General features: G+C 73.7%; 46 protein-coding genes, 1 tRNA gene and 1 pseudogene. 27 read left to right on the forward strand and 21 right to left on the reverse strand.

The annotated features are described in order from the left end of the window. Positions 1-947: pseudogene (locus tag R7226_RS14585) on the forward strand (hypothetical protein); the annotation flags it as partial. Between the two features lie 49 nt (positions 948-996). Further along, positions 997-1,377: a hypothetical protein gene (locus R7226_RS14590; RefSeq protein WP_318597908.1), complete on the forward strand. Its 381-nt coding sequence runs from the start codon at positions 997-999 to the stop codon at positions 1,375-1,377. Positions 1,378-1,422: 45 nt separating this feature from the next. Here the strand turns inward: R7226_RS14590 and aspS are convergent, their stop codons facing one another. From aspS to R7226_RS14630, 8 genes are all read right to left on the reverse strand, one after another. Next, positions 1,423-3,207 (reverse strand): aspartate--tRNA ligase, encoded by a 1,785-nt coding sequence (aspS, locus tag R7226_RS14595; RefSeq protein WP_318597909.1) that lies wholly within the window; start codon positions 3,205-3,207, stop codon positions 1,423-1,425. After that, on the reverse strand, positions 3,204-4,463 hold the full coding sequence (gene hisS / locus R7226_RS14600; protein ID WP_318597910.1) for a histidine--tRNA ligase: 1,260 nt from the start codon (positions 4,461-4,463) through the stop codon (positions 3,204-3,206). Before hisS ends, aspS begins: the two co-directional genes overlap by 4 nt. 11 nt (positions 4,464-4,474) lie before the next feature. After that, complete coding sequence (locus R7226_RS14605; RefSeq protein ID WP_318597911.1) at positions 4,475-5,116, reverse strand: MBL fold metallo-hydrolase; 642 nt, start codon at positions 5,114-5,116, stop codon at positions 4,475-4,477. Continuing rightward, complete coding sequence (locus R7226_RS14610) at positions 5,113-5,514, reverse strand: hypothetical protein (protein WP_318597912.1); 402 nt, start codon at positions 5,512-5,514, stop codon at positions 5,113-5,115. Before R7226_RS14610 ends, R7226_RS14605 begins: the two co-directional genes overlap by 4 nt. A gap of 58 nt (positions 5,515-5,572) precedes the next feature. Beyond that, complete coding sequence (locus R7226_RS14615) at positions 5,573-6,061, reverse strand: hypothetical protein (protein WP_318597913.1); 489 nt, start codon at positions 6,059-6,061, stop codon at positions 5,573-5,575. Between the two features lie 62 nt (positions 6,062-6,123). Next, the gene (locus tag R7226_RS14620) at positions 6,124-6,669 is read right to left on the reverse strand and encodes a hypothetical protein (RefSeq protein WP_318597914.1); all 546 of its coding nucleotides are present in this window, start codon (positions 6,667-6,669) and stop codon (positions 6,124-6,126) included. A gap of 61 nt (positions 6,670-6,730) precedes the next feature. Continuing rightward, positions 6,731-7,633: a hypothetical protein gene (locus tag R7226_RS14625; RefSeq protein ID WP_318597915.1), complete on the reverse strand. Its 903-nt coding sequence runs from the start codon at positions 7,631-7,633 to the stop codon at positions 6,731-6,733. After that, the gene (locus tag R7226_RS14630; protein WP_318597916.1) at positions 7,630-8,574 is read right to left on the reverse strand and encodes an aminopeptidase; all 945 of its coding nucleotides are present in this window, start codon (positions 8,572-8,574) and stop codon (positions 7,630-7,632) included. The genes R7226_RS14625 and R7226_RS14630 overlap by 4 nt, the downstream gene beginning before the upstream one ends. Before the next feature lie 32 nt (positions 8,575-8,606). On the opposite strand from R7226_RS14630, the gene R7226_RS14635 reads away from it, so the two are divergent. Together R7226_RS14635 and R7226_RS14640 are read left to right on the forward strand one after the other, a co-directional pair. Continuing rightward, positions 8,607-9,467, forward strand: a complete 861-nt coding sequence (locus R7226_RS14635; RefSeq protein ID WP_318597917.1) for an aldo/keto reductase — start codon at positions 8,607-8,609, stop codon at positions 9,465-9,467. Positions 9,468-9,509: 42 nt separating this feature from the next. Beyond that, positions 9,510-10,694: a saccharopine dehydrogenase family protein gene (locus R7226_RS14640; protein ID WP_318597918.1), complete on the forward strand. Its 1,185-nt coding sequence runs from the start codon at positions 9,510-9,512 to the stop codon at positions 10,692-10,694. Here R7226_RS14640 and R7226_RS14645 read toward each other — a convergent pair. After that, positions 10,691-11,275 (reverse strand): DNA-3-methyladenine glycosylase I, encoded by a 585-nt coding sequence (locus R7226_RS14645; RefSeq protein ID WP_404827848.1) that lies wholly within the window; start codon positions 11,273-11,275, stop codon positions 10,691-10,693. The genes R7226_RS14640 and R7226_RS14645 overlap by 4 nt on opposite strands. Before the next feature lie 34 nt (positions 11,276-11,309). Between R7226_RS14645 and R7226_RS14650 the strand changes: the two genes are divergently transcribed. Beyond that, positions 11,310-12,056 (forward strand): response regulator, encoded by a 747-nt coding sequence (locus R7226_RS14650; protein ID WP_318597920.1) that lies wholly within the window; start codon positions 11,310-11,312, stop codon positions 12,054-12,056. Here R7226_RS14650 and R7226_RS14655 read toward each other — a convergent pair. The 3 genes from R7226_RS14655 to R7226_RS14665 form a co-directional block, all read right to left on the reverse strand. Then, positions 12,053-15,100, reverse strand: coding sequence for a hybrid sensor histidine kinase/response regulator (locus R7226_RS14655; protein ID WP_318597921.1), 3,048 nt, complete (start codon positions 15,098-15,100; stop codon positions 12,053-12,055). The two genes, R7226_RS14650 and R7226_RS14655, sit on opposite strands and share 4 nt — an antisense overlap. Beyond that, positions 15,097-15,465: a response regulator gene (locus R7226_RS14660; protein WP_318597922.1), complete on the reverse strand. Its 369-nt coding sequence runs from the start codon at positions 15,463-15,465 to the stop codon at positions 15,097-15,099. Before R7226_RS14660 ends, R7226_RS14655 begins: the two co-directional genes overlap by 4 nt. A gap of 240 nt (positions 15,466-15,705) precedes the next feature. Further along, positions 15,706-15,779: transfer RNA gene (locus tag R7226_RS14665), tRNA-Met, on the reverse strand. A gap of 48 nt (positions 15,780-15,827) precedes the next feature. Here R7226_RS14665 and R7226_RS14670 point away from each other — a divergent pair. Further along, entirely contained in the window at positions 15,828-16,295 is a 468-nt protein-coding gene (locus R7226_RS14670; RefSeq protein WP_318597923.1) for a group III truncated hemoglobin, read from the forward strand. Between the two features lie 19 nt (positions 16,296-16,314). Here the strand turns inward: R7226_RS14670 and R7226_RS14675 are convergent, their stop codons facing one another. Together R7226_RS14675 and R7226_RS14680 are read right to left on the reverse strand one after the other, a co-directional pair. Beyond that, positions 16,315-19,962, reverse strand: coding sequence for a M36 family metallopeptidase (locus R7226_RS14675; RefSeq protein ID WP_318597924.1), 3,648 nt, complete (start codon positions 19,960-19,962; stop codon positions 16,315-16,317). Positions 19,963-20,097: 135 nt separating this feature from the next. After that, the gene (locus tag R7226_RS14680) at positions 20,098-20,844 is read right to left on the reverse strand and encodes an acylphosphatase (protein WP_318597925.1); all 747 of its coding nucleotides are present in this window, start codon (positions 20,842-20,844) and stop codon (positions 20,098-20,100) included. Between the two features lie 95 nt (positions 20,845-20,939). Between R7226_RS14680 and R7226_RS14685 the strand changes: the two genes are divergently transcribed. The 4 genes from R7226_RS14685 to R7226_RS14700 all read left to right on the forward strand — a co-directional run bounded on the left by R7226_RS14685 (position 20,940) and on the right by R7226_RS14700 (position 24,136). Next, positions 20,940-21,929 (forward strand): LLM class flavin-dependent oxidoreductase, encoded by a 990-nt coding sequence (locus tag R7226_RS14685; protein ID WP_318597926.1) that lies wholly within the window; start codon positions 20,940-20,942, stop codon positions 21,927-21,929. 12 nt (positions 21,930-21,941) lie between these two features. Then, positions 21,942-22,547, forward strand: coding sequence for a TetR/AcrR family transcriptional regulator (locus R7226_RS14690; protein WP_318597927.1), 606 nt, complete (start codon positions 21,942-21,944; stop codon positions 22,545-22,547). Positions 22,548-22,625: 78 nt separating this feature from the next. Then, on the forward strand, positions 22,626-23,381 hold the full coding sequence (locus tag R7226_RS14695) for a hypothetical protein (protein ID WP_318597928.1): 756 nt from the start codon (positions 22,626-22,628) through the stop codon (positions 23,379-23,381). Next, positions 23,378-24,136, forward strand: coding sequence for a hypothetical protein (locus R7226_RS14700; RefSeq protein ID WP_318597929.1), 759 nt, complete (start codon positions 23,378-23,380; stop codon positions 24,134-24,136). Before R7226_RS14695 ends, R7226_RS14700 begins: the two co-directional genes overlap by 4 nt. Here R7226_RS14700 and R7226_RS14705 read toward each other — a convergent pair whose 3' ends face one another. Continuing rightward, positions 24,137-24,748, reverse strand: coding sequence for a TetR/AcrR family transcriptional regulator (locus R7226_RS14705; RefSeq protein WP_318597930.1), 612 nt, complete (start codon positions 24,746-24,748; stop codon positions 24,137-24,139). Positions 24,749-24,769: 21 nt separating this feature from the next. After that, the gene (locus R7226_RS14710; protein WP_318597931.1) at positions 24,770-26,248 is read right to left on the reverse strand and encodes an amidase; all 1,479 of its coding nucleotides are present in this window, start codon (positions 26,246-26,248) and stop codon (positions 24,770-24,772) included. 88 nt (positions 26,249-26,336) lie between these two features. Here R7226_RS14710 and rpsR point away from each other — a divergent pair, with 88 nt between their 5' ends. Then, positions 26,337-26,636, forward strand: a complete 300-nt coding sequence (rpsR, locus tag R7226_RS14715) for a 30S ribosomal protein S18 (RefSeq protein WP_318597932.1) — start codon at positions 26,337-26,339, stop codon at positions 26,634-26,636. Positions 26,637-26,674: 38 nt separating this feature from the next. Next, on the forward strand, positions 26,675-27,409 hold the full coding sequence (locus tag R7226_RS14720) for a TrmH family RNA methyltransferase (protein WP_318597933.1): 735 nt from the start codon (positions 26,675-26,677) through the stop codon (positions 27,407-27,409). Here the strand turns inward: R7226_RS14720 and R7226_RS14725 are convergent. After that, positions 27,399-28,034, reverse strand: coding sequence for a TetR/AcrR family transcriptional regulator (locus R7226_RS14725; protein ID WP_318597934.1), 636 nt, complete (start codon positions 28,032-28,034; stop codon positions 27,399-27,401). The two genes, R7226_RS14720 and R7226_RS14725, sit on opposite strands and share 11 nt — an antisense overlap. A 21-nt stretch (positions 28,035-28,055) precedes the next feature. Next, positions 28,056-28,697, reverse strand: coding sequence for a dTMP kinase (tmk, locus tag R7226_RS14730; protein ID WP_318597935.1), 642 nt, complete (start codon positions 28,695-28,697; stop codon positions 28,056-28,058). 61 nt (positions 28,698-28,758) lie between these two features. On the opposite strand from tmk, the gene R7226_RS14735 reads away from it, so the two are divergent. From R7226_RS14735 to R7226_RS14750, 4 genes are all read left to right on the forward strand, one after another. Continuing rightward, positions 28,759-29,484 carry an acetoacetate decarboxylase family protein gene (locus tag R7226_RS14735; RefSeq protein ID WP_318597936.1) on the forward strand — a complete coding sequence of 242 codons (726 nt, stop codon included), beginning with the start codon at positions 28,759-28,761 and terminating at the stop codon, positions 29,482-29,484. An 8-nt stretch (positions 29,485-29,492) separates the two neighbouring features. Then, positions 29,493-30,392 (forward strand): MBL fold metallo-hydrolase, encoded by a 900-nt coding sequence (locus tag R7226_RS14740; protein WP_318597937.1) that lies wholly within the window; start codon positions 29,493-29,495, stop codon positions 30,390-30,392. 233 nt (positions 30,393-30,625) lie between these two features. Next, on the forward strand, positions 30,626-34,984 hold the full coding sequence (locus R7226_RS14745; protein ID WP_318597938.1) for a beta strand repeat-containing protein: 4,359 nt from the start codon (positions 30,626-30,628) through the stop codon (positions 34,982-34,984). A 108-nt stretch (positions 34,985-35,092) separates the two neighbouring features. Further along, positions 35,093-36,823, forward strand: a complete 1,731-nt coding sequence (locus R7226_RS14750; RefSeq protein WP_318597939.1) for an SGNH/GDSL hydrolase family protein — start codon at positions 35,093-35,095, stop codon at positions 36,821-36,823. 5 nt (positions 36,824-36,828) lie between these two features. Here the strand turns inward: R7226_RS14750 and R7226_RS14755 are convergent, their stop codons facing one another. Both R7226_RS14755 and R7226_RS14760 read right to left on the reverse strand, forming a co-directional pair. Further along, entirely contained in the window at positions 36,829-40,035 is a 3,207-nt protein-coding gene (locus R7226_RS14755) for a choice-of-anchor D domain-containing protein (protein ID WP_318597940.1), read from the reverse strand. Between the two features lie 52 nt (positions 40,036-40,087). Then, the gene (locus R7226_RS14760) at positions 40,088-40,510 is read right to left on the reverse strand and encodes a cupin domain-containing protein (protein WP_318597941.1); all 423 of its coding nucleotides are present in this window, start codon (positions 40,508-40,510) and stop codon (positions 40,088-40,090) included. Positions 40,511-40,663: 153 nt separating this feature from the next. Here R7226_RS14760 and R7226_RS14765 point away from each other — a divergent pair, with 153 nt between their 5' ends. From R7226_RS14765 to R7226_RS14815, 11 genes are all read left to right on the forward strand, one after another. Next, complete coding sequence (locus R7226_RS14765) at positions 40,664-42,949, forward strand: MMPL family transporter (protein ID WP_318597942.1); 2,286 nt, start codon at positions 40,664-40,666, stop codon at positions 42,947-42,949. 132 nt (positions 42,950-43,081) lie between these two features. Beyond that, positions 43,082-44,152 (forward strand): ABC transporter substrate-binding protein, encoded by a 1,071-nt coding sequence (locus R7226_RS14770; protein WP_318597943.1) that lies wholly within the window; start codon positions 43,082-43,084, stop codon positions 44,150-44,152. Then, the gene (locus R7226_RS14775; RefSeq protein ID WP_318597944.1) at positions 44,121-45,665 is read left to right on the forward strand and encodes a sugar ABC transporter ATP-binding protein; all 1,545 of its coding nucleotides are present in this window, start codon (positions 44,121-44,123) and stop codon (positions 45,663-45,665) included. Before R7226_RS14770 ends, R7226_RS14775 begins: the two co-directional genes overlap by 32 nt. Beyond that, positions 45,662-46,675, forward strand: coding sequence for an ABC transporter permease (locus tag R7226_RS14780; RefSeq protein WP_318597945.1), 1,014 nt, complete (start codon positions 45,662-45,664; stop codon positions 46,673-46,675). Before R7226_RS14775 ends, R7226_RS14780 begins: the two co-directional genes overlap by 4 nt. Continuing rightward, positions 46,672-47,688, forward strand: a complete 1,017-nt coding sequence (locus tag R7226_RS14785) for an ABC transporter permease (RefSeq protein WP_318597946.1) — start codon at positions 46,672-46,674, stop codon at positions 47,686-47,688. The genes R7226_RS14780 and R7226_RS14785 overlap by 4 nt, the downstream gene beginning before the upstream one ends. A 43-nt stretch (positions 47,689-47,731) precedes the next feature. Continuing rightward, positions 47,732-48,583 (forward strand): GntR family transcriptional regulator, encoded by an 852-nt coding sequence (locus R7226_RS14790; protein ID WP_318597947.1) that lies wholly within the window; start codon positions 47,732-47,734, stop codon positions 48,581-48,583. After that, on the forward strand, positions 48,580-50,091 hold the full coding sequence (locus R7226_RS14795) for an FGGY family carbohydrate kinase (RefSeq protein WP_318597948.1): 1,512 nt from the start codon (positions 48,580-48,582) through the stop codon (positions 50,089-50,091). Before R7226_RS14790 ends, R7226_RS14795 begins: the two co-directional genes overlap by 4 nt. Then, positions 50,088-51,035 (forward strand): phosphotriesterase family protein, encoded by a 948-nt coding sequence (locus R7226_RS14800; protein ID WP_318597949.1) that lies wholly within the window; start codon positions 50,088-50,090, stop codon positions 51,033-51,035. The genes R7226_RS14795 and R7226_RS14800 overlap by 4 nt, the downstream gene beginning before the upstream one ends. Continuing rightward, positions 51,035-52,183: a Gfo/Idh/MocA family protein gene (locus tag R7226_RS14805; RefSeq protein WP_318597950.1), complete on the forward strand. Its 1,149-nt coding sequence runs from the start codon at positions 51,035-51,037 to the stop codon at positions 52,181-52,183. The genes R7226_RS14800 and R7226_RS14805 overlap by 1 nt, the downstream gene beginning before the upstream one ends. Beyond that, complete coding sequence (locus R7226_RS14810; RefSeq protein ID WP_318597951.1) at positions 52,180-52,854, forward strand: bifunctional 4-hydroxy-2-oxoglutarate aldolase/2-dehydro-3-deoxy-phosphogluconate aldolase; 675 nt, start codon at positions 52,180-52,182, stop codon at positions 52,852-52,854. The genes R7226_RS14805 and R7226_RS14810 overlap by 4 nt, the downstream gene beginning before the upstream one ends. Continuing rightward, positions 52,851-53,636: a creatininase family protein gene (locus tag R7226_RS14815; RefSeq protein WP_318597952.1), complete on the forward strand. Its 786-nt coding sequence runs from the start codon at positions 52,851-52,853 to the stop codon at positions 53,634-53,636. Before R7226_RS14810 ends, R7226_RS14815 begins: the two co-directional genes overlap by 4 nt. Here the strand turns inward: R7226_RS14815 and R7226_RS14820 are convergent. Continuing rightward, the coding region (locus R7226_RS14820; RefSeq protein WP_318597953.1) for a glycoside hydrolase family 15 protein at positions 53,615-55,071 on the reverse strand (1,457 nt) is incomplete at its 5' end. The two genes, R7226_RS14815 and R7226_RS14820, sit on opposite strands and share 22 nt — an antisense overlap.

Below are 55,071 nucleotides of genomic sequence, written 5' to 3' on the forward strand. Positions count from 1 at the left end.
CGGGCGCCGGCGGCGCTGCCGGTGCGCAGAGCGGCGGCCCCGGCGGAGCCGGCGGCCAGGTGCCGGGCGGTTGCGTCGGCAGCGCCGGACCAGCCGGCGACGCGGGCACCTCGTTGTACGGCGGGGACGGCGGCGGCTACGGTCCGCCGCCGATCGGCGTCACGCGGCTCGGCGGGGACGGCGGCGAGGGCCGCTTCGGCGGTGGCGGCGGCGGTGCCGCGGCGACCTGTGACGGCGACCAGGCCGCCGGCGCGGGCGGTGGCGGCGGCGGGTCCAACCTCGTGCCGGCGGGTGGATCGCAGGCGCTCAGCGATGCCGATTTCGTCGCTCCGGGCGTGCGCTGGTTCGTCGAGATCGAGAGAGTCGCGCCGACGATCGCGATCGCGGCGCCGATCGACGGCGCGGTCTACTCGGTCGGCGCGGCGGTCAGAGCCGACTACGCCTGCGCGGACGAGGCCGGCGGTGCCGGCATCGCGTCGTGCGCCGGTCCGGTCGCGTCGGGCGCGCCGCTGGACACCGCCTCCGCGGGCGTGAAGGAGTTCACCGTCAGCACCCGAGACGCCGCCGGCAACACGGCGACGAAGACGGTCAGATACACGGTCGAGGCGCAGGCACCGAGACCGCCGCTGCCGGCCGCTGTGAGAGGGCTGCGCGCCAGCGCCGCAGCGCTGCGCTTCACACTCTCGGCAGCGTCAAAGCTGACGGTGAAGGTCGAGCGGCGCAAGCCCGGCAGACGCGCGCGATGGCTGGCCGTCGGCACGCTGGAGCGTGACGGCAGAGCCGGCGCCAACACGGTCGGACTCGGCGGCAGAGTCGGCAAGCGCAGGCTCGGCCCCGGCAGCTACCGCGTCACGGTGACGCCGGCCGGCAGAGGCGCCAAGCCGGTCAGCGCGACGTTCACCGTGAGAGCGGCGAGAAGAGCGAGAAGCGGCAGACGGAGAGGGTGAGCAGGCCGCGGCGCGTCGCAGGCTCGCCATCCGCGATGATCCGGTCTCGATGCCCGCCCTGCCCGACCCGCTCGACCGCCTGCTCGCCCCGCTGCGGGCGAGCGTCGGGACGCTGCCGTCCGTTTGGGTCGTCGGCGGCGCCATCGCGGTCGCGATCGCCGGCTCGGCGGTGCTCGGCAGCGGCCCCGGCCTCGCGGTCGAGCTGGCCTGCCTCGCGGTCGTCCTGCTCTACTGCGCGTTGCGGCCGGCCGACGGGCTGACGGTGCTCGGCCTCGCCGTGCTGCCGGCGGCCGTCAGCGCGATCATCGGCGACGGCTTCGACATTCCGCGTTGGACGGTTGCCGTGCCGGTCGCCGTGCTCGCGCTGGTCGCGCTCGCCGCGCAGGATCGCGACGACCGCAGAGCGCGCGGCGGCGAAGCCGCCGCGTAGCGCGGACAGTTCGGCGCCGGCGCGCTGCCCGGAGGCCGGCGGCGCTCAGGCGCTGGCCGGCGCCTTGAAGGCAGTGACTCTGAGGCCCAGCTCTCTCAGCTGCGGCGCGTCGACCGGCGCGGGCGCGCCGGTCAGCGGGTCGCTGCCGCTGGCGGCCTTCGGGAAGGCGATCACGTCGCGAATCGAGTCGCGGCCGGCGAGCAGCGTCACGATGCGGTCGACGCCCATCGCGATGCCGCCGTGCGGCGGGGCGCCGTATCTGAACGCGTCGATCAGGAAGCCGAAGCGCGACTGCGCCTCGTCGGCGCTGATCCCCAGCAGCGACAGCACCTTCTGCTGCACCTCCGGAGTGTTGATGCGGATCGATCCGCCGCCGATCTCGGAGCCGTCGAGGACGAGGTCGTAGGCGCGCGACTCGAGCTTGCCGGGATCGCCGTCGAGGTCGCCGGTCGGCGCCGTGAACGGGTGGTGGAGCGCGTTCCAGTTGCCGTCGTCGTCCTGCTCGAACATCGGGAAGTCGACGATCCAGAGGATGTCGTGGCGGCCCTCGGGCACGAGCCCGAAGCGGTCGGCGAGGTCGAGCCGCAGCGCGCCGAGCGACTGCGCGGCGACGCTCGCTCTGTCGGCGACGATCAGCAGCAGGTCACCGGGCGAGCCGTTCAACGCGCCCGTCACGGCCGCGATCTCCTCGGCCGAGAGCGCCTTCGCGACCGGCGAGCGCCACGTGCCGTCCTCCTGCACGAACGCCCACACGAGGCCCTTCGCGCCGTGCTGTCTGGCCAGCTCGGTGAGGATGTCGAGCTCTCTGCGCGGCAGCTCGCGCGCGCCGGCGTTGAGCCCGCGGATCACGCCGCCACCGGCGAGCGCGCCGGCGAAGACCTTGAACTCGGTCCCCTCGAAGTGCGCGCCGAGGTCGCTGATCTCCAGCCCGAAGCGGGTGTCGGGGCGGTCGGAGCCGAACCGCAGCATCGCCTCCGCGTACGACATCCGCGGCCAGGCGGGCGGCGCGACGGGGAAGTCGGTGGCGGCGAAGATCGCGCCCATCACCGACTCCATCGTCTCGATCACGTCGTCCTCGGCGACGAACGACATCTCGAGGTCGAGTTGGGTGAACTCCGGTTGGCGGTCGGCGCGCGTGTCCTCGTCGCGGAAGCAGCGGGCGATCTGGTAGTAGCGCTCGTAGCCGCCGATCATCAGCAGCTGCTTGAACAGCTGCGGCGACTGCGGCAGCGCGTAGAAGGAGCCCGGGTCGATCCGCGCCGGCACGAGGTAGTCGCGCGCGCCCTCGGGCGTCGAGCGCGTCAGCACCGGCGTCTCGATCTCGAGGAAGTCGCGCTCGGTCAGCACGTTGCGCATCGTGTGGACGACCTGGTGGCGCAGCTTCAGCGCCTCCTGCAGCGGCGTGCGGCGCAGGTCGAGCGCGCGGTGGCGCAGGCGCAGCGTCTCGTCGACCGGGCCGTCCTCGTCGATCGGGAACGGCGGGGTCTCAGCGGAGGCGTGGACGATCAGCTCGTCGACGAGCAGCTCGACCTCGCCGGTCGGCAGGTTCGGGTTGACGTTCTCCTCAGACCGCCGCACGACGGTGCCGACCGCCGTCAGCACGTGCTCGGAGCGAAGCGCGTGCGCCAGTCTGTGGGCCTCGGGCGCGCGGTCGGGATGAAAGGTCAGCTGGACGATGCCGGAGCGGTCGCGCAGGTCGATGAAGATCAGCCCGCCGTGGTCGCGGCGGCGATGGACCCAGCCGGCGACGCGCGCCGGCTGGTCGGCGCGGGCGCCGGTCAGCTCTCCTGCCCACGCGTCTCGATAGGCGTTCGCGCGCGGAGTCTTCATGCCAGCGTCTTTCCCTTTCGGAGCACCAGCGGGATCGCCCGCTGCAGTTCGATCTCGTCTTGCTCGCCGCTTTCCAGGTCCTTCAGCGAGACGGTCGTGCCGTCCTCGCCGACGATCGCGAGCGAGCGGGCGCCGATCCGCGACGCCTGCTTCAGCTGCCCCTTCAGCGAGCGCCCGGCCAGCTCCAGCTGCGCGGAGAGGCCGGCGCGGCGCGCCTCCAGCGCCAGCTCGAAGCCGGCGCGGCGGCCGGCGTCGCTGGTGTGCGCGACGAAGAGGTCGACGACCGGCGCGGCATGCGGGTGCTCGTGGCCGGCGAGCAGGATCCGCTCGACGCCCGCGCCCCAGCCGATCCCGGGCGTCGGCGGGCCGCCGATCTGCTCGATCAGGCCGTCGTAGCGGCCGCCGCCGCCGACGCCCGACTGGGCGCCGAGCGCGTCGGAAGTGAATTCGAAGAGCGTGCGCGCGTAGTAGTCCAGCCCGCGCACGAGCGTCGGGTCGACCTCGTAGGCGAGGTCGGCGCCGTCGAGCAGCGCGCGCACCTCGGCGAAGTGGTCGGCGTCCTCGCCGGTCAGGCGGTCCAGCAGCAGCGGCGCGCCGGCCATCACCTCGCGCGTGCCGGGATGGTCGGCGTCGAAGGCGCGCAGCGGGTTGAGGTCGATGCGGTCGCGCACCTCCTGCGACAGCCTGTCCTCGTGCGTGCGCAGGTACTGCTGCAGCTCCGCTCTGTAGTCGGCGCGCGTCTCCGGCGTGCCGAGCGAGCCGAGCCGCAGCCGAACGCCCTGCACGCCGAGCGCGTCGAGCAGCTCGGCCAACAGCAGGATCGACTCGGCGTCGACGGCCGGCTCGGCCGAGCCGATCGCCTCGGCACCGACCTGCCAGAACTGGCGGTAGCGGCCGGCCTGGGCGCGCTCGTAGCGGAAGAAGCTGGAGAAGTACCAGAGCTTCACGGGCTGCGGCAGCTTCTGCATCCCGTGCTCGAGATAGGCGCGCGCGATCGGCGCGGTCCCCTCCGGGCGCAGCGTGACGGAGCGGCCGCCGCCGTCCTCGAAGGTGTACATCTCCTTCTGGACGATGTCGGTCGAGGCGCCGACGCCGCGCGCGAACAGCTCGGTCGACTCGAAGGTCGGCGTCTCGATGCGGCGGTAGCCGGCGGCGCTGAGGATCTTGCGCGCGGCGCGCTCGACCTCGTAGCGGCGGGCGGCGTCGTCGGGCAGCACGTCGTACGTGCCGCGCGGGGCTTGGAGCTTCTGAGCCATCGGCGCGGAGACTACGCGACGAGGTCTTGGAGGAACGGGTTGGTCGCGCGCTCGGTGCCGAGCGTCGTGATCCCCATGTGGCCGGGATGGACGACCGTCTCGTCGGGGAGCGCGTCGAGCAGCCCGGCGATCGAGCGCAGCAGCGTCTGGTGGTCGCCGAACGGCAGGTCGGTGCGGCCGATCGAGCCCTGGAACAGCACGTCGCCGGAGAAGATCGCCTGCTCGGCCGGCAGCGACCAGGTGACGTGGCCCGGGCTGTGACCGGGCGTGAAGATCACGTCGAAGTCGAGCCCGGCGAGCGAGATGCTCTCGCCGCCGCTGACGAGGTGCTCGGGATCGTGGTTCTCGAACGGCCCGAAGCCCGGCCACGGGACGTATCTCATGACGTCGAGCATCACCTCGCGCTCGAGCGCCGGGCACCAGACCGGGGCGCCGGTCGCGCGCGCCAGCGGCGCGACCGCGCCGACGTGGTCGAAGTGCGTGTGCGTGAGCAGGATCGCGTCCAGTCTCACGCCGAGCTGGTCGATCGCGCCGAGCAGCCGCTCGGCTTCGTCGCCTGGATCGAAGATGACGGCGCTCTCAGCGCCCTGCTGCCGCACCAGGTAGCTGTTCTCCTGGACCGGCCCGACCGTGAAGGCGGCGACTTCGATCACGCCGCGTCGTCTCTCTTGACCGGCGCGCGCGCCTGCAGCTTCTTCGCCTGGCGACGGCGATAGATGAAGAGGTCGGTGTAGTAGCCCATCGGCACGTACACGGCGAGCATGAAGACGGCGATGAAGATCTTGCCCGTCAACGGCTGATCTCTGAAGAAGACGACCAGCAGCAGGAAGAAGAAGAGCGTCGCGACGGCGGCGCGCTGGAGCGCGCCTCTCCACGTCGGCGGCGTGTCGAGCCGCTGCAGCCGTCTGGCCCGGGCGTCGAGCTTCGCGTTGCCGCCCTTGGCGCCGCGCTCGTCCTCGTTCAGTCTGCGGCCGGTGCGCCCGCGCGCCTCGACCTGGCCGGCCGCGTTGCCGCGGTGCTTCGTCTGCCGCTTCTTCTTGGTCTGTGCCATTGGTACTCAGGAGATTAGAGGCTGTGGGGCTGTAAGGCCGCGTGAGGCGCGCGGCCGCTCACGAGCCGATCAGGAACGACGTCTCCAGCCGACGGCGGGCGTCGAGGATCCGCTCCGCCTGTGCTCTCAGCTCCGACTGCGCCGCTCTGACCGCGCCGGGTCCCTCCTCCCGCGCCTGCCGCGCGACGCGCCGCAGCGATGCGGCCTGGTCGGCGACCGCTCGATGCAGGACGGCGACGAGGTCGGCGATCGACGAGGGTGGCTCGATCGCGGCCAGCGCGGCCGCCTGCTCGGCGCTGCGGCCGGCGAGCGCGGCGAGCTGCTCCCCCAGCTCCTCGTCGGTGTCGAGCCGCGCGTGGATCAGCAGGAACTCGAGGTCGATGCGCTCCTGCGCCATGTCGGGCCGGATCGCGGCATAGGCGTCGGCGGTCGCCAGCCGCCGCGGCGGGTTCTCCTCGTCGCGACCGAAGCCGGTCGCGGCGGCCGCGATCGAGACGCCGAGCAGGGCGACAAGCAGTCCGAGGAGGGCGGCGGAGCGTGCGGACATCCCACTCCACCGTACGCCCGCGGGCAAGTGCCCGGATCAGGCGGTGCTCGAGCGGCGGGCGCTCAGCTGGCCGCGGGCGCGCAGTCGACCAGCACGCTGTCGGACAGCAGCGCGAACGTGTCGCGCTCGCCGCGCACCTCCGCGTCCAGCCGCGGGATCTCTGGCGCGCCGGGGCCGAGGTCGCGCATCCGCGTGAGGCTCTCGTGCAGCGCTCTGGCCGAGGCGTTCAGGCGCCCGACGGTGCGCCGGCAGGCGGCCGCGCCGGCCGTGCTCTGCTCGTCGGTCGCCGTCGCCGCCTCGATCGCGCCGAAGGCGTCGTCGACGCACTCGGCGCCGTCCTCGCTCTGGCCGGCGTGCAGCAGCGACGCGCATCTGCCGACGGCGTCGACGAACTGGTCGGCGGCGTAGGAGAAGTCAGCCGGCGTGCTCTGCGACGCGATCCCGGCGACGTGCGCGGTGGCCGGACCGGCGTCGGCCTCGGCGTCGTCGCTGTCAGCGCGCCCGCCGAGGACGATGCTCGCGCACGCGAGCAGCAGGACCATGCCGCCCACGACGAACACCGCCTGACCCGTCGCCGTCTGCCTCGCGAACCACGCCTTCAGATCCATTCACGCCTTCCGTCGTCCTTGACGCGGGCACTGTAGTCGACGGTGAGGCGCCCGCGCCGGATCAATCGCCGCGGCTCAACGCTCGTTCGATCAGGTGGCGCTCGGGCACGAAGCCGGGGATCGCGAGATCGGGCGGGAAGCCGTCGAAGGCGGCCTGGGGCGCGAGCGCGACCAGCTCGGCGGCGGCGAGCGGGGCGCGCGCCGCGATCGCGGCGACGACCTCGCGCAGCGGTGTCAGGTCGGGCCGCTCGACGTTCATCGAGACCTGGATCTGCCCGGCCCGCTCCAGCTCCAGCCCGATCGCGCGCAGACCAGGCATCCCGGCCGGACCGCCCTCGCGGATCGCGGCGGCGATCTCGCGCGCCTGCGCGAGCGTCGCGGGCGGCGCGAGCGTGACGTTGAAGGCGACCAGCGGCGGGCGCGCGGCGACGAGCGTCGTGCCGCCGGTCGGGTGCGGCTCCGGCGGCCCGAAGTCGCTCCGCAGCTCCCCGGCGGCGAGCCGCCGCGCCAGCTCGGCCGGTCCGCCGCGGCGGATCTGCGCACGCGTGCGGCCGTCGGCGAGCAGGCCGTACAGCAGCACCGGGAGTCCCTCGCGCGCGAGCAGGTCGGCGGCGAGCAGCGCCTCGGCGCAGGCGGCGCCGCGGTCCTCCTCGCGCAGGAAGACGACCGGCGCGACGTCGAGCGCGCCGACGTGCGGGTGGACGCCGTCGTTGGCGCGCAGGTCGATCCGGGCGAGCGCCGCGCGCGCCCCGGCCGCCAGCGCGGGCGCGAGCTGCCCGGGCGGCCCGGCGAGCGTCACGACCGAGCGGTTGTGGTCGGGGTCGCGGTGGACGTCGAGCAGCCGCACCCCGACTCCCCCGCTCGCGAAGGCGGCGGCGATCGCGTCGATCGCCGCGTCGTCGCGGCCCTCCGAGACGTTCGGGACGGCGAGCAGCGTCGGCGCCGAGGCGCCGGCTTCGCTCACAGCACCCATCTGCCGGCGTCGAGCACGCGCGTGCTGCCGACGTCGAGCGTCGGGTCGAGCACGACGACGTCGAGGTGGATCGGGACCGAGACGGTGCCGCCGATCCCCATGCTCGCGCCGAAGGCGACGTGGACGGTGCCGAGGATCTTCTCGTCCTCGAGGATGTTGCCGGTCAGCGTCGCGGCGTCATTGGTGCCGATGCCCAGCTCGGCGATGTTGGTGCCGTTCGGGCCGTGCTTGGAGAGGCGCTCGAAGAAGTCGGGGCCGAGCGGGCCGTTGGCGGCCGTCAGGTGACCGTCGGCGACGGTCAGGATCACCGGCTCAGGCGAGATCCCCAGCGGCGCCAGCGAGGAGGCGACCAGCTCGCCGCTGCCGCTCAGCGGCGAGATGAAGCCCTCGCCGGCCGGCAGGTTTCCGAAGGTGCCGGCTCTCGTCATCTCGCCGATGTCGGCCATCCCCTTGCGGCCGCTGAGGTCCATCCGCAGGTCGGAGCCGCGCGGGCAGGTCAGGTGGGCTTCGTCGGAGGCGCTCAGCAGCTCCGTGACGGCGAGCGTGCGCTCCTTCATCGCGGCGAAGTCAACCGACATCACACGAGCGATCATGTCGGCGGTCGCGCCCGGCAGCGTCGCGCCGCGCGAGCCGTTGTCGTTCGACGCCTTGCGCGCTCTCGTGTGCGACAGCGAGCGCGAGGTCGGCGCCAGGTAGACGTCGCAGGCGAGCAGCGCGGCGGCGATCGGCGGGGGCGGCTCGGTGCCGTCGTTGTCGCGCTCGTCCATCAGCGCGAGGACCGCGTCGGCGCCGTGACGTGCCGCCATGTCGCGCATCGCCTCCGCCAGCTCGCGCGATCTCGGATCGCCTATGACGAGCACGTTCTCGCCGTGTCTCACGTCGAGGCAGCGCTCCATCACGGTGATCAGGGCACGTTCAAGGTCGTCGCTCATCGGCGCAAAGTAGCAGGGGTATGTTCCACGGCATGAGCACGACTGCGGCAGCATCAGGGACGTTCAAGATCGGCGGCGACCTCGAGGTCACGCGCCTCGGCTTCGGCGCGATGCGCATCGTCGGCGAGGGCACGTGGGGCGAGCCGCGCGACCGCGACGAGGTGCTGCGCGTGCTGCGCCGCCTGCCTGAGCTGGGCGTCGACTTCGTCGACACCGCCGACTCCTACGGGCCGTTCGTCTCCGAGGACCTGATCGCGGAGGGCTTGAGTCCGTACGGCGGCGGCACGATCGTCGCGACGAAGGGCGGTTTCACGCGCCAGGGGCCGGGCCAGTGGCGGCCGGTCGGGCGGCCCGAGTACCTGCGCCAGTGCCTGCTGATGTCGCTGCGGCGGCTGCGCGTCGAGCGGATCGACCTGTGGCAGCTCCACCGCATCGATGCGAAGATCGACCGCGCGGAGCAGTTCGCCGAGCTGAAGGCCTTCCAGGAGGAAGGGCTCGTGCGCCATCTCGGCCTCTCCGAGGTGACCGTCGAGGAGATCGAGGCGGCGCGCGAGGTCTTCCCCGTCGCGACCGTGCAGAACAGATTCAACCTCGCCGACCGCGGCTCCGAGGAGGTGCTCGACTACTGCACGCGCGAGGGGATCGGCTTCATCCCTTGGTTCCCGCTCGCGGCCGGCTCGCTCGCGCAGCCGGGCGGCGTCGCCGACGAGATCGCGCAGGCGCACGGCGCCAGCACCGGCCAGGTCGCGCTCGCGTGGCTGCTGGCGCGCAGCCCCGTGATGCTGCCGATCCCCGGCACCAGCTCGGTCGCGCACCTGGAGGAGAACGTCGCCGCCGCCGAGCTGACGCTGAACGAGGAGGAGCTGGCGCGGCTCAGCGCGGCGGAGGCGTAGAGCCGGCGCGCCGCGGCGACTGATCGGCGTAGGGTTGGCTGCATGGCCAGTTCTCGGCAGGATCGTCCGTATGACGTCGTGCTGCTCGGCGCGACCGGCTTCACCGGCGCGCTGACGGCGGAGTACCTGGCGGGGGCGGCCGCGCGCGCCGCGGCCGCCGGCGAGCCAGCGACCCGCTGGGCGCTTGCGGGCCGCAACAGCGAGAAGCTGGCGGCGCTGGCGCAGCGGCTCGGCGTCGACGTGCCGCTGCTGCACGCCGACGTCGACGATCCCGCCTCGCTGCGCGAGCTGGCCGAGTCGACGCGCGTCGTCGCGACGACCGTCGGCCCCTACATCCGCTACGGCGAGCCGCTCGTCGCCGCCTGCGCGGCGGCCGGCACCGACTACGCCGACCTGACCGGCGAGCCGGAGTTCGTCGACCTGATGTACGTCAGACATCACGCGACCGCCGTTGAGAACGGTGCGCGGATCGTCCACTGCTGCGGCTTCGACTCGATCCCGCACGACCTCGGCGCGCTCTTCACGGTGCAGCAGCTGCCGGAGGGCCAGCCGCTGAGGGTCGCCGGCTACGTGCGCGCGGGCGCGAGAATGTCGGGCGGCACGCTCGACTCGGCGCTGACCGCCTTCTCGCACATCCGCTCCTCGGCGCAGGCCGCCTCTGCCCGCCGCAAAGCCGAAGGCCGGCCCGACGGCCGCCGCGTCCACGGCGACCGCGGCGTGCCCAAGCACGTCGGCGGCGCCGTCGGCTGGGCGCTGCCGCTGCCGACGATCGACCCGCAGATCGTGCTGCGCTCGGCGCGCGCGCTCGACCGCTACGGCCCCGACTTCAGCTACGGCCACTACGCCGCCTTCCGCAAGCTGCCGATGGCGGTCGGCGCCGGCGTGACGCTGCCGTCGCTGGTGCTCGCCGCGCAGCTCTCCCCCGTGCGCAAGGCGCTCACCTCGCGGCTCGGCTCCGGCCAGGGGCCGAGCGAGGAGGAGCGCGCCAAGAGCTGGTTCAAGGTCCGCTTCGAGGGCTCGGCTGCTGACGGAACGCAGGTCGTGACCGAGGTCGCCGGCGGCGATCCCGGCTACACCGAGACGGCGAAGATGCTCGCCGAGTCGGCGCTCTGCCTCGCCCACGACGCGCTGCCCGAGCGCGCCGGCCAGCTCACCACGGCGGTCGCCATGGGCGACGCTTTGCGCGAGCGGCTGCAGCGCGCCGGCATGACCTTCCGGGTGGTCTAGCTGAGGACTTCCTGCCGCGCGCGCTCGACGAGCGGGCGCGTCGGGCAGGCGGCGAGGTGGTCGTTGACGACACCGCAGGCCTGCATCGCCGCGTAGGCCGTCGTCGGGCCGACGAAGCGGAAGCCATGGCTCTTGAGCGCCTTCGCGAGCGCTCTCGACTCCGTCGTCGTGGCCGGCAGGCCGCTGAGCCCGTCGGCGCCGTCGCCCGCGCGCTCGGGCGCGAAGCTCCACAGCAGCTCGGCGAGGTCGATCCCGGCGGCGCGCAGCTCCAGCACGGCGCGCGCGTTGGCGATCGTCGCCTCGATCTTCATGCGGTTGCGGACGATCCCGGCGTCGGCCATCAGGCGGGCCACGTCGTCGTCGCCGAACTGCGCGACCAGCTCGGGATCGAAGCCGGCGAAGGCGGCGCGGAAGCCCTCGCGCTTGCGCAGGATCGTGATCCACGCGAGCCCGGACTGGAACGCCTCGAGGCTGATCCGCTCGTAGACGGCGCGCTCGTCGCGCACCGGAAAGCCCCACTCCTCGTCGTGATAGCGCTCGTAGAGCGGGTTGCCGTCACCGAAGCAGCGCATGGCGGTCATCCTGGCAGGCGGCGGCGATGGAACAATTGCAGGCGTGACGGAATCGGTCGTGCCCGAGGAGCTCGCGGAGCTGTGGGAGGAGCTGCGCCCCGCCGTGCTCGTGCAGGTCGCCGCGGTGCGTGCCGCGGTCGCCGCGCTGCACGCCGGCCCGCTGCCGGCGGAGGCGCGAGAGCAGGCGCGCACCGACGCCCACCAGTTGGCCGGCTCGCTCGGCTCCTTCGGGTTCGACGCCGCCGGCCGCGCGGCACGGACGCTGGAGCTGCGCTTCAAGGCCGGGCCGGCGAGCGAGGAGGCGCCGGAGCTGGACGCGCTCGTGCGCGAGCTGGCCGAGCAGCTCGATCCGCTGCCGACGCCGCAGCCCGCGGCGCCGCGGGAGCCGGCGACGCACGAGGCGCCCGGACCATCCCGTGTCGACGTCGCGCTCGTCGAGGACGACGAGGTGCTCGCAGCGCTGGCGCTGCACGCACTCGGTGCGCGCGGCTGGACGACGCGCTGGATCGCCGACGGCGAGCGGGCGCTGCGGGAGCTCGGCGGCGCCCGCCCGGCGTTGCGACCACGCCTGCTGCTCGTCGATTGGGAGCTGCCGTCGCGCAACGGTCCCGAGCTGCTGCGCGCGCTCGCCAGCGACGGCTCGCTGACCGACGTCGCCATCGTGATGACGACCGGCCATGGCGGCGAAGAGGCGGTCGCCGAGGCGCGGGCGCTCGGCGCGGCGCACCTCGCCAAGCCGTACACCGTCGCGCGGCTGGTCGAGACGGTGCGGGCGCGGCTCGCACCCTAGTGCTGCGAGCGCAGCCGCTCCAGCTCGACCTGCGTCGAGCCGAACAGGTCGACGATCTCGTCGACCCTGCCGGACGGGTCGTCGATCGCGCCGGAACGGGCCGCGTGCTCCAGCTCCTCGCTGAGCCTCGCGAGCCTCATCGCACCGATGCTCGCGCTGGCGCTCTTGAGCGTGTGGGCCGTGCCGCGCAGCGCCTCGATGTCGCCGACCTCGACGGCGGCGCGCAGCTGCGCGATCAGCGCCGTCCCCTCCTCCTCGTGCAGGTCGATCAGCAGTTGCGCGAGCGCGGCGTCGCCGGCCGTCGCCGCGTCGAGCCGCTCCGGGTCGACGATCGGCTCGTCGGCCGGGTCGCGACCGTCGTCGAAGAGGCCGTGGCCGTTGCGCGTGGCGGCGGCCGGCGTGCCGGCGAGCACGCGCGCGATGTCCTCGCGCGCGACCGGCTTGGTGAGGAAGTCGTCCATCCCCGCGGCGAGGCAGGCGTCGCGATCTTCGACGAAGGCGTTGGCCGTCATCGCGACGATCCGCGGCTGGCGCTCGGGCTCCAGCTCCATGCGGATCCGGCGGGTCGCCTCCAGCCCGTCGAGGTTCGGCATCTGCACGTCCATCAGCACGAGGTCGTACTCCTGCCGATGGACCGCGTCGACCGCCTCGGCGCCGTCGGCGGCGACGTCGACGCGGTGGCCGAACCGCTCCAGCGTCGCGATCGCGACCTGCTGGTTGACGAGGTTGTCCTCAGCGACGAGGATCCGCAGCGGCTGGCCGAGCAGCGGCGGCGCCGGCGCCTCGACGTCGGCGGCGGCCGGCGAGGGTGCGTCGCCCGCGACGGATGCGGCGATCGCGTTGCGCAGCGTCGCCGGCTTGACCGGCTTCGAGAGCGTCGCGGCGAGGCGCCCGCGGGCGATCGACGGATCGACGCCGCCGATCGAGCTGAGCAGCACGATCGGGAGCGTGAATCCGGTCGCCTCGGCGAGCGCGTCGGCCAGTCTGATGCCATCCATCTCGGGCATCGCCATGTCGAGGATCGCGACGTCGAACCACTCGCCGGCTGAGATCAGCGCGAGCGCGTCGACTGGCCGCTCGAAGCAGACGGCCTCCATCCCCCAGCCGGTCAGCTGCGCCTGCAGCAGCTCGCGGTTGACGGCGTTGTCGTCGACGACGAGCGCGCGGCAGCCCTCCAGGAACTCCGGTATGTCGGCGAGCACCGGATCGGGACCGGGCAGGCGCGGCAGCGTCACGTCGATCGCGAAGGTCGAGCCGATGCCGACGCTGCTGTCGACGGTGACGATCCCGCCCATCGCCTCGATCAGCCGCTTGCTGATCGCGAGGCCGAGGCCGGTCCCGCCGTACTTGCGCGTGATCGACGCGTCGACCTGGGTGAACGACTGGAAGAGGGTCGCCAGCCTGTCGGGCGGGATGCCGATCCCGGTGTCGCGCACCTCCAGCAGCAGCCGCGCGCGCTCCTCGCCGGCATCGGCGATCAGCGTCTCCAACCGCCCGTGGATCGTGACCGAGCCGCGGTTGGTGAACTTGACCGCGTTGGAGAGGAAGTTGATGAGGATCTGCCGCAGGCGGGTCGAGTCGCCGACGAGACGGGTCGAGCCGTCGGTCTCCAGCAGGTAGCCGAGGTCGAGCTCCTTCGCGGCCGCCTGCGGCGCGAGCAGGTCGAGCGAGGACTCGATCACCTCGCGCAGCGCGAACGGATGCGACTCCAGCTCCAGCTTGCCGGACTCGATCTTCGAGAAGTCGAGGATGTCGTTGATGATCGCCAGCAGCTGGTCGCCGCTCATCCGCACCGTCTCGACGTGCTTGCGCTGATCGGCGTCGAGCGGGCTGTCGCGCAGCAGGCTGGTCATTCCGACGATCGCGTTCATCGGCGTGCGGATCTCGTGGCTCATCGTCGCCAGGAACGACGACTTCGCCTGCGCCGCCGCCTCCGCCTCGTCGCGCGCCCGCTCGATCTCCGCCTGCGCTCGGCGCACGTCGGTGATGTCGCGGATGAAGCGGCTTATCACCAGCTCGTCGCCGATCCGCGCCGCCGCGATCGTCACCTCGACCGGTATCTCGTGACCGTCGGAGTGCGTCGCGACGTCGGCGATGCGGGCGCTGAAGACCGACGGATCGCCCGTGCTCGCGTAGCGGGCGAACGCCTCCTCCTGATGGGCCCAGACCTTCGGCGGCACGCGCTCGCGCGGCGAGACCTGCCCGACGACCTCTGCGGAGGTCAGCCCGAGCAGCTCCTCCGCGCGCGGGTTCCACTCGCGCACGACCCCGGCGCCGTCCATCACGACGAGCGCGTCGAGCGAGGACTCGACGACGACGCGGATGCGCGCCTCGCTGGAGGCGAGCTGCGCGGTGCGCTCCTCGACCCGCGCGCGCAGGCGCTCGTTGGAGCGCCGCAGCGCGCGGCGGTTGTGCGAGACCGACCATGCGAGGCCGCCGAACAGCAGCACGAATATCGCCCCGATCCCGAGCTTGAGCAGGTCGGCGCGCTGCCTGTCGGCGTCGGAGCGGCGCGCGACGAGCGCGACGGTCTGGGCGTTTCTGGCGCGCAGGTCGTCGATCGTCGCGGCGACCGCGCGTCGCTGCGGCGTGCTCGCGCGCGGCGTCAGCGCCGGGCCGAGGTCGGCGCGGAAGGCGTGGATCGCGGCGGCGAGCGCGGCCATCTCGGAGCGCACCTCGTCGTCCTCGACGCGGCCGAAGGAGCGGTCGCCGCCGCGCAGACCGGCGGCGCCGCGCAGCTGCGCCTCGGCGTCGCGCACGCGGTCGAGGATCAGGTCCTCGTTCTGGACCTCGGGGAAGCCGGCGGCGGCGTCGTGCAGCGCGACGCTGGCCTGGGCGAGGTCACGGCCGACGTGCTGGGCGACGAGCACCGAGCGGGTGTGGTCACGTTCGGCGGCCAGCGTCGAGCTGAAGATCCACAGGACCGCGGCGAGCGTGACGGCGCCGAGCAGCAGGATCAGCAGGACGGTGCGGTCGAGCCCCAGCCGTGCGGCGAGCGCGGGGCGGTCCTCGCGCGGCTGCTGCGGCTGCGGGCCGGTGCTCATGCGCGCGCGGCTCCCTCGGCGTCCGCGACGGCGGCGAGCAACCTCGCCGGGGTGAACGGCTTCTGCACGTAGCCGTCGGCCGGCGGCAGCTCGGCGGCGTCGAGCCCGGAGACGAAGACGACCGGCGGCGTGGCGGGGCCGTGGCGGCGGCGCAGCTCCTCCAGCACGGCGGCGCCGTCCATGTCGGGCAGCAGCGCGTCCAGCAGCACGACGCTCGGCGCGACCGTCGCGCCGACCTCCGCGAGCGCGTCGGACGCGCGCTCGAAGGCATGCACCTCGCGGCCTGCGCGCGTGAGGATCGCCTCCACCAGCCGTCGTATCACGAGCGAGTCGTCGATCACGACGATCGGCTCCGTTGGGGTCACCCTGCCTCCAGCTTGGTCTTCGTGCCTGCCGACGACCGCCCGCACGGCCGTCGTCCATCTGTGTTCTTCCCGTCTTACCGGGGTTCGTCAACGCGCAACCGCCAAGTCGGGAAGAGCTGACCTCAGACCCGGCATGGAAGTTCCATCGGCTGTCAGCGCACCGCCCTCAAGGGCGAGCGCGCGCCAGCTTCCGCCCGCAAACGAAAGAAGCGCCAGCTCGCGGTGAGCCGGCGCTTCGGATACCTGGGGGGAGACTCGAACTCCCGACCTCAGCATTATGAGTGCTGCGCTCTAACCAGCTGAGCTACCCAGGCGCGGGGCGCCGAAGGATAGCGGAGCGCGGCCGCTGCCATAGTGAAGGCATGGACACGAGCGAACGGCCACGCGACATCGAGGATCGCGCCGACTGCGAGCGACTGGTGCGCGCCTTCTACGGTCGCGCGCTGGAGGACCCGGTGATCGGCTTCATCTTCACCGACGTCGCGAGACTGGACCTGGAGGAGCACCTCCCGGTGATCGCCTCCTTCTGGGAGACGATCCTGCTCGGGGCACGCAGCTACGGCGGCGGCGCCTTCGCCCCGCACGTGGCGCTGCACGCGCGGGTCGGGCTGAAGGCCGGTCACTTCGAGCGCTGGCTGTCGCTGTGGCGCGCGACCGTCGACGAGCTGTTCGCGGGCGAGCGCGCCGAGCTGGCCAAGAGCCACGCCGAGCGCGTCGCGGCCGCCTTCCAGGGGCGGCTGGCGACGTGGCCGACGGCGCAGCCGTCGGTGCCCGGCCCGAGCGGCCTGCCGCTGACGATGCACGGCGAGCGGCCGGCCGGCGACCGCTGAGGGCGCGGCGTCCAGCGGCCTACTTCACGCTGAAGCGGACCACCGCGGTCGCTCTGTTGCCGGCCGCGTCGACCGCCGTCAGCGTCGCGCTGTAGCTGCCCTTCGCGAGCCCGCCGCCCGGCAGCTTCAACGTCGCGGCCCCGGCGCGCGCGAGCGTCGCTCTCGCCGTCGCCGCCGCGACCTGCCGCGTGCAGCTCGTCGCCCCTCTCGGCCGGCGGCGCGGCACCGCGACGCAGCGTCTGCCCGATCTGATCCCGGGTGCCGAGCGCGTCACCGTCGCGGTCACGCGCGCCGGCTCCGAGAGCGCGAGCGCGATCGTCACGGCGCGTCGTCTGGCGCCCCGCTTCGCCTTCGCGACCGTCACCCGCGGTCTGGGCGTGAAGCGCGGCGCGGCCGTGTCGCGCGGCGGAAGCGGCGACGGTGGCAGCACCTGCGGCCCCGGACCGGGCGCGGGCGGCCCGCTGCCGCCGGGCGGCTGCGGCGCCGTCGTGAAGCTGCGGTCCTCGCCGGCGACCGCGACCTGCCCGCCCTCGCGGACCGTCTCGACGCGGTAGTGGTAGGTCGTGCTCGGCGCGAGGCCGGCGAGCGCGGCGCCCGCGGCGACCGCCGCGTCGCCGGCGCCGGCGTCGACCACCGGCGTCGTGGCGCCGTATGCCGTCGTCGTCCCCCACGCGAAGCGCATCCCGGTCGCGCGGCCGTTCGGCGTGACGCTCCCGGTCACCGTCGCGGCGTCGTGCGCGACCGCCGCGGCGACGCTCGTCTGCGCCGCCGGGATCTCCAGCCGGCCGCACGACGCCTGCGGGCTGTCGACGCCCCAGCTGCGCAGCGTGCCGGCGTCGAGTCTCGCGTGGTCGCTGATCCGCAGCGTCCACGTCCCGGCGACCGGATGGCCGTTGAAGGCGTCGAGCGCGTTCGCCGTCTGCGGTCGCACACGGCCGCTGATCGTCGCGCCGTTGGCGGTCGGCAGGACCGCCGCGGCGTCGGAGTCGAAGATCGCGTCGCGGATGTCGATGCCGCTGAAGCTGCCGGGCCCGTCGCCGGCGGCGTTGGGAAGGCTGTCGATCACGACCGCAGTGACGCCGTCGTGGATCAGCTCGATCGTCAGGTCGCCGACGTAGCTGTGACGCAGCCAGCCGATCCGCAGGTCGACGTCGTCCGCGACGCCGCCGGCGGGCACCTCGAAGGTCGCGGTCGCGACCCCGGGTCTGCCGGCAGCGCCGTCAGGGATCGGCACGACCGCGCTCGACGTCGAGCGCGGGTCGAGCGTCAGCTGCGCCGTCGCCGACCCCGCGCTTGAGCTGATCGCAATCGTCAGCGGCACCGCCGCCTTGCAGGCGCCGGCGGCGAGCCGCCCCGAGAACGGTGTCGCGTTGACGGCGGTTCGCCCCGCTCCCAGCTGCGGCCACGCCGCCGTCGGCGCGACGGTCGTCAGCGCCGGGTTGCCGGAGGCGAGCGTCCCAGTCACTCCCGCGAGGTCGGCGAAGCTCATCGCCATGACCGGCTGATGCAGCTCGAACAGCTCGCCGGGCTCGATCATGCCGTCGTTGTCGCCGAGCGGATAGGGATCGGTCACGACGGCATCGCCGCCGAGCCGCAGGCCCGAGGGCGCCGTCGCGTAGCCCTCGGTCGGCGTTGACGACGCGCTGCTCGGCGTTCTCGCGTCGGAGCCCATGCCGCGCGCGGCGAACAGTCTCCACAGTCTCGCGTAGTGGTCGTCGGCGGCGCCCGGGGCCGAGCGCATCGCGCCCGCCTGCTGGAGGATCGCGTCGCGCATGTCGAGCATCGAGGGGTTGTCGACCGACAGTCGCATCCCGCCGGTGACCAACGCCAGCGCCGCGTCGCGACCGAGCGCGGTGCGGATCTCCCACAGCAGCTCGGCCCAGACCTCGCCGCCGTTGTGCGGCGTTCTGTTCTCCGTCAGCGCGAGATCGCCGTAGGTGTAGCCGCCGGCGACAGGACTGCCGACGACGAAGTAGCCGTTGCACGCCGGGGTCGTGCCGGCCGGGTCGACGGGGCAGTCGGCCGGCTTCGCGCGCACTCCGCCGGGGCCGACCGCGTACTCGCCGACGGTCAGCTCACCCGGCGCCGGCGTGTCGATCACGGCGCCCTCGGCGACGAGCAGGTCGAGCGCATAGAAGTCGCTCCATGCCTCCCCCATCATCCGGCCCTGCAGCGAGCTGAGCGTCGAGGCGCCGGAGGCGTTGACGACCAGCCGGTTGCTGAGGCCATGCCCGTACTCGTGGTAGACGATGTCGGCGACGTCGCCGCCGTTGACGTTGCGCGGCTGGAAGAGGTACATCTGCATCCGCGGTGCCTCGCCGTCGGGCGGCGTCGAGAAGTTCGCGTTGTTGAAGCCCTCGCCGTCGTTGACCTCGGCGCGCACGTAGTCGCCGCCCCAGCCGGCTCTCGTCCCGTTCTCGCGCTGGAAGTTGCCGGAGGCCTCGTCGAAGCCGATCGGCGCCTGCGCGAGGTGGTCGTGGAAGCGGCTCGTCAGCACGTGCACGTTGGCGCCGACCTGCAGCTGGTTGGCCGCGGCGGTCAGGATGTCGGCTCTGTTCCACGTGCAGCCGCTCGCCGCCGGGCACGGCGCGGCGCCGGGGAAGCTCGTGATCGGCGTGTAGAGCCAGTCGGGCGCGGCGGGCGTGCCGCCGTTGGCGGCGATCTGCACGCGCGCGCCGCCTTCCTCGGCGCCGGCGATCGGATCCTCGTCTCTGGGGTCGACGTAGGTGCGCGCGTACTGGCCCCACAGGCGCGTGCCGCCGCTGTGCTGGTCGTACCACGCCGGCGGCATCGTGATCTGCGTCTGCGTCGGCGTCGCGTCCGGGTCGACGGCGAAGTACCTCGCCGCGCCCAGCTCGTGGGTCAGGCTCTGGCGCCGCAGCAGCTCGCCGTCGTCGGCTCCGACGAGCACGTCGTAGAGGTGCCCGTCGCCGTCGTCGGCGATCACGCTCCACGCCAGCCGCGGGCCGTCCGCGGTCGCGCTCCAGCGCAGCACCGCCCGCTCGCCGCCGGCGAAGCTGGTCGTGCGCGACGGGCCGGGCTTGACGGAGGTCGTGGGCGGAAGCGGCGCGCGGCCGTCGACCGCCGCGCGCGCTTCGCGCAGGCCGTCGGTCGCGTCGAGCGCGGGCACGGGGTCGCCGGCCGGCAGCTCTGCGCCTGGGACGGGCGCGCCGGAGACGTTGATCAGGCGGCCGTCGGCGGTCACGTGGCCGTCGATCCCGCTGTCGAAGGCGAGCACGCCGTCGAGCACCTGGTTGAAGCGCAGGTGCGTGATGCCGTCGGGGCTGACGCTGCGCGCGACCAGTTGGAGCTGGGCGAGGTCGTCGGCATCGAGGCCGAAGACGGCGCGCCGGTCGCGGACCCAGTCGAGCACGATCTGCTCGGGGTCGGCCGTCGATGGCGCCGTCAGCAGGCCGTCCGGGCGGCCGACGTAGGCGACGCCGCCGCTCTTGGCATCGGTCTCGACGCTGCCGAGCGCGCCGAGGGCGGTGTCGAGGCGATCGCGCGCGACGCGCGTCTGGTGCGGGACCGGCGCGCGCTCGGCGGCGCGCCGGTCGACGTTGGGGAGCTGCTCCCCGTGGTCGTGCTGGTGCTGGACGGCGGCGGCCGGTGCCGCGGCGACGACGGCGAGCAGTCCTCCAAGTGAGATGGCGATCCGTGCGCGCACAGCGTCCTCCGGGTTCTGGGTCTGCGACCCTGGCGCCGCGGCACTCTACCGGTCGGACGATCGCGCGCACCGCTTTTCGTAGAGCGCCCGTGCGCCTCCTCACGCGGGGTGAGGGTCAAGGCACGGTGTCTCGGCTCACCCGACCTCTTCGATCGTCCGCCCGCTGCGGACCGACTGCGGCTGCTCGGCGACGATGTCGGAGCCGGGGCGCGCCTGCTCGTCGCGGCGCTTGATCAGCAGCCACTGCGGCTTCTCCCCGCCGCGGCCGGTGCGCTGCAGCGCGAAGCCGCCGCGCAGCTTCTCGCCGTGCAGCACGAAGACCGCGTGGCCGCGATCGAGCGCCTCGGGCCACGGCACGCGACCGCCCTGCTCGTAGACGCCGCGATCCCAGATGATCACGCGGCCCTCGCCGAGCGCTCCCTCGACGTCGTTGTGCGCGAGCGCGTGGTCCTCGACCTGTATCGCCATCCGCTTCACCGCCGGATCGAGCGACGGCCCCTTCGGCACGGCCCACGAGCGCATCACGCCGTCGACCTCCAGACGCAGGTCGAAGTGATGCGCGGTCGCGGCGTGCTCCTGCACGACGAAGACGCCGGCGCTGACGCCGCGGATCGCGAACTGCTCGTGGCCCTCGGCTCTCACGCGCTCGACCTCGACGCCCGCGACCGCCGCGCCGCGCGGCCCCTCGCGGAGGAAGTCGACCAGCCCGTCGACCGCGTCCGCCGGCCCCTCGGCATGCACGAGCACGCTGCCGTCATCGCCGTTGCGGACCCAGCCGAGCACGCCGAGCGCGTGCGCCCGCTCGCGCGTCGCCGCGCGGAAGCCGACGCCCTGCACCCCGCCGCGCACCGTCGCGCGGATCGCCGTTCTGTCGCCGCTCATGCCGGCGATCCTAGCCAGCGGCGGCGAGGCTCTGGACCTGATTGGGTGACGGGGCCGCTACGCTGAGTTTCGATGTCCTTCGAACCAAGGCAGCGATGACGCCCCCGCTCTCCGTCCTCGATCTCGTCCCCGTGATGGCCGGTTCGACGCCGCGCCAGGCGCTGCTCGACAGCGCCGACCTCGCGCGCCATGCCGAGCGGCTCGGCTACACGCGCTACTGGGTCGCCGAGCACCACAACATGACGGGGATCGCGAGCGCCGCGACCTCGGTCGTGATCGGCCACCTCGCCGCCGCGACCGAGACGATCCGCGTCGGCGCCGGCGGCATCATGCTGCCCAACCACTCGCCGATGGTGATCGCCGAGCAGTTCGGCACGCTCGCGTCGCTCTTCCCCGGCCGCATCGACCTCGGCCTCGGCCGCGCCCCCGGCACCGACCAGCTGACCGTCCGCGCGCTGCGCCGCGACGTCGGCGCGGCCGCCGCCTTCCCGCACGACGTCCAGGAGCTGCAGGCATTCCTCGGCCCGCTGCAGCCCGGCCAGGCGGTCCAGGCCTTTCCCGGAACCGGCACCGAGGTGCCGCTGTGGATTCTCGGCTCCAGCACCTTCGGCGCCCAGCTCGCCGCGCTGCTGGGCCTCCCCTACGCCTTCGCCTCGCATTTCGCGCCCGACGACCTCGTCCCCGCGCTCGACACCTACCGCGGCACCTTCAGACCGTCGGCGCAGCTCGACAGACCGCACGCGATGGTCGGCCTCAACGTCGTCGCGGCCGACAGCGACGCCGAGGCGCGCCGGCTCTTCACCACCCAGCAGCAGGGCTTCGCCAACCTCTTCCGCGGCAGACCGGGTCCCTACCAGCCGCCGATCGACGACATCGAGGCGTACTGGTCCCCACAGGAGAAGGCGCAGGCGTCGCGGATGCTGGCCTACTCGGTCGTCGGCGGTCCGGAGACGGTGCGCGACGGGATCGCCCGCGTCGTGGAGCAGACCGGCGCCGACGAGCTGATGGTCGTCGGGGCGATCCACGACCACGCCGCGCGCCTGCGCTCCTACGAGATCCTCTCCGAGGTCGCCGGCAGTCAGTAGCGTTCGCGCCGTATGCGCGCACCGACAGCGATACCTCAGCTGCCCGATGGCCCCGGTCACCGCGAGCGGCTGATCGCCGGCCTGGCCGCCTCGATCCGCGAGAAGGGCTACCGCGACACGACGATCACCGACGTCGTCCGCCATGCGCGCACCTCGCGCCGTTCCTTCTACGAGCAGTTCGAGGATCGCGAAGCCTGCTTCCTCGCGCTGCACGACGCGCTCGGCGAGCTGCTGATCGCGCACGTCGCCGCCGCCGTCGACCCGACCGCCCCATGGGAGCGGCAGGTCGAGGTCGCGCTCGGCGCCTACCTCGACGCGACCGCCGCCGAGCCGCAGCTGACCGTCAGCTTCATCCGCGAGATCCCCGGCCTCGGCGACGTCGGCAGCGCCAGACAGCGCGCGGCGCTGGAGAGCTTCACCGCGCTCGTGATGCGGTTGGTCGACACCGACGCGATGCGCAGCTCCGGCGTCGAGCCGGTCTCGCAGGAGACGGCGTTGATGCTCGTCGCCGGCCTGCGCGAGCTGGTCGCCTACACGTTCGACCGCGGCGGCGACCCGGCCGCGCTGCACGGCGTCGCCAGCGAGCTGTTCAAGAACGCGCTGCACGGCACCCGCTGAGCGACTCTGGCCGACGGTCGGAGGCCGCCCCGCCGAAGGTCAGATGTCACCGCGCCGCGAGGCCCATACCGTCGCGGCATGAAGAAGCCCTCCACCCTGTTCGCCGCCATGCTGCTCGCGCTGCTGCCGGCCGCAGCAGACGCCGCCGCCCCGGAAGCCCGCTGGATGGCGACGTTCGAGATGACCCAAGAAGCCGACTGGAAGCTGCCGAGATACACGACGACCAGCGACTGCTTCCACAAGTTCTGGGAGGAGGGCTCCGGCAGCGAGAGATGGCAGATCAAGACGCGCAGACCGGTGAAGGTGCTCGCCTACCGTCTTTCCAAGCAGGTGCCGGTGGCGTTCAAGTACGGCACCTTCGACAGATTCGCGATGGGCGGTGACGGCCTCTTCAGCGCCGGCATGATCGTCCGCAGACAGCACCAGGCGGGCGGCAGCGAGCCCGGCGACTGCGGCGGCGAGTCCGAGGTCTTCGCGCCCGCGAAGACCGACTGCGGCACACGTCTGACGGAGTACGACGTGACGGTCGGGCTCGCGCGCGGCAAGGCCTACTTCTCGACGCAGCAGAAGCACCTCGGACTTACGCCGATGTTCAAGAACTGCAATGTGCAGTGGCCGCCCGACTACGGCGTCGAGGACGGCGCGCCGGCGCCCGCCCGCTACGACGTCGGGGCGCTCCTCAGCGGCCGCCGCACGGTCGTGCTGGCGGGCGCGGCGAAGGCGTCGCAGGTGATCACGAAGAACCCGGGCAGCGGCAAGCTGACGACCAGAGGGTCGATCAGCTGGAAGCTGACGCTGAAGCCGGCCGGCGGGGCCGCGGGAGCGGGCCGTTGAGCGCGCGCCGGATCGCGCTCGCCGCGGCGCTGCTCGCGCTGTCCCTGCTGGCGACCGCGAGCACCGCGGCACCGGCGGCCGTCCCCAAGCAGGCGCGCTGGCTGGCGACGTTCGAGATGACGCAGGAGGTCGCCTGGAGAATGCCGCGCTTCGTCTCCCGCAGCGACTGCTACCACCGCTTCTGGTCCGAGGGCTCCGGCGACGAGAGATGGCAGATCAAGACGCGCAGACCGGTCAAGGTGCTCGCCTACCACCTCTCCAAGAACAACCCGGTCGTCTTCAAGTACGGCAGCTGGGACATGGCCGACATGACCACGAACGGGCTCGACGCGGCCGGCATGCGCGTGCGCAGAATGCACGTGGCGATGGGCTCCTATCCCGGCAGATGCGGCGGTGGCGACGTGACCGATCCGCCGCGCGAGACCGACTGCGGCTCGCGCATCCCCTCCTACGACGTCACGTTCGGCTTCGGTCGCCGCAAGGCGTTCTTCTCCGTCCACGAGAAGGACGAGCAGCCGATCCCGTTCGTCACGTGCATGGTCCAGGGCCCGCCCGACTTCGGCCTCGACGAGCCGGCACCGGCCGGCGCGAGCTTCAGCGCCGCGGCGCTGCTCGCGGGCACGCGCACGGTGGAGATCAAGGGCGCGCTCAGAGACAGAGACGAGATCAGATGGCAGCCTGGGAACGGGCGCACGACCTCGACCGGCTCGATCAGATGGAAGCTGACGCTGACGCCGGCCGGGCGCGGCCGCTGATCAGCCGCCGTCGCGCGCGTCGAGCGGCAGCGGACGCGGGGCACCGGCCGGCACGATCGCGTCGAGCACGAAGGCGACCGCGCGCTGTCGGCGGTCGCCGGGGCGCGCCGGATCGGGGACCTGCATCGCGCCGCCGAGCATGTCGACGAGCAGCAGCGCGTCGTCAAGCCGCAGGTCGGGCCTGACGCGACCGGCCTCCTGCGCCCGTCTCAACGGCTCGTCCATGATCGCGAGGAAGCGCAGACCGACGTCGGCCTTCGCCTCAGCCGCGAGCGCGTTGCGGTTGAAGAGGTCGACGAAGCCGGCGTCGCGCGCGAGCATCTCGACCGTGGCGATCAGCGTGTCGACGAAGGCCGCGGCCGGGTCGACCGTCTCGCTGGCGATCCGCGCAAGCTCCTCGATGTTGTCGTCGAATATCGCCGACACGAGCGCCTCTCGCGTCGGGAAGCGGCGATGGAGCGTCGCGCGGCCGACGCCGGCCTCCCGCGCGATCAGGTCGAGCGGCGCCGTGAGCCCCTCCTCCGCGAAGACCTTGCGCGCGGCGACCAACACCGCGTCGCGGTTGCGCCGGGCGTCTGCCCGCAGCTGATGATCGTCCGTCGTGCTCGCCATGACCAGAAACCAGGATAAAGGCTAGAGGGAAGGGCGGCGGTCAGTCCAGGGACGCGCCTGCTCGAGCTGCGCGGCGAGACGCACCAGCGTCCCCTCGCCGCCGAGCGGCGCGACGACCTGCACGCCGAGCGGCAGCCCCTCCGGCGTCCAGTGCAGCGGCACGCTCATCGCCGGGCGGCCGGTCAGGTTCGCGAGCTGCGTGAACGGGACCCAGCCGAGGTTCTCGTCGATCATTCTGTCGACGATCCCGAGCCGCGCGAGCACGCCGGCGCTGTTCGTCTTCAACAGCAGCGACGCGAACGGCCGCAGCGCCCGCGGCGTGTCGAAGGCGCCGACCTTCGGCGGCGGCTCGGCCAGCGTCGGCGTCAGCAGCAGGTCGTACTGCTCGTGGAAGCGCGCGAGCGCGGCGACGTGCTCGTGGCGGCGCTCCAGCGCCGCGCAGTGCTCCACGCCGGAGAGGCGCCGGCCGAGCGCGGCCATGATCAGCGTGTCCTGCTCGAAGCCGTCGTCGCCGGCACCGGTGAGCTGCTTGACCTGCTCGACCTGATAGGCGACGTAGACGAACCACAGCTGCAGGAAGTCGCGCGCGAGCGCGGCGTCGTCGTACGGCGTCGCGACCGGCTCGACCGCGTGACCGAGCTGCTCCAGCAGCTTCGCCGCGTCCTCGACGGCGGTGACCGACTGCCGGTGCGGCTGCGGGTTGACGACCGACTGCGAGAGGAAGCCGATCCGCAGTCTGCCGGGCTCGCGCCCGACCTCTTCGCGCAGCGGCCGCTCCAAGCGCGCCGGGGCGAAGGCGCTGGCCGGCTCCGCGCCGGCGAGCAGGTCGAGCATCGCGGCGCTGTCGCGCACGCTGCGCGAGATCACGCCGTCGGTCGCGGCACCGTGCAGCGACTCGCTGGCAGCGGGGCCGGAGGGCACGAGGCCGCGCCCGGCCTTGAGGCCGAAGAGGCCGCAGCAGGCGGCCGGGATGCGGATCGAGCCGCCGCCGTCGCTGGCGCCGGCGACCGGGATCACGCCCGCGGCGACGGCCGCCGCCGCGCCGCCGGAGGAGCCGCCGGGGGTGCGCGTGAGGTCCCACGGATTGCGCGCGGGGCCGTACAGCTCGGCCTCGGTGATCCCCTTGGCGCCGAACTCGGGCGTGTTCGTCTTGCCGAAGACGACGAGGCCGGCGTCGAGCCAGCGGCGCACGACGGTCGCGTGCTCGGGCGCCGGCGTCCACGCGAGCGCGCGGCAGCCGGAGGCCGAGGCGAGCCCCGCGTACTCCTGTCCGAGGTCCTTGAGCAGGAACGGCACGCCCGCGAACGGGCCGCTGAGCGGCTCGGCCGCGCGCTCCTCGGCGATCCCGTCCATCCACCGGACGATCGCGTTGACGCGCGGGTTGACCGCTCGCGCGCGCTCGCGTGCGACGGCCAGCAGCTCGGCGGCGGTGACCGCTCTCGCCGCGATCAGCTCGGCCAGCGCGAGCCCGTCTTGGGCGGCGTACTCGGTCTGTTGCATCCGCGCATCCTGCCGTACGGCGCGACCGCGCGAGCCGCCTGCACGAAGCGATCCGTCCGCCGCGGCTGCCATTACGTACAATGGCCGGATGCCCGCGCCTCAGAAGAGCCGTCGCCGCAAGCCCACGGCCGATGCATCCCGCAAGCGCCGCTCCGTCCACAAGGACGTCGCCGCGGCGATCGACTACCGCAATCCGGAGAGCCTCAGACAGTTCCTGACGGAGCGCGGCAAGATCAAGGGCCGTCGCATGACCGGCCTCTCGCGCCGCGACCAGTCGCTGCTCGCCAGAGCGGTCAAGCGCTCCCGCGAGCTGGCGCTGCTGCCGTACGTGGCGCCGCCCGGCTCGGGCGAGCGCAGCGAGCGCCGCGGCCGCGGCGGCCCGCGCTAGATCACCGCTGCAACGGGCTCTGAGGAGGGGCGGGCGCTGTGAGTCCCGCGCTCGCCGCCTCCTTCTTCGCCGCCCGCGAAGACCCCTCGCTCGTCGTGCTGGAGGGCTTTCACGCGCTCAAGCACGCGCTCCGCTTCGGTGCCGTCGTCGAGGCGGCCGTGACGAGCGACCCTGACGAACTGGCCGAGCTGTCGGCCGCGCTGGCGCCCGACGTGGCTGCCGCGTTGGAGACGCTCGTGCAGCCGGTCGAGCCGGCCGCCCTGCGCGCGCTCGGCTTCCCGCGCCCGCCCCACACCGGTGTCGCCGCGATCGCGCGCCGGCCGCCGTTCGACCTCGGCGGGCTGCTGGCCGGGAACGTCGCCCGCCCGATCGTCCTGCTCGAGGATCCCCGCCACCTCGGCAACGTCGGCGCGGTCGTGCGGGTCGCCGCGGCCGCCGACGCGGCCGGCGTCGTCACGACCGGCGCGCGCGACCCGTGGGACTCCGCCGCCCTGCGCGGCGCGGCCGGCCTCCATTACGCGCTGCCGGTCGGGCGCGCCGACGACGGCTTCGATCCCGCGCCGCGGCCGCTGGTCGCGCTCGACCCCGACGGCGACCCGCTGCCGGCGGCGGCGATCCCGCCGGGCGCGGTGCTCGCCTTCGGCACCGAGCGCCACGGCCTCAGCGACGCGCTGCTGGCGCGCGCCGACGCGCGGCTGCGGATCCCGATGCGCGACGGCGTCTCCAGCCTCAACCTCGCGACCGCGGTCGCGGCGGTCCTCTTCAGCCGCTGATCTTGCGCAGCAATTCGTAGAGATCGGGCCGGCGTGGCTCGCCGCCGGTCACGAGCGCGTTGACGAAGACGCCGTCGACGACGATCGCCAGCTCGCGCGCGGTCACCTCGTCGACGTGCTGGGCGAGCACGAGCGTCAGCAGGCCGCTCCAGGCGCTGCCGACCGGGCGCAGCGCCGGCCGCCGCAGGCCGGCGAAGTACAGCTCGTACTCGGCGACGAGCCGCTCGCGGCCCGGGCCGAGGCTGTGCTCGACGAGGTCGCAGAGCGCGTCGACGACGTCGGCGCCGTCGGCTATCGCGCCCGACCACGTGACGAGCAGCTCGGCGTAGGCGGCCGCGGCCTGCTCCATCGCGGCCGAGAGGAGGTCGTCGAGCCCTCTGAAGTGGTAGGTCGTCGAGCCGAGCGGGACACCGGCGACGGCGGCGACGTTGCGGTGCGAGACGGCGCCGACGCCCTGCAGCAGCGCGACCTCGAGCGCGGCGGCCGCGATCCGGTCGCGGCGGCCGGGGTCGTTGGGTCCGCGCGGTCTCGCTCTGCGCGGGGGTCTTGCGCCGTCGCGCGTGGGCGTCGCGCGGTCGCCGGAGGCGCTGCTCAAAGGGGTTCTACCGACAGCTCTCGTTGGCACGCCCGCAGTGTACTTCCGTACCTACTCGTCGGTCGCCTGCTCTACGGCCGCCCAGATCGCCGCCTCGACCTGCTCGATCGTGCCGCTGCCGTCGACCCGCGCCAGCGGCCCGGTGACGTGGCCGGCCTCGATCAGCTCGCGGTAGTTGCGATCGATCGCGACGAGCTGCTCGCGCGAGTGGAACAGCTCCTCGGCGCTGCTGCGACCGCCGATCCGCTCGAGGCAGATCTCCGGGTCGACGTCGACGAAGACGGTCAGGTCCGGGGCGATCGCGTGGCGGTTCAGCTCCGCGACCCACTCGCGCGAGACGGTCCCGCCGCGGTTGTAGGCCAGCGACGACAGCACGTAGCGGTCGGAGACGACCCAGCGGCCGGCCTCGAGCGCCGCGACGACGCCGTTGACGGGGTTGAAGAGGTGGTCGGCGCGGTCGGCGGCGAAGGCGAGCGCGAGCGCGACCGGGTCGAGCGTCAGGCGCGCCTCGATCGCCTGCCGCAGGACCGCGCCGAGCGGGCCGTTGGTCGGCTCCTTCGTCAGCTCGACCGGGACGCCGCGCCGCGCCCGCAGCGCGGCGGCGAGGCGCTCGGCCTGGGTGGTGGTGCCGGCGCCGTCGAGGCCCTCGACGACGACGAAGCGGCCGCGTGCGGCGGTGGCGGGTTCCGTCATGCGCGGGAGCCTATGTGACAACCGCTCCTGGCTGGCTGGCCAACGTGGGAAGATCCTTGACATGACCGCGTCTCCCGCCACCCACCCGCTGCAGCGGGTCGACGGCGTGCCCGAGTGCACGCTCGGCGACGCGCTCGCCTCGCGCCTGCCCGACCGCTCCGCGGCCGCCCCGTGGCAGACCCGCGTGCAGGCGGTGATGTGGTTCCACCCGGCCGCCGACGGCGCCGCCGAGCTGCTGCCGCCGCGCCTGCGCGGCGAGCGCACGATCCCGCTCACGATCGGCGCGTTCATCCGCTACCTCGACACGCCGGTCGGCCCCTACAGCGAGGTGCTGGCGGCGCCGGTGCTGCTCGCGCGCACACCGCTGCCGGCCTCCGTCGTGCCGTTCATCGCCGTCGACTCGCTGCCCTCGATCCACGGCGGGCGGGCGAACTGGGCGCTGCCGAAGACGCTCGCCGCGTTCGAGTGGACGGCCGCGCCGCCGCAGCTCGGCGAGGGACCGTTCAGCGTCCGCGGCGAAGGCACGCACGGGCCGAGCGCCTGGTCGGTGGCCGCGACCGTATCGCCGCGCCGCCGTCGGCTGCCGATCCGCTTCCCGCTGCGCGACGTGCAGTTGACCCCGGACGAGCGCGAGCTGGACATCCCGATCTTTGTCAGCGGCCGCGCCCAGCTGGCGAGCGCCGAGATCTCCAGCAGCGGCCCCTCCCTCCCCGCCTGGCTGCTGCCGGGCCGCCATCGCGCGCTCGTGCTGCCGCAGGCGCGCATGACCTTCGGCGCGCCGCGCTGAGGCGGCCGATGTCGCGCGCGAGCGAGACGGCCGAGCAGCAGGCCGCCCTGCGTGAGCTGGAGCGCGTGCCGCTGCCGCTCCCGCCCGGCCTCGACGTGACCTGGCTCGGAGTCTCTGGCTACCGCCTCACCTACCAGGGCGCCTCGCTCTTCATCGATCCGTACGTCTCGCGCGCGAGCCTGCGCGACATCCTGCTGCGCCGCGTCGCGCTGCCGCAGGCGCCGCTGGTCGAGCGCTACCTCGCCCCCGGCGACGGCGGCACCGCCGAGGTCGTCGGCGTGCTCGTCGGCCACACCCACTTCGACCACGCCGTCGACGCGCCCGCGATCGCGCGCCGCCACCGCTGCAACGCCTACGGTTCGAGTTCGCTCGGCACGTTGATGGGCCTGCACGGGCTCGGCGAGCTGGCGGTCGAGGTCGTCCCCTACCGCCGCTACGAGCTGGGGCCGTTCGTCGTCTCCTTCACACCCAGCAGACATTCGAAGCTGCTGTTCGGCCGCAAGGTGCCGATGGACGGCGAGCTGACCTGCGAGCAGCTCGACGGGCTGCGCTGCGGCGCCTACCGCTGCGGCGCGGTCTATGGGATCCGGATCGAGGTCGCCGGTGTCAGCCTCTACCACCAGGGCAGCGCCGACCTGATCGACGAGGCGCTCAGGGCCGAGCCGGTCGACCTCTTCCTCGCCGGCGTCGCCGGGCGCAGCGTCACGCCGCGCTACTGGGAGCGCGTGCTGCGGCGGATCGACCCCGCCGTCGTCGTGCCGACCCACTACGACGACTTCTTCAAGCCGCTCGGGCGCGAGCTGGGCTTCACCGCGAAGGTGAAGCTCGGCGAGGTCCCGGCCGAGGTCGGCGCCGTCAGCAGCGCCGCGACGGTCGCTGCGCTCCCGCGCTCCGATCGACTCGCCTGAACCGCTCCGCGGTGGCGCTCACGCGCGCCAGCTCGGCACCGCCCGGTGATGAGCTATGGGCAGGTTTAGCGATTCTCCCTCAATTGTGTTTCATGCACTCAAGAAAATTGGGCGCATAGAAACTTCTTTTCTGGTCATCCATTGGTCAAGTTCTGCCGATCAGTAGGCAGGTAGTGGCAGCGGCGGGAGGCCGGCTGCCTTTGGCAGGGGTACCGACGACTAGGAGAAGATCGATGTCCGGGAGGCATGCGATCTGCGCTGCGCTGATCGCGCTGGTGCTGATCGCCGTCCACAGCTGCACGGCGTCAGCCGCGCAGGTCACGCTGCAGCCGTCACCGGCTGAGGCGCGCACGTTCAGCACCACCAACGGCGGCTGGAGCAGCGTCGTCGACTACAACGGCCTCGTCTGCATACCAGGCGTGACCTGTCCCTCGGCGACGCCGAGCTTCCAGCCGGCCAACGGCAGCGGCGGCGCCAGAGACGGCTTCCTGCGCAGCAGCTTCGGCACGCTGCTCGGCGTCCTCTCGACGACGACGATCTCGTGGGCGTCGCCCAGCTTCGTCGCGCCCAGCGGGACCGACGCCGCGACGCTCGCGGTCAACGTGCGGCCGCAGATCGCGAGCCTCCTGGCGATCGGCACGGTCAGACTCGACATGCGGATCATCGACGTCGTGACGCCGGCCAGCTCGACGCTCGTCGCGAGCGTGCCGATCACGACGGCATCCTCCTCGTTCGGCCCCGTCCAGGTGACGGTGCCGCCGAGCGCGGTCGTCGCCGGGCGGAGCTACAGAGTGCAGCTCGACACCGCGCTGACGACCTCCGTCTCAGCCGTCACGAGCGGCAACGTCGACCTCGACGACGTCGTCCTCAGACTGTCCGACCTCGAAGCTCCGAGCGGCCTCACCGCGACCGTCCCGGGGACCGGCGCGCCGCGCATCACCGGCGCTGTCGACCCGGCCGGGCTGGCGACCTCGGTCGTCGCCGAGTACGGCCTGACCGCCGCCTACGGCAGCTCGACCACGCCGGTCGCCGTCAACGGCAGCGGCAGCCAGCCGTTCACGATCCCGCTCGCCGGCCTCACGCCGGGCGCGACCTACCACTATCGCGTCGTCGCGACCAACGCCGACGGCAGAGCCGAGACGCTCGACGCGACCTTCGTCGCGCCGACGCCGCCGGCCGACTCGCCGCCGGTCGTGACCGGCGCCGGCAACAACCGCAACCGCACCGTCACGTACGACCGCCCCGGCGACGTCGCGGACGCCAGCGTCGAGCTGCTCGACGGCGGCGGCGTGGTGATCGCGACCGTCAACGACGGCGACGGCGACGGCACCGTCGCGATCGTGCTGCCCGACGCCGACGGCACCTACGGCGTGCGCGTCGTGCGCGAGAACGCCGCGAGAGTGTCGTCGACCAGCGCCACGGTCCCGGCCGTGCTCGATCGCGTCGCGCCCGACGTCAGCGGCGTCGCGATCCTCGTCAGACCGCAGGTGTCCAGAGACACGCAGCGGACGGTCGAGTTCACCGCGCCGGGCGACGTCGTCTCCGTCAGCGCCCAGGTGATCGACGGCGGCGGCGCCGACGTCGGCGCCCCGGTCACCGCGACCGGCGGCACCGCGATCGTCCAGCTCGGCGCCGCCGAGGGCGACTACCGCGTGCGGCTCACCTTCCAGGACGCCGCGGGCAACGCCGCGACCTCGCTCAGCGGGATCGCGACGGTCGACACGACCGCGCCCAGCTCCGGCGGCGCGCCCAACGTCACCGGCGACGGCAACAGCCGCGACCGCGACGTGACCTTCGACCGCGACCTGACGACGCTGACTGCGACGATCGAGGCGGTCGACAGAGACGGCACCGTCGTCGCGACGACGAGCGTCCTGTTCGGCAACAGCGGCAGCATCAGACTGCCGGACGCCGACGGCGACTACACGATCCGCGTCAGACAGACCGACCTCGGCGGCAACAGCTCGACGACGGCCGGCACGCCGGTCACGCTCGACCGCGTCGCGCCGAGCCCCGGCCCGGCGCCGACCGTCGTCGGCGCGGCGACCAGCCGCGACCGCGACGTCACCTTCCAGCGTGACCTGACGACGGCGACCGCGACGATCGAGCTGCTCGACGGCGCCAGAACCGTCGTGGCGTCGGTGGCGGTCCCGACCGGGTCGAGCGGCTCGATCAGACTGCCCGACGCCGATGGCGCCTACGAGATCCGCATCAGACAAACCGACGCCGCGACCAACAGCGCGACCTCACCGGTCGCCGAGGCGCTGCTCGACCGCCTCGCCCCCACCGCCGGCCCCGCGCCAACGGTGACCGGCGCCGGCAACGAACGCGAGCGCGCCGTCACGTTCACGCGTGACGCCGACAGCGCGACCGCCACGATCGAGGTGCTCGACAGAGACGGGACCGTCGTCGTGAGCGAGCCGGTCGCCAGCGGCGGCAGCGGGTCGATCAGACTGCCCGACCTCGACGGCGCCTACGACGTGCGCGTCAGACAGAGCGACGCCGCCGGCAACAGCGCGGTGACGCCGCTGACCGACATCGTGCTCGATCGCGTCGCGCCCGCCGCCGGGCCGGCCCCGAGCGTCACCGGCGACGCCGACGAGCGCGACCGCGCCGTCAGCTTCACGCGCGCCCCGGGCGCCGCCGACGTGGCGATCGAGCTGCTCGACAGAGACGGCAGAGTGATCGATTCCGTCGCCGTCCCGAGCGGGTCGAGCGGCGCGATCAGACTGCCTGACGCCGACGGCAGCTACGACGTGCGCGTGAGACAGAGCGATGCCGCCGGCAACAGCGCGGTGACGCCGTCGACCGGGATCGTGCTCGACCGCGTCGCGCCCGCCGCCGGGCCGGCCCCGACGGTCACCGGCGCCGGCAACGCGCGTACGCGGACCGTCGCGTTCACGCGCGACGGCGACACCGCCGTCGCGGTGATCGAGGTGCTCGGCGCGGGCGGCACCGTCGTCGTCAGAGCGGCCGTCCCGGTCGGTCTCGACAGAGGGACCGTCACGCTCCCCGACCTCGACGGCAGCTACAGCGTCCGCGTCGCGCAGAGCGACGTCAACGGCAACACGGCGACCTCGCCGGAGACGGAGGTCGCGCTCGATCGCGCCGCCCCCGACCCCGGCCCGGCGCCGACGGTCACCGGCGCGGTGATCTCGCGTGACCGGAACGTGACGTTCGCGCGCGCCACCGACGCCGCCAGCGCGACGATCGAGCTGCTCGACGTCAACGGCAGCGTGGTCGGCAGCGTCGCGGTCGCCGCCGGCGGCAGCGGGTCGATCAGACTGCCCGACGCCGACGGCAGCTACGCGGTGCGCATCAGACAGACCGACGCCGCCGGCAACAGCGCCGTGACGGGCAGGACCGCGGTCGAGTTGGACCGCGGAGCGCCGCTGCCCGGCGACGCGCCGACCGTGACCGGCGCCAGCAACAGCCGCGAGCGGACGGTCTCGTTCAGACGCGCCGGTGACACGACGCTGGCGACGATCGAGGTGCTCGACGGCGCCGGCAACGTCGTCGCCGGTCTGTCGCTGCCGACCGGGAACGGCGGCGTCGTGACGCTGCCCGCGCGCGACGGCGACTACCGCGTCCGCGTGCGCCAGCAGGACGGAAACGGCTTCTCGTCGCTGACGCCCGAGACGAGAACGACGCTCGACACGTCCGCGCCCGACGCCGGTCCGGCGCCGAGCACGAGCGGCGCGCCCGACGCGCTGCTGGTGACGTTCAGACGCGCGCCCGACGCGGCGACGGCGACGATCGAGGTGCTCGACAGAGCCGGGAACGTCGTGCTGAGCGTGCCGGTTCCGAGCGGTGACAGCGCGACGCTCGACCTGCCCGACGCGGCCGGCGCCTACACGATCCGCGTCGTGCAGACCGACGGCGCCGGCAACTCCGCGACGACGCCGATCGCGACCGTGACGCGCGCCGCCGGTGGCGGTGGCGGTGGCGCGGGCGGCGGTGGGACCGGCGGCGGCTCTGGCACCGGCAGCGGCCCGATCCCGGTCACCGATCCCGGCGGCTTCGGCACCGTGCTCGGCCACTGCTTCGGCGGCGACCTCGTGCTGACCGACGTGACCGTGCGCGGCACGCGCGTGACCGTCTCCGGCCTGACGCGCTACGCGCCCGGCACGGCGGTCACGATCGTCGACCTCGCCGGCAAGCCGGTCGGCAGCGCCGTGACCGACGCCGGCGGCCGCTTCGGCGCCGCCGTGACGGCGCCGCGAGCGGCGAGAGCACGGCTCGCGGGCGGCTACCGCGCCGTCGTCGGCAGCGCCAGCTCGAGAGTGGTGAAGGTGCGCCGCGCGAACGTGCTGAGCGCCGTCACCGTGCGCGGGACGACGATCACGCTGCGCGGCCGCGTCGACCTCACGCGCCTCGGCACGCTGCGCAGAGTGCGCGCCTACGGCGGCGCGGGCGCGGCCGCGTGCAGACGCTCGACGGCGCTGAGAGCGGTCGGGCGCACGCTCGTCGACCGCCGCACCGGCATGTACATGATGCGCGTCAGAGCGCCAGCCGGCAGTGGCAAGCTGGTGCTGCGCACGCGCGCCTACGGCAGCAAGCTCACGAGCCGCAGCTCGTTCCTCGTGAAGTAGTCCATCGCAGACCCGATCCGCCGCTTTCCGTGCTGTACTGCTGGCGAATGCGCAGCACGGAGCGGCGCGGCGGATCGGGGGTCGGCGATGGTGCGGGCGAGGACGGGCGTGATCGGGACGATGGCCGCGGCGGCGCTCGCCGCCGGGGTCGCCGACGCCGCGCATGGCGCGACGACGAGCGTCCCCAAGGTCTCGATCGGGCAGGTCGCGCTCGCCTCCCCTGCGGCCGGCAAGCCCGGCATCCTCGTCGCCGTCACCTACCCGCGCCACATGAAGGGACGGCCGGGCAGCGTGCGGGTGCGGCTGCTCGACGGCGGCCGCGTCGTGGTCGACAGACGCTCGGCGCCGCTGCTGTCAGCGGGCTTGCACGTCGAGGAGGCCGACCTGCGGCGCTCCTTCGGCTTCGTCCACCGCGTGCCGCTGCCGGCGCGACAGCTCGAGCGGCTGCTGCACGGCAGCGGCCGCCTGGTCGCTGACGTGCGCGCCGAGGCCGTGCTCGACATCGAGCGTGACGGCCGCGCCGAGGTGCGCTCGAGCGACCGTGTGCGGCGGACCGTCCAGCCGGCCGGCGCCGGCGCGCCGCTGCTGTGCGAGACGCCGCCGTTGCAGCAGGTCGAGCGCGGCCGCAGTCACGCGATAGCGACACCGGTCTGCACGGCGCCGCTGCGCTGGTCGCTGGCGAGAAGAGCGGCCCACGCCGCTGTACGGCGCGCTGGCGGCCGGTTCGTCTACCGATCGGCGGGCCCGCACCAGGGCCCCGACGGACTGGTGCTGCGCGGCCAGCCGCTGCGGGCCTCGACGCCGCGCGCCGCCGCCGTGTCGGCCGCCGACAGCGTGCTCGTCCCGGTGCCGCTGCAGGTCAGCATCAGCGGCCTGGCGCCGACGACCTCCGTGCGCGCGATCGGCGACTCGGTCACCGCCGGCTTCGGCTACTTCTACGACCGCAGCGAGATGGGGATCACGCAGCTGCCCGGCTGCCGGCCGACCAACCAGCTGTACGACGCCTGCTCGTCGAACTCGCTGACGACGAGCAACGCCGGGCCGCTCGTGTACGCGCCCGACTACGGCCTCTCGAACCTGATCGCGTGGCCGGCGCGCTGGGCCGGCTGGAACGGGATCACGAACTTCGCCAACTACGCCGTCACCGGCTCGGCGCCGGGCGACTGGGCGCCGGGCGGCCAGTTCCACAGATACACCGCCGCGGCGATGGCGGCCGCACCCGACTACCTCGTCTTCACGCTCGGTGCCAACCCGCTGCTGAGCGATGTGCTGTTCGGCATCGACAACATGAAGTGCGCGCTCTGGTCCGATCTCTTCGGCGGCTTCACCAGATGCGTGCAGAACGCTTTCGCCGCCGCGAGACTGACCGACAACCTGTCAGCGCTCTACAGAGACCTCGCCGCCAACTCGCCGGCCCGCACGCGGATCCTCGTGATGCAGTACCACCTCGCGATCCCGTCCTCGGCGCTCGCGTACAGCTCGCTGCAGCTGGAGCGGATGTCGGAGCTGCTGAACCAGACGCTCGCGACGACGGCCGCCGCGACCTCCCCGCGCCTGCGGATCGTCTCTCCGCCGCGTTTCTTCGTCGGCAGCGACATGTCCCAGCTCTACCCGTCGAACTACGACTGCGGCGACGGTGGCAAGGTCGACGGCGCCAGCGTCCAGTCGACCGCGACCCAGGACGAGCTGGAGTACGACCCGCTCGGCGGCCCCTTCTGCCCCGGCCCGGCGACGATAGCGACGTCGAACCCGCTCCCCTGGATCATCAGCGGCGACACCGGCATCCACCCCAGCGTCACCGGTCACCGCATGCTCGCGAACGCGCTGCCGACGCCGTAGGGCCGCTACCCCCGTCTGACGACCAGCGTGACGTAGCGGTCGAGCGCGAGGCCGGAGGCGTCGCGGGCGGTGCCGCGCGAGTCGTCCTTGCCGGCGCTGGCGGCGACGAAGCGGGCGGCGCGCAGGCCGGCCCGCTTCAGCGCGGCGCAGGCGGCGGCGCCGCGGGAGCGGCCGAGGCGGTCGCTGAACGGCGTCGCTCCGAGCCCCTCGATCAGCGGCGCGACGTGGCCGCGGCACTCGATCGTCGTGACCGTGCCGTCGAGCTGGCGCGCGGCGGTCGCGAGGAAGCGCCGGCCGGAGGCGGTCAGCTCGGCTGAGTAGGGCGCGAACAGCGGGCCGAGCGCCGGCGGCGGCGTCAGCGTCTGCACGGCGGCGTAGATCTGGCTCGACGCGCGCGCGGTCAGTCTGCGCCCGGTGGTCGTGCGCGCCGCGGCGCGCAGCGTGACGCGCAGGCCGCCGAGCGCGTCGGCGAGCAGCCGGGCGCCCGGGCGAGTCGGCGTCAGCGCGACGGTCAGCGCGCGGCCGCGGGAGGCGGAGGCCGCGCCGCGCGCCACCACCACCTCCCGTCCACCGACGCGCGCGGTCGCGACGACGGTGCAGCCGCGCAGCGTCGCGTCGCGCACACGGCAGGTCGCGCGTGAGGTGCCGCGTGCGCCCTCGCCCGCGGTCACCGTCGCGGGTGCGACGAGCGTCAGGCGCGGCGCGGGTACAGCTCTCGGCGGCGCCGGCGTCGACGGCGGGCCGGCCGGCGGGGCCGCGGGCGGGGCGGCCGGCGGATCGACGGGCGGCGCCGGGGGCGCGGCCGGTGGCGGAACCGGCGGATCGACGGGCGGGTCGACCGGCGGATCGGGGACGGTGCCGGTGCCGCTCACGCTTGCGCTGACCGTGCCGCCGTCGGTCGCGGCGGTCAGCGTCGCGCTGACCGCCCCGGCAGCGATCGGATCGAAGCGGACGGCGAGCGTGCACGAGCCGCCCGGCGCGACCGGCGCCGCGCAGGCGCTGGCGTCGACCGAAAAGGAGGCGCCCGCGGGCGCGACACCGCCGGGCGCGAAGCCGACGGCGACGCCGTCGAGCGAGATCTCGTCCACGTCCAGTGGCGCGTCGCCGCCGTTGGCGAGCGTGAACGCGAACGGCGCGCTCGGGCCGTCGGCGATCAAGCGCGCGCCGAAGTCGTGCGCGGCCGGCGTCAGCTGCGCGAGCGCGACGGCTCCGCTGCCGCTGAGCGCAATCGGGTCCTCGAACCCTTCGACCGCCGCGACGCGCGGGCCGACCGCGCTCGGCGCGAAGGTGATCTGGAGCGTGCAGCTGGCGCCGCTGGACAGCATCGCCGGGCAGTTCTCGGTGAATCTGAAGTCACCGGCGTCGGGGCCGCTCAGCGAGAGCGCGACCGGCACTCCGAGCGGGCCGACGTTCTCCAGCGTGACTCTCGTCACCGGGCTGACGGCGCCGACCTCGACGGCGCCGAAGTCGACCGCCGTCTGTGCCGGCACGAGGTCGCCCCACCGCAGCTCGACCGCGCCGGCGTCGCAGGCGATGCTGAACGGCCGTGGCGCGCCGCGCTGGTCGGTTGCGTCGGGGCCAGGACACGAGGCGCCGGGCAGCGGCCCGAGGTCGACAGCCGGGCTCGCGCGCAGCGGCGCGACCGTCTCCCATCGCCCACCGTTGTCGGCGAGCGGGCCGATCAGCGCGTCGGCCGGCGTGACGCTGCTGCCGGCAAGGGTCCCCGCGCAGTCGTCGCCGCCGGTCAACCCGCCTTCGAGCAGGTTGAAGCCGCCGTCGGTGATGGCTCCGAAGGCGCATTGGCCGCCTCTCGCCTGGGTGTTGGCGGCGACGAGCGAGCCGCTGATCGAGACGCTGCCGGGCGCCTCGAAGAGGACCCCGGCAGCGATCCCGCCGCCGAAGGCGAAGCCGCTGACCGGGATCGCGACGGCGTTGCGCGCAACCGTGCTGGAGCGGACCGTGAGCCCGTACGGCGCGAAGATGCCGCCGCCGTAGGGCGCGACCGGACCCCAGCCGCTCTCGGTGCCGGCGATCGAGTTGCCCGCGACGGTCGAGCTGACGAGCGCGAGCGTCCCTCTCGCGACCGCGTCGCGCCGGACCGCAATGCCCCCGCCGGTCGAGCGGTCGTCGATCCCGTCGTTGAAGATCTCGTTGCGGTCGATCGTCGAGCGGCTGACGGCGACGCTCGCGCCGAGCTGCGCGATCCCGCCGCCGTCGCCGACCCCGGCGTCGACCAGGTTGCCGCCGACGCGCGAGCCGGTCACCGTCAGCGTCGCCCCGTCGCTGGAGATCCCGCCGCCGACCGCGGTCGCGGTGTCGCCGCTGAGCGCTCTGTTGCCGGCGATCTCGCTGTCGGTCACCGAAGCGCTGCCGCCGACGACCGACAGGCCGCCGCCGTGGGCGCGCCCGGCGCCGCCGCCGGTCTGCTGGACGACGTTGTCGCGGATCTGCGTGCCGGTCACCGTGACGGTGCCGCCGGCGCTGACCGCGCCGCCGCGGGCGAGCGAGCCGGAGGAGCTGTTCGTCGCCGCGTTGTCGCTCAGCACGCTGTTCTGGAGCGCGAGCGTCGAGCCGCCGTAGGCGAAGATCGCGCCGCCCTCGACCGCGCCGCCGCTGCCGGTCGCGGCGTTGCCGGTCAACGCGCTGTCGTTGATCGTCAGCGCCGTCCCCTCGGCCGTGATCGCGCCGCCGCCGACGGGAGACGAGCTGCCGGCGACGCTGTTGCCGATCAGGTCGACGTTCTCGAGTCCGAGCGTCCCGCCCGAGACGAAGATCGCGCCGCCGGTCGCCATCGCGCCGTTGACCGCGCCGTTGCGCAGCGTGAGAGCGCTCAGTCTCACGTCGCCGGCGTTGACGATGCGGAAGATCCGCGAGCTGCCCGCTGCGTCGATCGCCGCGGCCCCAGCGCCGACGCGCGCGATCGTCACTCTCTCGTCGATTCCCAGCTCGCCGTTGACGAGCGTGTAGGTCCCGGCCGTGAGCAGGACGGCGTCGGTGCCGGGGTCGGCATTGGCCGACGTGATCGCCTCGCGCAGCGAGCAGGTGGTGAAGCCCGCGCACGGCTGGCCGACCGGCGTGTCGGTCGTGTTCGAGACGCCGTAGGTCGCGGCGGAGGCGAGCGCCGGCGCGAGCGCGCAGGCGGTCAGGGCGAGCGCGAGCGGCGCTGCCACCCGCCTGCCGAGCGTTGCCTTGCGATCGCTCGCCGCTTCCATGCCGCCGCCTTCCGTCCGTGGAGTCGGCGCGATTGTAGTGGCGCGCGTGCGCTCAGCTCAACTCCGGCGGCAGCGCTCTTGGACCGTCCGGATAGAGGTCCTTCAGCGTCTCCTCCGTCATCTCCAGCGTGTTGGCGGCCTCCAGCGGCGTGCCGACGACCAGCCACAGCGCGTCGGCGTCGGTGTCGTTGAAGACCTGCCGCAGCGTGCGCGGCGCCACCAGCAGCGTCGAGAGCGGCGGCAGCGTCAGCCGCTCCTCCCCGACGCGAATGCGACCGGTCCCCTCCAGCACGACGTACAGCTCCTCCTGCGTCGTGTGGCGGTGCCAGGTCGACGCCTGCCCGGGCTTCAGCCGCCACATCCGCGCGCCGAGCGCGGTTGCCTGCAGCTGCTTGGCGAGGTCGGTGTTGTCGACGCCCATCATGTTCGAGGGGCGCCAGAAGGCCTCGGATGCGGGCAGGACGCGGTAGCTCATGCACCGCAGCGTAGACCGGCGCCGGGGCTCGGAGGCGCCGCGCCAAGGGGCCGGTCGGGGATCGGGCGGGAGGTTCCCCCGATGCGCCGGGAGGGGGTGCGGCGGGAGCATCGCCGCAATGCCGTTCCCCTCCCCACGCACAAGGAGCCTCTGATGAAGCTTGCGAACATCGCGGCGCGGGCCGGGCGCTGGAGCGTCCGCCACCGCCGCCGCGCGATCCTCGGCTGGATCGCGCTCGTCGTCCTGCTGACGGTCGCCGGCGGCAGCGTCGGGATGTCGACGCTGAGCGTCACCGAGAAGGGGCTCGGCGAGTCGGGCCGCGCCGAGCAGACGCTCAACGACAACGACTTCACGCGTCCAGCGCAGGAGCGGATCCTCATCGAGAGCGCGACGACGCGCGCCGGCCAGCCGGCCTTCGACGCCGGCGTCGACCAGCTCGTCGACGGGCTGCGCGCGCTCCCCTCGGTCGCCGCCGTCAGCTCGCCGCTGGAACCGGGCGGCGCGGCGCTGCTGGCCAGAGACGGCCACGCCGCGCTGGTCCAGTTCGAGCTGAAGGGCTCGATCGACGACGGCGCCGAGACGGTCGTGCCGTCGCTGGCGCTGCTCGCCAGAGCGCAGGAGGCGCACCCGGAGCTGCGGATCTCGCAGGCCGGCGACGGCTCGATCGACAAGGCGATCACCGACCAGACGACGAAGGACTTCAGACGCGCGGAGCTGAGCGCGGTGCCGCTGACCCTGGCGGTGCTGGCGATCGCCTTCGGCGCGCTCGTCGCGGCGCTCGTGCCGGTCGCGCTCGGCCTCAGCGCCGTCGCGGCCGCGATCGGGCTGCTGTCGCTGCTCAGCCACGGCGTTCCGTTCGAGGAGAACGTCAACTCGATCGTGCTGCTCGTCGGGCTCGCGGTCGGCGTCGACTACGCGCTCTTCTACCAGCGCCGGGCGCGCGAGGAGCGCGACGCGGGCCGCGGCGAGACGGCCGCGATCGAGGCCGCCGCGGCGACGTCGGGTCATGCCGTGCTCGTCTCCGGCTTGACGATCGTCGCCGCCGTCGCCGGCATGTTCCTCGCCGAGAGCCCCTACTACCGCTCCTTCGCGGCCGGGATCATCGTCGTCGTCGTGCTCGCGATGGTCGGCTCGCTGACGGTCCTGCCGGCGCTGCTCGCCTGGCTCGGCGACCGCGTCGATCGCGGTCGCCTGCCGCTGGAGCGAATCGCCTTCGTGCGCGCCCGCCGCGCCCGCCGGATCGAGCGCGCCGCGACCGGCGCCCCGACCGGGATCACGCCTCGCGTCGTCGACGTCGTGCTGCGCAAGCCGCTCGTCTCGGCGCTGCTGGCGCTGACGCTCCTGCTCGCGCTCGCCGCGCCGGCCGTCTTCGGCCTCAGATTGGCCGACCACGGCACCAACGCCTTGCCGCAACAGCTCGCCGTCACGCAGGCGGCCGAGCGGATCAACGCCGCGTTCCCCGGCGGCGACGTGCCGGCGACCGTCGTCGTGACCGGCGGCGACCTGCGCGACGGCGCCCGCGCCGACGCGCTCGCGGCGTTCGAGAGCGTCCTCAGAGCGGACGATCGGATCGGCTCTCCCGTCGTGACGGAGCTGAACGACGCCGGCGAAACCGCCCGCATCGCGGTGCCGCTGCGCGGCGCCGGCAACGACGAGCAGTCCGAGCAGGGCCTCGACGCGCTGCGCGAGGAGCTGATCCCGGCGACGCTGGAGCGGGCCGGCCTGCGCGCCGACGTCGCGGGCGCGACCGCGGCCTCCGCCGACCAGCGCGCCGACACGGTCGGGCGCGGGCCGCTGATCGTCGGTCTCGTGCTCCTCCTGAGCTTCGTCGTGCTGACGGTCAGCTTCCGCTCGCTCGTCGTCGCGCTGAAGGCGGTCGTGCTGAACGTGCTGTCGATCGCGGCCGCGTTCGGCGTGCTCGTGCTCGTCTTCCAGGAGGGCTGGGGCCACGAGCTGCTCGGCTTCACCCCCGACGGCTCGATCACGACCTGGCTGCCCGTCTTCATGTTCCTGCTGCTGTTCGGGCTGTCGATGGACTACCACGTCTTCATCCTCAGCCGCATCCGTGAGGCGGTCGACGGCGGCATGTCGACGCCGGACGCGGTCCGCTACGGGCTGACGAAGACGGCCGGCGTGGTCACCAGCGCGGCCGTGGTGATGGTCGCCGTCTTCGGCATCTTCGCGACGCTCAGCCAGCTCGACGTCAAGCAGATCGGCGTCGGCCTCGCCGCGGCGGTGCTGATCGACGCGACGATCGTGCGGATCGTGCTGCTGCCCGCCGCGATGGTGCTGCTCGGCGAGCGCAACTGGTGGCTGCCGCGGCCGCTCGCCCGCTTCCTCCCCGCGCCCGCGCCGATCGCCCTTCCCGGCGAAACCGGCACGCCCGGCGCAAACCCCGGCCCGACGGCGGTTCCCGAGCCCGCTGGTGCACATGTCTAGGCAATTCTGAACAAATGGCGCAGTCGACTACTTGACTAGTCGACTTGTCATATGGATACTCTCGCCCACATTCGTTGACCCGGGAGCCGCGCCGCCGCGCGGCTCCCACCTGCGAGGGAGACCGAGAGACCCATGCTGTTCACGCCCCTGCGGCGGCGACTTCCGCTGCTCGCCGCCGTCGCCGCCGTCGCGCTCACCGCCGCCGGATGCGGCAGCTCGTCCTCCTCCTCCACTGGAGCGGCCACCACGAGAGCCGATCCGACGGGCAGATTCACGATCGGCTACGACGTCTACTGGCTCGGCAACAGCTGGTCGACCCAGCTCGCCGAGGAGTTCAGAGCGGCCGTCGAGCGCAACGGCGACAGCATCGAGGACGTCGTCTACACGCAGTCCGACAACCAGGTCCAGAAGCAGATCTCGAACATCCAGTCGATGATCTCGCGCAGAGTCGACGCGATCATCATGACGCCGATCTCGCCGTCGGCCTCGGTCCCGGTGATCCAGCAGGCCAACCGCGCCGGCATCCCCGTGACGCTCGTCGCCGGCATGGCCGACACGAGAGACACCGCCGCCGAGGTGCGCGCCGACGACATCGTCTTCGGCAGAACCGGCGCCGAGTGGCTCGTCAGAAAGCTCGGCGGCAGAGGCAACATCTACGTCCTCAACGGCCTTCCCGGCTTCTCGACCGACACGCTGCGCTGGAAGGGCGCCAAGGACGTCTTCGACAGATACCCCGACATCAAGGTCGTCGCCGACGCGCACGCCGCCTGGGACACCGCGAGAGCGAAGACGGCCGTCTCCAACATGCTCGCCGCGCACCCCGACGTCGACGGCGTCTGGTCGCAGGGCGGAGCGATGACGCTCGGCGCGATCCAGGCCTTCAGAGCGGCCGGCCACCCGCTCGTCCCGATGACGGGCGAGAACAACAACGGCCTCATGAAGGTGTGGGACAGACTCGCCAGAAGCGGCGACAGAAGCTTCGACTCGATCGGCGTCGTCAACCCGACCTGGGTCGGTTCCGAGGCGCTGACGCAGACGCTCAACCTGCTCAGAGGCGACGAGGTCAGAAAGGTCAACCTCGTCAACCCCGAGCCGATCACCGCCGGGACGCTCGACAGATACGTCCGCACCGACCTGCCGGACTCCTTCTGGGTCGACACGAGACTCGACGATGCCCAGATCAGAGCTCTCTTCGATCGCTGAGCCGATCGACGTGAGCGCGACCAGCGCAGTCAGCGGCGGCCCCACGGGGTCGCCGCCGGCGCTCGCCTGCGACGCGCTCGACAAGCGCTTCGGCGCGACGCACGCCGTCAGAGCGGTCTCGCTGTCGCTCGGCGCCGGCCGCACGCTCGCGCTGATGGGCGAGAACGGCGCCGGCAAGTCGACGCTGATGGCGATGCTCGCGGGCGAGCTGAAGCCTGACACCGGCTCCGTCACGGTCGCCGGCAGCGTCGCCGTCGTCCACCAGGAGCTGAGCCTCTTCCCGTACCTGACGATCGCCGAGAACCTCTGCCTCGGTCGCGAGCCGCGCCTCTTCCCCGGCGGCCCCGTCAACAACCGCGCGCTGCGCACGCTGGCGCGCGCCGCGCTCGACCGCCTCGGCGTCGCGCTCGACGTCGACACGGCGGTCGGGCGGCTCAGCCCGGCCGAGCAGCAGCTCGTCGAGATCGCGCGCGCCGTCGCGCTCGACCCCGCGCTGCTGATCCTCGACGAGCCGACCTCGTCGCTGGAGCCGAGCCAGGTCGACCTGCTGCACGCCGCGACCGAGCGGCTGAAGGCCGGCGGCACCTCCGTCATCTTCGTCTCGCATCGGCTCGAAGAGGTCTTCCGCTTCGCCGACGAGATCGCCGTGATGCGCTCCGGCGCGCTCGTCGGCGCCGGCCCCGCGAGCGACTTCACGCGCGAGTCGCTCGTCAGCTCGATGGTCGGCCGCGAGCTGGAGCAGCTCTACCCCGACCGCAGCGCTGCGCAGCCGGCGGCCGAGCCGGTGCTCGCCTTCGACGGCGCCGGCGGCCACGGCGTGCGCGACGTCAGCTTCGCGATCCGTCCCGGCCAGATCGTCGGGATCGCCGGCCTCGAAGGCCACGGCCAGCACGTCGTCGCCGAGCTGGCGGCCGGCGTCCGCCGCCTGCAGGCCGGCCAGCTCGTGCTCGACGGCTCCTCGACCGGCCGCGCCGGCTTCAAGAGCCCGCGCGCGGCGATCGCCGCCGGCGTCGCCTTCGTCCCGCCGGACCGCCGCACCTCCGGCCTGATGCTGCCGCTCTCGATCGCCGAGAACCTGACGGTCGCCGCCGCCCACCGCCTCCACCCCGCGCGGCTGCTGAACGGCGCGCGCGAACGGCGCGCGACCGGCCCCGTCGCCGAGCGCCTGAGACTGCGCTTCCAGTCGATGGAGCAGCGCGTCGGCGAGCTGTCGGGCGGCAACCAGCAGAAGGTCCTCTTCGGCCGCTGGCTGCTCGTCCCCGGCCTGCGCCTGCTGGTGCTCGACGACCCGACGCGGGGCGTCGACGTCGGCGCCCGCGCCGAGATCTACGGCGTCCTGCGCGAGCTGGCCGACAGAGGCGTCGCCGTGCTGCTCGTCTCGACCGACATGCTCGAGCTGATCGGCCTCGCCGACGAGATCCACGTCATGTACGAGGGAGCGATCCGCGGCAGCGTGCCCGGCCACTCCGCCACCGAGGAAGAGATCATGACCCTTGCAGCGGGTGCCGCATGAGCGCCCTCGCCACCTCGCGCCGCTCGTCGCCGCTCGGCACGACGACGCTGGCCGGGCTCAAGCCCGCGCTCTTCATCACGCTCGTCTCGATCGTCGCGGTCGTGATCGCGGCGATCGTCTCCGAGCCGTTCCGCTCGCCGACCAACGTCGAGTCGCTGCTGTTCCAGATGGCGCCGCTGCTGCTGGTCGCCGCCGGCCAGGCGATCGTCATCACCACCGCCGGCATCGACCTCTCCGTCGGCTCGATGATGTCGCTGGCGACCGTGCTCGCGGCCGCCTCCTCCAGCTCCGCCGGCGCGGTCGTCGCGATCGTCGTCGCGGTCGGCCTGCTCGGCGGCCTCGGCAACGGGATCGGCGTCGTCTCCGGCGTCAACCCGCTCGTGATGACGCTCGGCACGATGGCGATCTTCAGAGGCGTCGCGCTGCTCGTGCTCGGGCAGCCGGGCGGCGTCGTCCCCGCCGACCTGCTGACGCCGCTGACGACCGTCTTCGGCCACGTCCCGCTGACCTTCCTGCTGGCGCTCGGCGGCGTCGCGATCCTCTGGCTCGCGAGCGCCGAGACGCGCTGGGGCCGCGCGCTGTTCGCCGTCGGCGGCGACGAGGCGCATGCCCGCCGCGCGCGCCTCCCGGTCCGCAGAACGCTGCTGATCGCCTACTCGCTCAGCGGGCTGTTCGCCGCGCTCGCCGGCCTCGCGCTGGTCGCGCGGATCTACTCCGGCGACCCCAACGTCGGCGACCCGTTCGCGCTCGACTCGATCACCGCCGCGCTGATCGGCGGGATCGCCGTCACCGGCGGCCGCGGCTCCGTGCTCGCCGTGATCCCGGCCGTGCTGCTGCTGGCGCTGACCGACAACCTGCTCAACCTCGCCGGCGTCTTCAGCTACTGGCAGTACATCGCCAAGGGCGTGATCCTGATCCTCACGCTCGCCGCCTACCACGCCGCCGGCCGTCCCACGGGGCTGCTGACGATGGCGCGCGGTGGCTGGCGCAAGCGAGGCGGTGCCGCATGAGCGCCGTCCAGGCACCGCCGGCCGCGTCCGGCAGCAGAGGCGAGCAGCTGCGCCGCCGCCTGCTGCGCAGCCGCGAGCTGCTCGTCTCCTACGGCCTCGCGCTGGCGCTGCTGATCGCCTTCGCGGTCGCGACGCCGGGCGGCTGGGAGCCGCAGCGGATCCTCACGATCCTCGGCCAGAACGCGCAGCTCGGGATCGCCGCGATCGGTCAGACGGTCGTGCTGCTGTCCGGCGGACTGGACCTCTCGATCGGCCCCGTGATGAACCTCGCGAGCGTCGTCTCCTCCGCGCAGATGAGAGGGCAGGACGGCAACATCGCGCAGGGGATCGCGGTCGCGATCGCCGCCGGCGGCCTCGTCGGGCTCGTCAACGGCCTGCTCGTCTCGCGCGCGAAGATCCCGCCGCTGCTGGCCACGCTCGCGGTCGGCACGATCGTGCAGGGCGGCTACTACGTCTACACCGAGGGTCAGCCGAAGGGCGGCGTCGCCCCCGGCCTGCAGTCGGCCGCCGACGCGAAGGTCCTCGGCAGCATCGTGCCGTGGTGGCTGGTGCTGTGGATCGCCGTCTGGATCGTCGTCGCCTTCCTGCTCTACCGCACGACCTGGGGCCGCCGCTTCTACGCGGCCGGCGCCTCGCCGCGCGCCGCCTGGCTCTCGGGCGTCGCGGTCTCGCGCTACGTCGTCGGCGCCTACGTGCTGAGCGGCATCTGCGCCGCGATCGCCGGCATCGCGCTGACCGCCTACACCGGTTCGCCGTCGGTCTCCGGCGCCGACTCCTACACGCTCCAGACGGTCGCCGCGGCCGTGATCGGCGGCGTCGCCTTCAGCGGCGGCATCGGCCGCCTGGCAGGCGCCTTCGCCGGCGTCGCGGTGCTCGTCTTCCTGACGACGATCCTGGAGACGCTCAACGTCGACTCGGCCGTGCAGTACGTCGTCCAGGGCGCCGTGCTGATCGGGATGATGCTGGTGAATCGCCGGCTGATCGGACGGGGGTCCGGCAGTGCGGGGCGCTGAGAACGGACGGCGGGGACCTGCCCGCCGCGATCAGGAGAGACCGATGGAGCATCCGACCGCCAGACTGCACGCAGACGCGCTCGCTCCCGTCGACACGACGAGCGGGGTGCCGATCTACCGTCAGATCGCCGAGCAGCTCGTCACGCACCTGGAGGCGCTGCCGGTCGGGACGCGGCTGCCGTCGGAGACGGCGATCGCCAAGCGCGCCGGCGTCAGCCGCGGCACCGCCGTGCAGGCGCTGCGCGAGCTGGAGCACCGCGACCTCGTCGTGCGCGTGCAGGGCAGCGGAACGTTCAAGGCGAGCCCCGCGCCCGGCTCATTCACGCGTTCGCTCGACGCCGGCAAGCTGCCGAGCTTCACCGACGACCTCGAGCGCGCCGGCCACATGACGCGCGAGCTGATCGAGCGCTGCGAGACGGCCGCCGCCGATCACGAGACAGCCGCCGCGCTGGGGATCGAGCCGGGGGCGCCGATCTGGTCGATCGTGCGCACGGTGCTCGCCGACGAGCGGCCGGTCGTGCACATCGTCTCCGCGCTGCGCGCCGACCGCTATCCGGAGGTCGACGCCAAGGCGATCGCCGCCGGCTCGCTCTACGGCTTCCTCGAGTCGCGCTACGGCGCCGACGGCCGCCCGACCTGGGCCGACGAGGAGTACAGCGCGCTCAACGCGACGCAGGAGCTGTGCGCGAGGCTGCACGTGCCGGTCGACCGCGCGCTGCTCGGCTCGCGCCGCGTCGCCTACCTCGCCGACGGCCTCGCTGTCGAGCTGGTGCGCTCCTACATGCGCGCCGACGCCTATCGCGTGCGCGTGACGCTGCTGCCGGGCGAGGGTGACGCCTCCCCCGCGCGCGAGCTGGAGCTGCGCGCCGACCTGCCCGGAGCCGGGCCGACATGAGCGCACCGCTCGTCCTTGGTCTGGACGTCGGCACCTCCAGCGTCAAGGCGCTCGTGCTCGACGGCGACGGCGAGGTGCTCGAGTGCCGCAGCGCCGCGCACGCGCTGACGCCGACCCCGGGCGCCGTCGAGGCCGACCCGCGCGGCTGGTGGGAGGCGGCGCTCGCCGCGATCGCCCAGCTCGACGCGCCGCTGGCCGAGATCGCCGCGATCGGCCTCTCGGGCAACATGAGCAGCGTCGTGCTGCTCGACGGCGACGGCGCGCCGCTGCGGCCCGCGCCGCTGCTGGCCGACACGCGCGGCGGCGCCGAGCTGGACGCGCTGCCCGCTGACGTGCGCGCCGCGCTCGCCGAGCGCTCGCGCAACCCCGTCAACGCCATCTCCTCGCTCGCCTCGCTGCTGTGGCTGCGCGACCACGACGCCGGCACTTTCGCGCGCGCCCGCGCGTGGGTGAGCGCGAAGGACTGGATCCGCCTGCGGCTGACGGGCGAGCTGCTGAGCGACTCGACCGACGCCCACAACGCGCTCGTGCACGATCCCGCCAGCGGCGACTGGGACCGCGAGCTGATCGCGCGGGTCGGCCTCGACCCCGCGCTCTTCCCGCCGCTGCGCGACGGCGGCGCGGCCGGCGGCGCGCTCACCGCTGAGGCGGCGACGCTGACCGGCCTCAGCGCCGGGATCCCCGTCGCCGTCGGCGGCGGCGACATGGCGACCGCGGCGGTCGGCGCCGGCGCCGCGCAGCCGGGGACGCTGGCGCTCTCGCTCGGCACCTCGGTGACGGCGATCGCCCCGCTCGGCGCGGCCGGCGCCGCCGCCTTCGCCGACGACTGGCGCGGCAAGCTGACGCTGCACCCGCTGCCCGGCGGCCGCGGCGCCTTCGCGCTCGCCTCGCTGTTGACCGGCGGGCTGGCGCTCAACTGGCTGCGCGCGCTCGGCGGCGGAACGATTCCGGAGCTGCCGGCCGGCGAGGCGGTCGTGCCCGATCCCAGCGATCCGCTGATCTTCGTGCCGCAGCTCTCCGGCGCCGGCTCGCCCGACTTCGCGCCCGAGCTGCGCGGCGCGCTGCTCGGCCTCACGCCGCACACCGGCGGCGCGCGGATCGCGCTCGCGCTGTTCGAGGCGATCGCCTTCGAGCTGGCCGAGATCGTCGCGCTCGTCGAGGCCGGCGGAACGCCGGTCGGGCGCATCGTCGCGACCGGCGGTGGCGCCAACATCGACGCCTGGGTGCAGACGCTCGCCGACGTGCTCGCCACGCCGGTCGAGCTGCTCGTCCACCACGACGTCTCGGCGATCGGCGCCGCGCTGCTCGCGCGCGAGGCGCTCGGTCAGCCGCTCCCGCCGGCGCTCGCCGGCCGCGTCGCGCGGCGCGTGATGCCGCGCCCCCAGCACGCCGGCGCGTGGCAGGCGCGCGCGGCGCGCTACCGCGAGGCGCGCGCGCTGGCGCTCGCCTACGCCCGGCTCCCGCAGCCGCCCTCTTCCGAAGCACGCCCAGGAGGCGCCACCCCATGATCCGCACCGTCAGCGGGGACATATCCCCCGAGCAGCTCGGCGTCACCTACGCCCACGAGCACCTGATCTCGACGCCGCCGCAGTGGATGGCCGAGAAGGACCCCGACCTCGTCATCCTCGACCGCGAGGCCGCGCTCGCCGAGGCCGGCTACTTCCGCGCCGCCGGCGGCGTCTCGCTGTACGAGGCGACCGCCTGGGACTACGGCCGCGACGCCGCCGCGCTGCGCGAGATCGCCGAGCGCACCGGCGTGCAGATCATCGCGACCGCCGGCTTCAACAAGGGCCTCTGGTTCGAGGATCGCGCCGGTGACTGGACGATCGAGCAGTACGAGGAGCTGATGGTGCGCGAGGTGACCGTCGGGATCGACGACACCGGCGTCAGAGGCGGCGTGATCAAGTTCGGCACCGGCTACAACGCGATCTCCGAGGCCGAGGAGCGCGTCGCGCGCGCCGCCGCGCGCGCGCATCGCCGCACCGGCGCGCCGCTGCACTCGCACACCGAGGCCGGCACGATGGCGCTGGAGCAGGTCGCGATCATGCGCGAGGAGGGCGTCGACGTGCGCCGGCTCGCGATCGCCCATCTGACCCGCAACGTCGACCCGTGGTACCACCGGCAGGTCGCCGCGACCGGCGTCTTTCTCTCCTTCGACCAGCTCTCGAAGGTCAAGTACGGCCCCGAGTCCGACCGCATCGACGCGACGATCGCGCTGATCGAGGCCGGCCACCTGGAGCAGCTGCTGGTCGGCGGCGACCTCGCGCGCAAGTCCGACCTGTACGCGTACGAGCGCGGCCCCGGCCTCAGATTCGTGCTGGAGACGTGGATCCCGCGGCTGCGGTCGGAGCTGGGCGAGCGCGGGTATTCCGACGCCAGAGTCGACGAGATCGTCGAGACGCTGCTCGTGCACAACCCGCGCCGCTACTTCACGTTCGGCGCCCCCTACTGATGGCGCTCAGCGCTGCCGTCGCGGGGGTCCGCCACCCCCACGTCTTCGTGCGCGTGCAGCAGCTCCGCGCGCGCGAGGACGTGAGCCTGCTCGGCTTCCACGAGCCCGACGCGGAGATTGCCGCCCGCTTTGCGCACGAGACGGGGCTGACGCGGTTCGCCTCGCTCGACGCGCTGCTGGAGCAGCGGCCCGACCTGCTCGTCAGCGAGGCGCTCGACACGCAGGTGCCGGACGTCGCGCTCGCGGCCGCGCCGCACGTGCGCGCGCTGCTGCTGGAGAAGCCGGGCGCGCCGACGCTGGCGGAGATGGAGCGGCTCGTCGCCGGCCTCGCCGCATATCCGATCGACGCGCACGTCGGCTACCAGCTGCACTACTCGCCGAGCATCGCGCGGATGCGCGCGCTGCTGGAGAGCGGTGCGCTGGGCCAGGTGACGCTCGCGCGCTTCAACGCCGGCTGCCCGATCGGCTGCGGCGACGAGCTGTGGCAGTCGGTCCCCGGCGACCTCGGCGGCGTGATGTTCACCGAGGGCTGCCACATGCTGCAGCTGATCGTCGACGCGCTCGGCGTGCCGCAGGAGGTCAGCGGCATGATCGAGCGGCTGCCGGCAGGGACCGCGGTCCGCTCGAACGTCGTCAAGCGCGACCTCTTCGACGATCCGGCGCCCGAGGACGAGTCGGCCGTTGGACGCCTCATGTACGAGGACGTCGGGGCAGCGCTGCTGCGCTACCCGACGCTGCTCGCCACGCTCGACGTGACCGCGTGGGAGGCGACCGACTGGGTCCACAACTGGATCCTCGAGTTCCAGGGCACCAACGGCACGCTGAAGGTGCGCCCGCTGCCGCCGCGGCTCGACCTCTTCCTGCGCACGCCCGCCGGCGGCCTCGACGCCGGCGATCACGTCGAGCAGTGGGAGAGCCCCGCCGGCCACGAGCTGACGCTCGTCCCCGACCCCGCCTACGAGCGCCAGCTCGACGCCGTGCTCGACCGCCTGCGCTCTGACGAGCAGCGGTCCGCCCCCTCGCAAACCTCGCTGCGGCAGGCGCGCGACGTGATCCGCGTGCTCGACGCGATCTACCGCTCCTCCGCGCGCCGCGCCACCGTCGCGCTCCCCCGTCATCGGCAAGACCAGGAGACCACCACCGCATGACCGCCCTCCCCGACCGTCCTGAGACGCTCGCCCGGATCCGCTCCGCCGGCGTCCTCGCCGTGCTGCGCGCCCCTTCCGCCGACGCCGCGATCGCCGCCGCCGACGCGCTGATCGCCGGCGGCGTGCGCGGGATCGAGGTGACCTACTCGACCCCCGACGTGCCGGCCGCGCTCGCCGGGATCCGCGCCCGCCACGGCGATGGCGTCGTGCTCGGCGCCGGCACGCTGCTCGACCCGTCGCAGGCGGCCGAGGCGGCCGCGGCCGGCGCGCAGTACCTCGTCGCGCCCGGCCTCGACGACGAGCTGGTCGAGGCGATGGCGGCGACCGGCGCCGTCGTGATGGCCGGCGCGGTGACGCCGACCGAGGTGATGCGCGCGCGGCGGCTGCCCGTCGACGTCGTGAAGCTGTTCCCCGGCTCGCTCGGCGGCCCGGCGCTGCTGAAGGGCCTGCGCGGCCCCTTCCCCGACCTGTCGTTTCTGCCGACGGGCGGCGTCAGCGCCGCGAACGTCGGCGAGTGGCTGGCGGCCGGGGCGCTGGCGGTCGCGGCCGGCGGCGAGCTGTGCCCGGCGGCCGCGCTGCGCGACGGCGACTGGGACGACGTGCGCGGGCGGGCGCGCTCGTTCGCCGACGCGCTCGACGCGGCGCGCGGCGCGGCCGGAGTCGCGGCATGAGCGCCGCCGACGCCGCCTCGGGCGCGGCCCCCGGAGCGATCTCCTACGAGCTGCTCAACTCCGGCGAGGTGACGGAGCTGCTCGCGCGCAGACCGGCCGCGCTGCTGCCGCTCGGCGCCGTCGAGAACCACGGCGAGCACCTGCCGCTGGCGACCGACAACCTGCTCGCCGACGCCGTCGCCCGCCAGGTCGCCGCGCAGATCGCCGACAGCGTCGTGCTGCCGGCGCTGCCGTACGGTCAGGTCTGGTCGACGAGCGCCTACGCCGGCACGATCTCGCTGACGCTCGACACGATGGTCGCCGCGCTCTACGAGATCGGCGCCTCGCTGTTCGCGCAGGGCGTGCCGCTGCTCGTCTTCGTCAACGGCCACATGGGCAACCTCGACGCGATGAAGCTGGCCGCCCGCCGCCTCCACGACGAGCACGGCATGAAGGTGCTGTCGCTCACCTATCCCGGCATCGGCGAGATCACGCAGGCGGTGCTGGAGGAGAGACGGCTGCATCCCTCCTACTTCCACGCGTGCGAGCTGGAGACGTCGTACATGCTCCACCTCGCGCCCGAGCACGTGAGAATGGAGCTGGCGAGAGCGAACCGGCCGACGCTGCCGGCCGACATCGACGTCTCGCCGACGCCGTGGCACACGTTCTCGCCCGACTCGCCGGTGCTCGGCGACCCGACGCTGGCGACGGCCGAGAAGGGCCGCGCGATCGTCGACGTGGCGGTCGCGAAGATCGTCGAGCTGATCGGGGTCGCGCGCGCTCAGCAGTCGGCGCGGACGTAGCGGCAGGCGACGATCCGCGGCTGCTCGACCGGCGCCCCAGCCTCGATCGACCATACCAGCCGCACGAGCTGGGCATGCGACCACGACAGCGGAGTCGCCGAGCGCGTGCCGCTGCCGAGCGGACCGCCGGCGGCGGCGCCGGTCGGCAGCCGGCCGTCCCACACCTGCTCGGCGATCATCCCGCCGTCGTTGGCGCTGCCGGCGATCGTCCGCAGCAGCGCGGCAGCGGCCGGCGCGCGGCCGGCTGCCAGCTCGTACTCGCCCCGCTCGCCGGCGAAGATCGGCCACAGCCGCCCGAGCGTCTCGCCCGTGTCGGGCTCGCTCAGGTCCCAGTCGCCGCCGTCTCTTCTCTCGCCGTAGCCGTCGAAGGAGAAGCGGTGCCACAGCGGACCCTGCGGCGTGCTCGCGCGCAATTGCTGGTCGACCACCGCGACGGTGTTGACGATCACGGGGTCGTCGGCCGCCTTGACTCCGAGCCGCACCAGCTCGAGGAAGCTCGGGTCGACGACGGCGCGCTGGTCGGCTCTCTCCGGACCGCCGTCGCCGATCGAGTAGGTCGTCCCGGCGTCCGGTCTTCTGTCCTTCGTCAGGCGCAGGTAGTACGGCTTCGGCGCGTACGGGCCGGTGCTCGTCGCCGTCCAGCCCTGGACCGCGGCCGCCCACGCGTCGGCGGTCGCCTCGTAGCGGGCGGCGGCGGCTGGGTCGCCGTTGCGGCGCGCGAGGTCGGCGGCGCAGACGAGTCCGGCGATCTCGGCCGCGATCGTCGCGGGCGAGAAGCCCTCCTGGTTCTCCCACCGCTCCTGCGGCGTGCTCGGCCCTCTTGCCACGACGTAGTCGGCGGCGCGTCTCAGGTGCGCCCACCGTCTCGCGTCGGCGGCGCCGAGCTGCCAGGCGAGCACGAGCGGGAAGGCGACCTCGTCGAGCTGCGTGTTTCTCCATCGCGGTCTGCCCGTGACCGTCGTGTTCTGCGGGAAGGAGCCGTCGGCGCGCTGCGTTCTGAAGAGGATGAAGTCGAGTTCGCGCAGCGCGGCGGGCCGGTCGCCGGCGGCGAGCTGCGCGGTGGCGGCCTGGTAGAGGTCGCGCGACCAGACGAGGTGGTACGGCCCCGACGGCAGGTCTCTCTCGATCGTGCCCGTCCCCCACGCCCACGGCATCGACGGCGAGGCGATGTGCGCCCCGGGGTTGCGCTTGTCCTCGGCGGCGGCGAGCACGAGCAGCGAGGTCTCGTAGGCGCGCGCGACCGGGGCCGCGGCGGCCGGCCGGTCGCTGAGGCCGTCGAGGTAGCGGCGCCAGCCGGCCTGGTAGCCGGCGGCGGTCGGCGCGAAGCCGGCGCGAAGCGATGCGGCGGCGGCGCGCTGGGCGGCCGGCGGCGTGGCGCCGAAGCCGAGCGCGAGCGTCAGCGCGCGTCTGCCCGGGCGGCCGTCGAGCTGCGTGC

Origin of the sequence: Conexibacter stalactiti (assembly GCF_033542075.1) — a bacterium.
Lineage (GTDB): Bacteria > Actinomycetota > Thermoleophilia > Solirubrobacterales > Solirubrobacteraceae > Conexibacter > Conexibacter stalactiti.

Bases quoted from the DNA above. Each gene is read 5' to 3' on its own strand.
- R7226_RS14590 (WP_318597908.1), top strand. From the start codon at position 997: ATGCCCGCCCTGCCCGACCCGCTCGACCGCCTGCTCGCCCCGCTGCGG.
- aspS (WP_318597909.1), bottom strand. From the start codon at position 3,207: ATGAAGACTCCGCGCGCGAACGCCTATCGAGACGCGTGGGCAGGAGAG.
- hisS (WP_318597910.1), bottom strand. From the start codon at position 4,463: ATGGCTCAGAAGCTCCAAGCCCCGCGCGGCACGTACGACGTGCTGCCC.
- R7226_RS14610 (WP_318597912.1), bottom strand. From the start codon at position 5,514: ATGGCACAGACCAAGAAGAAGCGGCAGACGAAGCACCGCGGCAACGCG.
- R7226_RS14615 (WP_318597913.1), bottom strand. From the start codon at position 6,061: ATGTCCGCACGCTCCGCCGCCCTCCTCGGACTGCTTGTCGCCCTGCTC.
- R7226_RS14620 (WP_318597914.1), bottom strand. From the start codon at position 6,669: ATGGATCTGAAGGCGTGGTTCGCGAGGCAGACGGCGACGGGTCAGGCG.
- R7226_RS14630 (WP_318597916.1), bottom strand. From the start codon at position 8,574: ATGAGCGACGACCTTGAACGTGCCCTGATCACCGTGATGGAGCGCTGC.
- R7226_RS14635 (WP_318597917.1), top strand. From the start codon at position 8,607: ATGAGCACGACTGCGGCAGCATCAGGGACGTTCAAGATCGGCGGCGAC.
- R7226_RS14640 (WP_318597918.1), top strand. From the start codon at position 9,510: ATGGCCAGTTCTCGGCAGGATCGTCCGTATGACGTCGTGCTGCTCGGC.
- R7226_RS14645 (WP_404827848.1), bottom strand. From the start codon at position 11,275: ATGACCGCCATGCGCTGCTTCGGTGACGGCAACCCGCTCTACGAGCGC.
- R7226_RS14655 (WP_318597921.1), bottom strand. From the start codon at position 15,100: ATGAGCACCGGCCCGCAGCCGCAGCAGCCGCGCGAGGACCGCCCCGCG.
- R7226_RS14670 (WP_318597923.1), top strand. From the start codon at position 15,828: ATGGACACGAGCGAACGGCCACGCGACATCGAGGATCGCGCCGACTGC.
- R7226_RS14680 (WP_318597925.1), bottom strand. From the start codon at position 20,844: ATGAGCGGCGACAGAACGGCGATCCGCGCGACGGTGCGCGGCGGGGTG.
- R7226_RS14685 (WP_318597926.1), top strand. From the start codon at position 20,940: ATGACGCCCCCGCTCTCCGTCCTCGATCTCGTCCCCGTGATGGCCGGT.
- R7226_RS14690 (WP_318597927.1), top strand. From the start codon at position 21,942: ATGCGCGCACCGACAGCGATACCTCAGCTGCCCGATGGCCCCGGTCAC.
- R7226_RS14695 (WP_318597928.1), top strand. From the start codon at position 22,626: ATGAAGAAGCCCTCCACCCTGTTCGCCGCCATGCTGCTCGCGCTGCTG.
- R7226_RS14705 (WP_318597930.1), bottom strand. From the start codon at position 24,748: ATGGCGAGCACGACGGACGATCATCAGCTGCGGGCAGACGCCCGGCGC.
- R7226_RS14710 (WP_318597931.1), bottom strand. From the start codon at position 26,248: ATGCAACAGACCGAGTACGCCGCCCAAGACGGGCTCGCGCTGGCCGAG.
- rpsR (WP_318597932.1), top strand. From the start codon at position 26,337: ATGCCCGCGCCTCAGAAGAGCCGTCGCCGCAAGCCCACGGCCGATGCA.
- tmk (WP_318597935.1), bottom strand. From the start codon at position 28,697: ATGACGGAACCCGCCACCGCCGCACGCGGCCGCTTCGTCGTCGTCGAG.
- R7226_RS14735 (WP_318597936.1), top strand. From the start codon at position 28,759: ATGACCGCGTCTCCCGCCACCCACCCGCTGCAGCGGGTCGACGGCGTG.
- R7226_RS14740 (WP_318597937.1), top strand. From the start codon at position 29,493: ATGTCGCGCGCGAGCGAGACGGCCGAGCAGCAGGCCGCCCTGCGTGAG.
- R7226_RS14745 (WP_318597938.1), top strand. From the start codon at position 30,626: ATGTCCGGGAGGCATGCGATCTGCGCTGCGCTGATCGCGCTGGTGCTG.
- R7226_RS14755 (WP_318597940.1), bottom strand. From the start codon at position 40,035: ATGGAAGCGGCGAGCGATCGCAAGGCAACGCTCGGCAGGCGGGTGGCA.
- R7226_RS14760 (WP_318597941.1), bottom strand. From the start codon at position 40,510: ATGAGCTACCGCGTCCTGCCCGCATCCGAGGCCTTCTGGCGCCCCTCG.
- R7226_RS14765 (WP_318597942.1), top strand. From the start codon at position 40,664: ATGAAGCTTGCGAACATCGCGGCGCGGGCCGGGCGCTGGAGCGTCCGC.
- R7226_RS14770 (WP_318597943.1), top strand. From the start codon at position 43,082: ATGCTGTTCACGCCCCTGCGGCGGCGACTTCCGCTGCTCGCCGCCGTC.
- R7226_RS14775 (WP_318597944.1), top strand. From the start codon at position 44,121: ATGCCCAGATCAGAGCTCTCTTCGATCGCTGAGCCGATCGACGTGAGC.
- R7226_RS14780 (WP_318597945.1), top strand. From the start codon at position 45,662: ATGAGCGCCCTCGCCACCTCGCGCCGCTCGTCGCCGCTCGGCACGACG.
- R7226_RS14785 (WP_318597946.1), top strand. From the start codon at position 46,672: ATGAGCGCCGTCCAGGCACCGCCGGCCGCGTCCGGCAGCAGAGGCGAG.
- R7226_RS14790 (WP_318597947.1), top strand. From the start codon at position 47,732: ATGGAGCATCCGACCGCCAGACTGCACGCAGACGCGCTCGCTCCCGTC.
- R7226_RS14795 (WP_318597948.1), top strand. From the start codon at position 48,580: ATGAGCGCACCGCTCGTCCTTGGTCTGGACGTCGGCACCTCCAGCGTC.
- R7226_RS14800 (WP_318597949.1), top strand. From the start codon at position 50,088: ATGATCCGCACCGTCAGCGGGGACATATCCCCCGAGCAGCTCGGCGTC.
- R7226_RS14805 (WP_318597950.1), top strand. From the start codon at position 51,035: ATGGCGCTCAGCGCTGCCGTCGCGGGGGTCCGCCACCCCCACGTCTTC.
- R7226_RS14810 (WP_318597951.1), top strand. From the start codon at position 52,180: ATGACCGCCCTCCCCGACCGTCCTGAGACGCTCGCCCGGATCCGCTCC.
- R7226_RS14815 (WP_318597952.1), top strand. From the start codon at position 52,851: ATGAGCGCCGCCGACGCCGCCTCGGGCGCGGCCCCCGGAGCGATCTCC.